This window comes from Emticicia fluvialis (genome assembly GCF_024793945.1).
Lineage (GTDB): Bacteria > Bacteroidota > Bacteroidia > Cytophagales > Spirosomataceae > Emticicia > Emticicia fluvialis.
Window position 1 is genome coordinate 345,854 of sequence record NZ_JANUSD010000002.1, and the last position, 57,671, is coordinate 403,524.

55 protein-coding genes and 1 riboswitch (1 of these 56 cut by a window edge) are annotated in these 57,671 nt (G+C 41.7%); of the genes, 26 read left to right on the forward strand and 29 right to left on the reverse strand.

The annotated features are described in order from the left end of the window. Positions 1–120: 120 nt before the first annotated feature. Positions 121–1,092, forward strand: coding sequence for a GlxA family transcriptional regulator (locus tag NZ848_RS03445; RefSeq protein ID WP_259014362.1), 972 nt, complete (start codon positions 121–123; stop codon positions 1,090–1,092). A 17-nt stretch (positions 1,093–1,109) separates the two neighbouring features. Here the strand turns inward: NZ848_RS03445 and NZ848_RS03450 are convergent, their stop codons facing one another. After that, on the reverse strand, positions 1,110–1,484 hold the full coding sequence (locus NZ848_RS03450) for a DUF1801 domain-containing protein (protein ID WP_259014363.1): 375 nt from the start codon (positions 1,482–1,484) through the stop codon (positions 1,110–1,112). A 66-nt stretch (positions 1,485–1,550) separates the two neighbouring features. Continuing rightward, positions 1,551–1,958, reverse strand: coding sequence for a pentapeptide repeat-containing protein (locus tag NZ848_RS03455; RefSeq protein ID WP_259014364.1), 408 nt, complete (start codon positions 1,956–1,958; stop codon positions 1,551–1,553). A 112-nt stretch (positions 1,959–2,070) separates the two neighbouring features. On the opposite strand from NZ848_RS03455, the gene NZ848_RS03460 reads away from it, so the two are divergent. Continuing rightward, a complete protein-coding gene (locus tag NZ848_RS03460) occupies positions 2,071–3,051 on the forward strand; it encodes a GlxA family transcriptional regulator (RefSeq protein ID WP_259014365.1) in 981 nt (326 codons plus the stop codon). Positions 3,052–3,055: 4 nt separating this feature from the next. Here the strand turns inward: NZ848_RS03460 and NZ848_RS03465 are convergent, their stop codons facing one another. The 7 genes from NZ848_RS03465 to NZ848_RS03495 all read right to left on the reverse strand — a co-directional run bounded on the left by NZ848_RS03465 (position 3,056) and on the right by NZ848_RS03495 (position 9,174). Then, positions 3,056–3,394 (reverse strand): DUF6984 family protein, encoded by a 339-nt coding sequence (locus NZ848_RS03465; protein ID WP_259014366.1) that lies wholly within the window; start codon positions 3,392–3,394, stop codon positions 3,056–3,058. Position 3,395: 1 nt separating this feature from the next. Continuing rightward, a complete protein-coding gene (locus tag NZ848_RS03470; RefSeq protein ID WP_259014367.1) occupies positions 3,396–3,863 on the reverse strand; it encodes a CYTH domain-containing protein in 468 nt (155 codons plus the stop codon). 21 nt (positions 3,864–3,884) lie between these two features. Continuing rightward, a complete protein-coding gene (locus NZ848_RS03475; RefSeq protein ID WP_259014368.1) occupies positions 3,885–5,183 on the reverse strand; it encodes a voltage-gated chloride channel family protein in 1,299 nt (432 codons plus the stop codon). 27 nt (positions 5,184–5,210) lie between these two features. Further along, a riboswitch (Fluoride riboswitch) is annotated at positions 5,211–5,276 on the reverse strand. An 85-nt stretch (positions 5,277–5,361) separates the two neighbouring features. Continuing rightward, positions 5,362–5,796, reverse strand: a complete 435-nt coding sequence (locus NZ848_RS03480) for a carboxymuconolactone decarboxylase family protein (protein WP_259014369.1) — start codon at positions 5,794–5,796, stop codon at positions 5,362–5,364. Between the two features lie 77 nt (positions 5,797–5,873). Beyond that, on the reverse strand, positions 5,874–6,446 hold the full coding sequence (locus tag NZ848_RS03485; protein ID WP_259014370.1) for a Crp/Fnr family transcriptional regulator: 573 nt from the start codon (positions 6,444–6,446) through the stop codon (positions 5,874–5,876). A gap of 49 nt (positions 6,447–6,495) precedes the next feature. Next, entirely contained in the window at positions 6,496–8,658 is a 2,163-nt protein-coding gene (locus NZ848_RS03490; RefSeq protein ID WP_259014371.1) for a xanthine dehydrogenase family protein molybdopterin-binding subunit, read from the reverse strand. 24 nt (positions 8,659–8,682) lie between these two features. After that, positions 8,683–9,174: a (2Fe-2S)-binding protein gene (locus NZ848_RS03495; RefSeq protein WP_253533898.1), complete on the reverse strand. Its 492-nt coding sequence runs from the start codon at positions 9,172–9,174 to the stop codon at positions 8,683–8,685. Positions 9,175–9,501: 327 nt separating this feature from the next. On the opposite strand from NZ848_RS03495, the gene NZ848_RS03500 reads away from it, so the two are divergent. After that, entirely contained in the window at positions 9,502–10,527 is a 1,026-nt protein-coding gene (locus tag NZ848_RS03500) for a threonine aldolase family protein (protein WP_259014372.1), read from the forward strand. Between the two features lie 33 nt (positions 10,528–10,560). On the opposite strand, the gene NZ848_RS03505 is transcribed toward NZ848_RS03500, so the two are convergent. Then, entirely contained in the window at positions 10,561–11,055 is a 495-nt protein-coding gene (locus tag NZ848_RS03505) for a YcxB family protein (protein WP_101725399.1), read from the reverse strand. Between the two features lie 281 nt (positions 11,056–11,336). On the opposite strand from NZ848_RS03505, the gene NZ848_RS03510 reads away from it, so the two are divergent. Both NZ848_RS03510 and gldD read left to right on the forward strand, forming a co-directional pair. Then, positions 11,337–11,837, forward strand: coding sequence for a phosphoribosyltransferase family protein (locus NZ848_RS03510; RefSeq protein WP_101725398.1), 501 nt, complete (start codon positions 11,337–11,339; stop codon positions 11,835–11,837). 12 nt (positions 11,838–11,849) lie between these two features. Continuing rightward, a complete protein-coding gene (gene gldD, locus NZ848_RS03515; protein ID WP_253533900.1) occupies positions 11,850–12,452 on the forward strand; it encodes a gliding motility lipoprotein GldD in 603 nt (200 codons plus the stop codon). A gap of 14 nt (positions 12,453–12,466) precedes the next feature. On the opposite strand, the gene NZ848_RS03520 is transcribed toward gldD, so the two are convergent. From NZ848_RS03520 to NZ848_RS03540, 5 genes are all read right to left on the reverse strand, one after another. Further along, entirely contained in the window at positions 12,467–12,937 is a 471-nt protein-coding gene (locus tag NZ848_RS03520; protein ID WP_259014373.1) for a YceI family protein, read from the reverse strand. 112 nt (positions 12,938–13,049) lie between these two features. After that, positions 13,050–13,691 carry a hypothetical protein gene (locus NZ848_RS03525; protein ID WP_259014374.1) on the reverse strand — a complete coding sequence of 214 codons (642 nt, stop codon included), beginning with the start codon at positions 13,689–13,691 and terminating at the stop codon, positions 13,050–13,052. 127 nt (positions 13,692–13,818) lie between these two features. Further along, positions 13,819–14,334 (reverse strand): QcrA and Rieske domain-containing protein, encoded by a 516-nt coding sequence (locus NZ848_RS03530; protein ID WP_259014375.1) that lies wholly within the window; start codon positions 14,332–14,334, stop codon positions 13,819–13,821. Positions 14,335–14,635: 301 nt separating this feature from the next. Further along, entirely contained in the window at positions 14,636–15,748 is a 1,113-nt protein-coding gene (locus NZ848_RS03535) for a tetratricopeptide repeat protein (RefSeq protein WP_259014376.1), read from the reverse strand. Positions 15,749–15,864: 116 nt separating this feature from the next. Beyond that, complete coding sequence (locus NZ848_RS03540) at positions 15,865–16,479, reverse strand: hypothetical protein (RefSeq protein WP_259014377.1); 615 nt, start codon at positions 16,477–16,479, stop codon at positions 15,865–15,867. A gap of 230 nt (positions 16,480–16,709) precedes the next feature. Between NZ848_RS03540 and NZ848_RS03545 the strand changes: the two genes are divergently transcribed. From NZ848_RS03545 to NZ848_RS03555, 3 genes are read left to right on the forward strand one after another with little or no spacing between them, the layout of a single operon-like run. Beyond that, positions 16,710–17,180, forward strand: coding sequence for a nucleoside triphosphate pyrophosphohydrolase family protein (locus NZ848_RS03545; protein ID WP_259014378.1), 471 nt, complete (start codon positions 16,710–16,712; stop codon positions 17,178–17,180). 44 nt (positions 17,181–17,224) lie between these two features. Beyond that, positions 17,225–18,478, forward strand: coding sequence for a peptidase T (pepT, locus tag NZ848_RS03550; RefSeq protein ID WP_259014380.1), 1,254 nt, complete (start codon positions 17,225–17,227; stop codon positions 18,476–18,478). A 3-nt stretch (positions 18,479–18,481) separates the two neighbouring features. Next, positions 18,482–19,147, forward strand: coding sequence for a YggS family pyridoxal phosphate-dependent enzyme (locus NZ848_RS03555; RefSeq protein WP_259014382.1), 666 nt, complete (start codon positions 18,482–18,484; stop codon positions 19,145–19,147). Here NZ848_RS03555 and ygiD read toward each other — a convergent pair. Next, on the reverse strand, positions 19,135–19,959 hold the full coding sequence (gene ygiD, locus NZ848_RS03560; RefSeq protein WP_259014383.1) for a 4,5-DOPA-extradiol-dioxygenase: 825 nt from the start codon (positions 19,957–19,959) through the stop codon (positions 19,135–19,137). The two genes, NZ848_RS03555 and ygiD, sit on opposite strands and share 13 nt — an antisense overlap. Positions 19,960–20,135: 176 nt before the next feature. Between ygiD and NZ848_RS03565 the strand changes: the two genes are divergently transcribed. After that, on the forward strand, positions 20,136–20,507 hold the full coding sequence (locus NZ848_RS03565; RefSeq protein WP_253533909.1) for a DUF423 domain-containing protein: 372 nt from the start codon (positions 20,136–20,138) through the stop codon (positions 20,505–20,507). A gap of 6 nt (positions 20,508–20,513) precedes the next feature. Here the strand turns inward: NZ848_RS03565 and NZ848_RS03570 are convergent, their stop codons facing one another. Then, complete coding sequence (locus tag NZ848_RS03570; RefSeq protein WP_259014384.1) at positions 20,514–21,725, reverse strand: MFS transporter; 1,212 nt, start codon at positions 21,723–21,725, stop codon at positions 20,514–20,516. Between the two features lie 152 nt (positions 21,726–21,877). On the opposite strand from NZ848_RS03570, the gene NZ848_RS03575 reads away from it, so the two are divergent. Beyond that, positions 21,878–22,831 carry a hypothetical protein gene (locus NZ848_RS03575; RefSeq protein WP_253533911.1) on the forward strand — a complete coding sequence of 318 codons (954 nt, stop codon included), beginning with the start codon at positions 21,878–21,880 and terminating at the stop codon, positions 22,829–22,831. A 187-nt stretch (positions 22,832–23,018) separates the two neighbouring features. Here the strand turns inward: NZ848_RS03575 and NZ848_RS03580 are convergent, their stop codons facing one another. Together NZ848_RS03580 and NZ848_RS03585 are read right to left on the reverse strand one after the other, a co-directional pair. After that, complete coding sequence (locus NZ848_RS03580; RefSeq protein WP_259014385.1) at positions 23,019–24,437, reverse strand: S41 family peptidase; 1,419 nt, start codon at positions 24,435–24,437, stop codon at positions 23,019–23,021. Between the two features lie 102 nt (positions 24,438–24,539). Next, a complete protein-coding gene (locus NZ848_RS03585; RefSeq protein WP_259014386.1) occupies positions 24,540–25,406 on the reverse strand; it encodes a bestrophin family protein in 867 nt (288 codons plus the stop codon). Positions 25,407–25,600: 194 nt separating this feature from the next. On the opposite strand from NZ848_RS03585, the gene NZ848_RS03590 reads away from it, so the two are divergent. The 4 genes from NZ848_RS03590 to NZ848_RS03605 all read left to right on the forward strand — a co-directional run bounded on the left by NZ848_RS03590 (position 25,601) and on the right by NZ848_RS03605 (position 31,659). Beyond that, positions 25,601–26,113 carry a SixA phosphatase family protein gene (locus NZ848_RS03590; protein ID WP_253533914.1) on the forward strand — a complete coding sequence of 171 codons (513 nt, stop codon included), beginning with the start codon at positions 25,601–25,603 and terminating at the stop codon, positions 26,111–26,113. Positions 26,114–26,623: 510 nt separating this feature from the next. Further along, on the forward strand, positions 26,624–28,675 hold the full coding sequence (locus tag NZ848_RS03595; protein ID WP_259014415.1) for a prolyl oligopeptidase family serine peptidase: 2,052 nt from the start codon (positions 26,624–26,626) through the stop codon (positions 28,673–28,675). A 61-nt stretch (positions 28,676–28,736) separates the two neighbouring features. Further along, positions 28,737–30,785 carry a tetratricopeptide repeat protein gene (locus NZ848_RS03600; protein WP_259014387.1) on the forward strand — a complete coding sequence of 683 codons (2,049 nt, stop codon included), beginning with the start codon at positions 28,737–28,739 and terminating at the stop codon, positions 30,783–30,785. Between the two features lie 4 nt (positions 30,786–30,789). Next, the gene (locus tag NZ848_RS03605; RefSeq protein ID WP_259014388.1) at positions 30,790–31,659 is read left to right on the forward strand and encodes a class I SAM-dependent methyltransferase; all 870 of its coding nucleotides are present in this window, start codon (positions 30,790–30,792) and stop codon (positions 31,657–31,659) included. Positions 31,660–31,662: 3 nt separating this feature from the next. Here NZ848_RS03605 and NZ848_RS03610 read toward each other — a convergent pair whose 3' ends face one another. The 3 genes from NZ848_RS03610 to NZ848_RS03620 are packed head-to-tail and all read right to left on the reverse strand — an operon-like array spanning position 31,663 to position 34,929. Continuing rightward, the gene (locus NZ848_RS03610) at positions 31,663–32,364 is read right to left on the reverse strand and encodes a glycosyltransferase family 2 protein (protein WP_253533917.1); all 702 of its coding nucleotides are present in this window, start codon (positions 32,362–32,364) and stop codon (positions 31,663–31,665) included. Between the two features lie 37 nt (positions 32,365–32,401). Then, positions 32,402–34,024, reverse strand: coding sequence for a glycerol-3-phosphate dehydrogenase/oxidase (locus tag NZ848_RS03615; protein ID WP_259014390.1), 1,623 nt, complete (start codon positions 34,022–34,024; stop codon positions 32,402–32,404). A 38-nt stretch (positions 34,025–34,062) separates the two neighbouring features. Beyond that, a complete protein-coding gene (locus NZ848_RS03620; RefSeq protein WP_253533919.1) occupies positions 34,063–34,929 on the reverse strand; it encodes a geranylgeranylglycerol-phosphate geranylgeranyltransferase in 867 nt (288 codons plus the stop codon). Between the two features lie 130 nt (positions 34,930–35,059). Here NZ848_RS03620 and bshA point away from each other — a divergent pair, with 130 nt between their 5' ends. Further along, complete coding sequence (gene bshA / locus NZ848_RS03625; protein ID WP_253533920.1) at positions 35,060–36,211, forward strand: N-acetyl-alpha-D-glucosaminyl L-malate synthase BshA; 1,152 nt, start codon at positions 35,060–35,062, stop codon at positions 36,209–36,211. Positions 36,212–36,279: 68 nt separating this feature from the next. Here the strand turns inward: bshA and htpG are convergent, their stop codons facing one another. Beyond that, positions 36,280–38,088, reverse strand: a complete 1,809-nt coding sequence (gene htpG, locus NZ848_RS03630) for a molecular chaperone HtpG (RefSeq protein ID WP_259014391.1) — start codon at positions 38,086–38,088, stop codon at positions 36,280–36,282. 285 nt (positions 38,089–38,373) lie between these two features. On the opposite strand from htpG, the gene epsC reads away from it, so the two are divergent. Further along, positions 38,374–39,183 (forward strand): serine O-acetyltransferase EpsC, encoded by an 810-nt coding sequence (epsC, locus tag NZ848_RS03635; RefSeq protein ID WP_253533922.1) that lies wholly within the window; start codon positions 38,374–38,376, stop codon positions 39,181–39,183. A gap of 56 nt (positions 39,184–39,239) precedes the next feature. After that, entirely contained in the window at positions 39,240–40,112 is an 873-nt protein-coding gene (gene cysM / locus NZ848_RS03640) for a cysteine synthase CysM (protein ID WP_253533923.1), read from the forward strand. Positions 40,113–40,140: 28 nt separating this feature from the next. On the opposite strand, the gene NZ848_RS03645 is transcribed toward cysM, so the two are convergent. Next, positions 40,141–40,611 (reverse strand): hypothetical protein, encoded by a 471-nt coding sequence (locus NZ848_RS03645; protein WP_259014392.1) that lies wholly within the window; start codon positions 40,609–40,611, stop codon positions 40,141–40,143. A gap of 304 nt (positions 40,612–40,915) precedes the next feature. On the opposite strand from NZ848_RS03645, the gene NZ848_RS03650 reads away from it, so the two are divergent. Beyond that, a complete protein-coding gene (locus NZ848_RS03650) occupies positions 40,916–42,259 on the forward strand; it encodes an FAD-binding protein (protein WP_259014393.1) in 1,344 nt (447 codons plus the stop codon). Between the two features lie 30 nt (positions 42,260–42,289). On the opposite strand, the gene NZ848_RS03655 is transcribed toward NZ848_RS03650, so the two are convergent. From NZ848_RS03655 to NZ848_RS03665, 3 genes are all read right to left on the reverse strand, one after another. Continuing rightward, positions 42,290–45,586 (reverse strand): UvrD-helicase domain-containing protein, encoded by a 3,297-nt coding sequence (locus NZ848_RS03655; RefSeq protein WP_259014394.1) that lies wholly within the window; start codon positions 45,584–45,586, stop codon positions 42,290–42,292. Positions 45,587–45,612: 26 nt separating this feature from the next. Next, positions 45,613–46,392, reverse strand: coding sequence for a transglutaminase family protein (locus tag NZ848_RS03660; protein ID WP_253533927.1), 780 nt, complete (start codon positions 46,390–46,392; stop codon positions 45,613–45,615). Between the two features lie 86 nt (positions 46,393–46,478). Then, positions 46,479–47,309, reverse strand: a complete 831-nt coding sequence (locus NZ848_RS03665; protein ID WP_259014395.1) for an alpha/beta hydrolase — start codon at positions 47,307–47,309, stop codon at positions 46,479–46,481. Positions 47,310–47,485: 176 nt separating this feature from the next. On the opposite strand from NZ848_RS03665, the gene NZ848_RS03670 reads away from it, so the two are divergent. The 5 genes from NZ848_RS03670 (at position 47,486) to NZ848_RS03690 (ending at position 53,937) form a co-directional block, all read left to right on the forward strand. Further along, positions 47,486–48,745, forward strand: a complete 1,260-nt coding sequence (locus NZ848_RS03670) for a serine hydrolase domain-containing protein (RefSeq protein ID WP_259014396.1) — start codon at positions 47,486–47,488, stop codon at positions 48,743–48,745. A gap of 331 nt (positions 48,746–49,076) precedes the next feature. Next, positions 49,077–50,816: a DEAD/DEAH box helicase gene (locus NZ848_RS03675; RefSeq protein ID WP_253533930.1), complete on the forward strand. Its 1,740-nt coding sequence runs from the start codon at positions 49,077–49,079 to the stop codon at positions 50,814–50,816. A 129-nt stretch (positions 50,817–50,945) separates the two neighbouring features. Next, positions 50,946–51,236: a hypothetical protein gene (locus NZ848_RS03680; protein WP_101725368.1), complete on the forward strand. Its 291-nt coding sequence runs from the start codon at positions 50,946–50,948 to the stop codon at positions 51,234–51,236. A gap of 268 nt (positions 51,237–51,504) precedes the next feature. Beyond that, a complete protein-coding gene (locus NZ848_RS03685; protein ID WP_253533931.1) occupies positions 51,505–52,209 on the forward strand; it encodes a hypothetical protein in 705 nt (234 codons plus the stop codon). A 129-nt stretch (positions 52,210–52,338) separates the two neighbouring features. Next, the gene (locus tag NZ848_RS03690) at positions 52,339–53,937 is read left to right on the forward strand and encodes a hypothetical protein (protein ID WP_259014397.1); all 1,599 of its coding nucleotides are present in this window, start codon (positions 52,339–52,341) and stop codon (positions 53,935–53,937) included. A gap of 26 nt (positions 53,938–53,963) precedes the next feature. Here NZ848_RS03690 and NZ848_RS03695 read toward each other — a convergent pair whose 3' ends face one another. Both NZ848_RS03695 and NZ848_RS03700 read right to left on the reverse strand, forming a co-directional pair. Then, complete coding sequence (locus NZ848_RS03695) at positions 53,964–54,827, reverse strand: DMT family transporter (RefSeq protein WP_253533933.1); 864 nt, start codon at positions 54,825–54,827, stop codon at positions 53,964–53,966. Further along, on the reverse strand, positions 54,824–55,621 hold the full coding sequence (locus tag NZ848_RS03700) for a TatD family hydrolase (RefSeq protein WP_259014398.1): 798 nt from the start codon (positions 55,619–55,621) through the stop codon (positions 54,824–54,826). Before NZ848_RS03700 ends, NZ848_RS03695 begins: the two co-directional genes overlap by 4 nt. Before the next feature lie 76 nt (positions 55,622–55,697). Between NZ848_RS03700 and NZ848_RS03705 the strand changes: the two genes are divergently transcribed. The 3 genes in view from NZ848_RS03705 to NZ848_RS03715 are tightly spaced (at most 15 nt apart) and all read left to right on the forward strand, a layout consistent with a single transcriptional unit that may run on beyond the window. Beyond that, on the forward strand, positions 55,698–56,459 hold the full coding sequence (locus NZ848_RS03705) for a glycosyltransferase family 2 protein (RefSeq protein ID WP_259014399.1): 762 nt from the start codon (positions 55,698–55,700) through the stop codon (positions 56,457–56,459). A gap of 7 nt (positions 56,460–56,466) precedes the next feature. Next, on the forward strand, positions 56,467–56,979 hold the full coding sequence (locus NZ848_RS03710; RefSeq protein WP_259014400.1) for a metallophosphoesterase family protein: 513 nt from the start codon (positions 56,467–56,469) through the stop codon (positions 56,977–56,979). Between the two features lie 15 nt (positions 56,980–56,994). Beyond that, positions 56,995–57,671: the start of a hypothetical protein gene (locus NZ848_RS03715; protein ID WP_259014401.1), read on the forward strand. 823 nt of this gene lie beyond the right edge of the window; 677 of the gene's 1,500 nt are visible here — the first part of the coding sequence; the start codon lies at positions 56,995–56,997; its stop codon lies beyond the right edge, outside the window.

The following is a 57,671-nucleotide window of genomic DNA, read 5'->3' on the forward strand; positions in this document are numbered from 1 at the left end:
TATTGTATTAAAAAATTACACAACAAAGCTAAGGAATATTTATTGATTCCCGGGGTGCTAAAAAAGTCATTTGTGGGGGGTGTTTGAGACATTTTTTTCTTATTTTTACAAAAAAAGACTATGATACGCATAGGTATATTAATACCCAACGATTACCGGCTACTGAGTGTTGCGGCTATATTAGACGTTTTTGAAGCTGCTAATAAGGTCTATGAGGTGGCTCAGAAACCCCTGCCATTTGAAATAAACCTGTTTCAGGTAGCCGATGCACACCAGCCTGTTCTAGAGTTGTTTCATGGGTATGCTGTCAGCAAAGCAGACGACAGTAGCTTTATTGACTTAATTCTTGTGCCTGCGTTCAGTACTGACAATATGCAGTTTACCATAGGAAAAAACAGGGCGTATCTGCCCTGGTTAAATGTGCAGTTTCAAAAAGGTGCCAGGATTGCCACTTTTTGCACGGGTGTATTTCTGCTGGCAGCCAGTGGTTTGCTTAACGGAAAGGTGGCTACCACACACGTTGATGCCTGCCCTGCGTTTTCTGCGGCGTTTCCGGAGGTTATACTGCGGGGCGACAAAACCGTAACACAAGATGGCCGCTTGTATACCAGTGGTGGGTCTACCTCTACTTTTCATCTGTTGCTTTATCTGGTTCAACAATACTGTAACAGAGATGTGGCCGTTAAAATTGCCAAGATTTTTGCTATTGATATGGACAGGCAACGGCAATCTTATTTCAGTACCTTTCAGCCTTTGCGCAACCATAACGATACCCTGGTGGCAATGGTACAGCAAAAGATTGAGGCGAATTATCAGGAAGCTGAAACCATTGAAGAACTGATAAAAGATATACCCTCAAGCAGAAGAAACGTTTTGAGGCGTTTTAAACAAATAACAGGCATACCGCCTATTGAATACCTGCAGCAAATACGAATTGAAGCGGCCAAAAAATTGCTTGAACAGACTAATCAACACATGGGAGAGGTGATTTTTAGCTCTGGTTATAATGACCCGAAGGCCTTCAGAAGGATATTCAGAAAGATAGTGGGCATGACACCAACGGCTTACCGTGAGAAATTTCAGGCTAACTAAACAAAAATATAACAATCTTATTCTTCTTCAAGATAGGCAATTAGCTGTTTCAGTATTCTTTCAATTTCCGCCTTTTGGGCCATTATTTCATCCATATTGCGCAGGTAAGTCATGCGACGAGAGACAAAGTTGCCTTCCAGTATCGGCGAATTGATTTTTTCTATATTTGGATGATGGAAAATAAGATGTACGCAATCCTGTGCGCGATGGTTGAAAGTTACCAGATCTTCTTTATAATAGTAGCTGGGTGCTGCCCACTTTATGCGCTCTGATATTCTGGTGTCTGCGCCTTTAATAATATCTCTGACTGCCTCTATTTCTTTTTTCAGCGGATGCCTGAGTTGAGTCATAAACTCAATTACTTTTTCAGCGTCAGATTGCTTCTTTGCCATTTTATAAAGGGTGCTTAAATGTCGGTTAAGGTCATTGAATATAATCAATTTAAAGATACGGCTTTATTAATGGTCTTTTCTGTAAGAATTTAATAAAGATTCAACGGCAATGCCGTTAATGGTCATACCTTTCAAATCACAATCCTTAATTACAACATTTGTGAGGTCACATTTGGTAAGTGTACTTCCACCAAGATAGCAATCTTCAAAAGTAATTGGCCGCTGAGTGGCCCCCTGTGTAAAGTCTGGGTGGTCTTCGGGTGGTAAGCCAATGCCGTGTATGTAAGCGCCGCCTAATTGTGCATCTTTAATTTCAATGTCGCTCATGTTGGCATTGGCAATTTTAATGCCCGTAAGGTTTACATCAATAAAAGTAACATTCGCCAGGCTCACGCATTCAAACGTTGAATCGTCAATACAGGCATCTTTTACCTTAATCAGGCTTTTGGTGTTGGAAACTTCAATTGGGTTCATTGTATAAAATATTGCGTTGATGCTTACAAAATTAGGAGTATTTATTATTTTTGATGTGGGTTGAAAACGACAAAAACAGGGTTAAACCCGCCATTCTTTCTACTTTAATTCTATGAAAAAAATCAGTATTCTGGTTCCTGAAAGTGCCGTTTTGGCAAGTGTAAACGACCCACGCCTTGTTTTTACTACGGCCAATCAGTTTCTTCAGGCAGAAGGTAAACCTCCGGCTTTTCAGGTTCAGCTTGTTGGCCTTACCAGAGAGGTGAAACTGCATGACCACGTTTTTACCGTACATACTGATGCTACCATAGAGGAGGTGGAGCATACAGATGTAGTATTTGTGCCTGCACTGGCCGGAGACATGATGCAGGCGCTGAATGAAAATCAGGGATTACTGCCCTGGATTGTAAAACAGTATGAAAGCGGTGCCGAGGTTATCAGTCTTTGTGTAGGTGCATTTTTGCTGGCATCAACCGGTTTACTGAATGGCAGAAGATGCTCTACTCATTGGGTAGCTGCCAATGATTTCAGAAATATGTTTCCGGATGTAGAATTGGTTGACGATAAAATAATAACAGAAGACCAGGGCTTGTATTCAAGCGGTGGCGCTACCTCATATTGGAATCTGCTTCTGCACTTGATTGAAAAGTTTACAGATCGCCACATGGCTATAAAAATATCTAAGTATTTTGCCATAGATATTGACAGAGACAGCCAGGCTTCCTTTATGATTTTTAACGGGCAGAAAGATCATGAAGACGATGCTGTAAAAAAGGCACAGGAGTTTATAGAGAAGAACTTTGAAGAAAAAATTACGCTTGATTTACTGGCTGATATGTTTGCTATTGGCCGCCGCAGTCTGGAGCGCCGTTTTAAGAAAGCTACCAACAATACAGTAATGGAGTATATTCAAAGGGTGAAAATGGAAGCTGCCAAAAAGCGTTTTGAAACCAGCAGAAAGAACATCAGCGAGGTAATGTATGATGTGGGCTATACTGACAATAAGGCGTTCAGAAGTACATTTAAGAAAGTAACGGGGTTATCGCCCATTGCCTACAAAAACAAATATAACCGTAGCGCAGTTTTTCCTTAAACATTTACTCAGCAGTTCTGACAGTTACTTTATCAGGCGTGGGGTATTCTATCAGTTTAGAGAAATCAACTTTCCAGAAGTCCAGATCTAACAACCTGCGCTGACGGTCGTGGGTAAGTGTTATTACAACCAGTGTGCCGTCGGCGTCGGTATATTCAACCTGAATCAGGTCGCCGGCATAGCCATTTACATCACCACCCAGGCTAATGCTGCCCATTATACCTCCTTCATAGTCATCTACGTACTCATCATAAGGGTAGTCTGCCGGGTTTAGATTCAATTGCAATAACAAAAAATGAATCAGTTCTTTTTCTTCTTTACGGATAAGCCTTTTTTCGCTCATATTACCATTTTTTATAGGGCCATTCTGAGAGCCTTGAATTATAGTATTGTTCAATTCCGGTTACCTCGGCGCCAATCCACTCGGGTATCTCAAAACTTTCATCTTCACTATTAAGTTCAATTTCAGCCACAATCAGGCCTTCATTTTCGCCTAAAAACACGTCTACTTCCCATGTTTTACCAGCGTGTATCACTTCGTGTCTAATTTTAGAAAGTTCGGTTTCGGCAAAATTGTCGAGCAAGTCAGTGGCATCATCTTTCGGAATTTCATATTCAAACTCTGTGCGGGTCATGCCGGTAGTTGCTCCTTTAATGGTCATATACGCAGTTTGTTCTGTTAACCTTACCCGAATGGTTTTTTCAGGCGTTTTTGAGATATACCCCTGCCTGAAGAGTTGTCCGGCGTTTTTCTCAAGACTATACCATTTATCAGTGTGAACCAGATACTTTCTTTCTATTTCTAAAGCCATGTTTTTTTACTAATAATGCGCTTATAATTCACTAATGCGTTTACCTTTATAATTTGCAAATTTACTATGTTTTGGTTCGCCAATCATTTGTTTCCGGTAAATTGTGGTATTTCCTGAAAACAAATAAGCCACAACGCAGGCAATAGCCACATAAATGCCGCATTCTGCGCCAAATAGTTCTATGCCCATCAGCATACACGCCAGCGGAGTATTGGTTGCCCCTGCAAAAACAGCCACAAAGCCCATGCCTGCCAGCAAACCCATTGGCAGCGGAATAAAGTATGATAACGCATTGCCAAGTGTTGCGCCAATAAAGAATAAAGGAGTTACCTCACCGCCTTTAAACCCTGCTGCCAGAGTTACAATGGTAAATATCATTTTCAGTGCAAAATCGTAGGGCGGTAGTTGTGCATGGAAAGCCTCGGCAATGGTGGGTATACCTAAACCAATGTATTTGGTTGTGCCCATTAGCCAAATGGCTAGTGCAACTATGGCACCGCCAGCCAAAGGCCTTAAAGGTGCATAACTAATGAATGTTTTAAAGAGATTGTTTACAAAATGAATCGTTCGGCTGAATGTGGCGGCGCACAAACCTGCAGCAACCCCTGCTGCAATGGCGTAAATAACAGGCATTGCCGCTATAACAGGTACCTGCCCAATGGCGTAAACCGTATGATGCGCACCACAAAGACGCGTTACGAGGTCAGCAATGATAGCCGACAGAAAAGCAGGCAGCAGGGCGTCATATCTTATTTTGCCTATCCGGAAAAACTCCAGACCAAATACCGCACCTGCCAGTGGCGTACCAAAAACAGAACCGAATCCGGCGGCTATGGCCGAAATAATCAGGATACGCCTTTCGCTTTCTTTGAGCCTGAATGGCTTGCTGAACTGGTCAGCAATAGCACCCGCCATTTGCAAGGCTGTGCCTTCCCGGCCGGCAGAGCCTCCGAGGAGATGGGTAACCATTGTACCCAGATAAACAAACGGAGCCATCCTCAAAGGGATGATTCCCTGCGGCTGATGGATGGTGTCTATCAATAGGTTATTGCCTGCTTCTATACTTTTACCGTAGTGCATGTATAGCCAGCCTATACCAAACCCACCAACGGGCAACAGGGCAATGAGCCATAGGTGCGTTTCTCTGAAATGGGTAACCCAATCAAGCGATAGCAGGAATACAGCAGAGGCAATACCAATACATGTACCTGTTAACAAGCTTATGAACAGCCATTTAAGTAAGTAAGGCGTGGCCGGAAATTGTCTGAAAAACAGACGTATGCGGAGCGAAATTCGTAGTGATTGATTTTTATTAGACATACCTGTCCTGATTAAATGGTAAAACATTTATAATCAGGCGCCATCAGCTTTTTAGGGCGGTTCAGTTAGGAAGACACCATTTCCTTTTTGTTTCAGCAAAAGTAATAAATGTTGAAAAGCAAAAAAAGAAAAGTCGCGAGATTGATGAGTCCTTACGACTTTTCGTTGGGCTGCCTTATTAGTCTAAGGGCAATTCGGTAGTAATAGCTATGCGGTTCCAGGCGTTGATGGTTACAATAACCATGATTATCTGCGCCAGCAGGGTTGGTCCGAACAGTCGTTCTGCTTTCAGGTAGGTTTCGTTTGAAACCTGGTTCTGAATCATAGTTACTTCTTCGGTTAGTGCCAGTGCTGTTCTTTCTTCTTCCGTATAAATAGTGGTTTCCCGCCAGGCGCTCAATAAATAAATGCGTTGCTCGGTTTCACCGTCTTTACGTGCTTCTCTGGTATGCATATTTACGCAGTAGGCACAGCCGTTTATTATAGAAGCTTTAATTTTAATCAGGTGCTTAAGGGTTTTGTTTACCTGAGTGCTTTGCAGATAGGTTTCAAGGCTCATCATGGCTTTGTAGGCGGTTGGTTCAACCTGAAGGATATTAATTCTGTTGCTCATTTTGTTTGTGTTTTAATGTACACAAAGGTCATAAGCAGGCACCAGAAAAAACTTAAACAGGTTTAAGAAATGTAACGCTATATCTTTTTTTTGCGTATTTCGCTGAGGTACTCAGGAGTAAAGCCCAGAAAAGAGGCCAGCATATATTGCGGAATGCGATTAACGAAGTGCGGGTAATTTTTCAGAAAATGCCTATACATTTCTTCTCTTGAGAAACTATACAAATATTTAATACGCTGCTGAGATGCTCCGTAGGCTTTTTGCATAAGTATACGGAAGTATCGCTCAATTTGCGGAATATCTTGCGCAAGGGATTCCAGATGGACGTAAGGAAAGACAACTATATCGGTGGTTTCAACTGCCTGAATATAGAATGAGGAGTGAGCCTGGCTGAGCAAACTGGCATAGTCGCTTATCCACCAGTTTTCAATAGCAAAATAGGTGGTCTGTTCCTCTCCTTTTTCACCAATAAAGAATATCCTTAAGCAGCCCTTTTCTACAAAATAATTGGCCTTGCAAACCTGCCCTTCTTTCAGTAGATATTCTTTCTTTTTTAGAGATTGCTTTTGTATGCCGGCAAGTAGTTTTTGTTCTTGATACTCATCTAAATCGATGAATCTTTTGATATGGTTAATGAGTGGTGTTGACATGCAGCATATTAAAAAAGGAGCAGAATTTTACTTCTGCTCCTGATATAAACTAGGCAATGTTGGTAATATCAAATGGTAGTTTGCGTACACGCTTGCCCGTTGCTGCAAAGATAGCATTGCCTAGGGCCGGAGCAATAGGAGGTAAGCCTGGTTCGCCAACACCGCCCGGATTAGCTCCGCTGTCAATGATATGGATTTCCATTTTAGGGGTCTCGTTCATCCGTATAATATTGTACTGGTGGTAATTAGTCTGGTCACATACACCATTCGTGAACGTAATGCCATCTTTAATAGCCGCTGTAAGACCCATTACAATATTACCTTCAGTTTGTGCCTTCACATTGTCGGGGTTTACATAATGGCCGCAGTCAATGACCGACACCACTTTTTCTATTTTTATGCCATTGCCTTGCTTGCTTACAGTAATACAAGCAGCAGATATGCTATCAAATGAGCGGAAAACTGCCATGCCTTTGGCTTGCCCTTCGGGTAGTTTCTCTTTCCAGCTGGCTTTGTCTGCCAGGGTTACAAGCACTTTTCTGAAACGCTCGTCGTTCAGGATTTCCATTCGCGCCTCCAGCGGGTCTTTACCTGCCAGATGCGCCAGTTCATCAATAAAGCACTCCTGGCCCCAACCAAAGTTGGAAGCATAAACAGAGCGCCACCATACAACAGGTATTTCGGTTTTTACGTTTGTCCAGCTTACTTTAGAGGCTGTTTCAAAATTGTATTTGCTGTTTTCAGTGCTTATTTCGCCACTTAACCAGGGGTCGGCTTCATCTTCTTTCAGGCCTTTAAATACCTGGCCTACAATAGATTCTCCAATGGCATGGTGATGAAAACCGGTAATTTTTCCATTTTCTACAAAGCCCTGCATGTGGCTAAGCATACCCGGGCGATATGGCCCCTGTGTAATATCATCTTCACGTGTCCAGATAACTTTTACCGGTTTTTTTAATTCTTTCGAAAGGTGGCAGGCCTCCAGAAGGAAATCATGATAGGCTTTTCTGCCAAAAGCCCCACCCAGCAAAGTAACGTTAATTTTTACCTGCTCCGGCTTTACTTTCATATAACCGCAAACATCACGCAGCGCCCAGTCGGGCCCTTGCACCGGAGCCCAAATTTCAATTGAGCCATCATCTTTTACATGCACTATGGCGTTTTCGGGCTCAATTGGGGCATGTGCCAGAAAAGGCGTTTCGTAATTGGCCTCCAGTTTTTGTTTAGCTGATGCATACTTGGCTGCAAAATCTCCTTTCTCTTCGTAATTGATGCCCTCTTTTTTAGCTGCTGCGTAGGTATCATCAAAATATTTCTGGGTACTCAGAGTTTTGTCGTAGTTACCGTTATCCCATTGCACATTCAATGCCTTTTTGCCTTTCAGCGCGGCCCACCAGTTGGTAGCTATAACAGCCACAGCCTCTGATTTGCGGTGAGGCATGGGGCGTTCGGTTTTTACTACCTGCAAAACTCCGGGTATTTTTTTTGTATCGGCGTCATTTACCGAAACAATTTTACCATGAAGCATCGGCGAATGCACGATGGCGGCATATACCATGCCCGGTATGTCAACATCTAATCCATAAACAGCCTTACCGGTAACGCGTTCAGGCACATCCAGGCGTTTATTATATTTGCCAATTATCTTAAAGTCTTTTGCCTCTTTCAGTTTTGGGTCTTTCGGTATCTCCAGCTTCGAAGCATCATCGGCCAGCTCACCATAGGTAAAGCTTTTATCGCTGCCTTTTAATAATATTCTGCCGTCTTGTGCGTAGCATTCGGTAGTAGAAACATTCCAGCGTCTGGCCGCAGTCTGTGTCAGCATTTCGCGAGCCGCTGCTCCTGCTTTACGAAGGGGTTGCCACAAAGCTCTTACCGAACTGCTTCCGCCTGATGTCTGGTCGCCATACTTGCCTTTACCATCGCTCTGTACAATTTTGACTTTATCGAGGCTAACTTCCAGTTCTTCGGCCAAAAGAGACGGCACCGCCTGTGTTGAACCCTGACCCATATCAGGGCGCGGATTAACCAAAGTAATATTGCCGGCGGTATCTATAATTATGAATGGGTTAATTTCCAGGCTTAAAACTGCCGGTGTTATTTTCTTTACCACTGCGTCTTTGGCAAACGCAGAAACGCCCAATGCCAGCCCAAAAGTGGTTAAACCTGTGGCTTTTATAAAGTCACGTCGGGTAGTTGAAGTATTTTTCATAGTTTTCTGTCGTAATTGTTCCGGTTATTTTCCTCCGCCAACGCTTGCTCCGCTATTAATGCTGTCTGAAGCCTTATGAATGGCCTTACGGATACGGTCATACGTACCACAGCGGCACAAATTACCACTCATGGCCATATCAATCTCTTCGTCGGTTGGTTTAGGCGTTGTTTTTAGCAGCGCTACTGCCGACATAATCTGACCAGACTGGCAATAACCGCATTGAGGTACCTGTTCTTCAATCCAGGCTTGCTGTATGGCATGAAGTTGTACTTCGCCAACACCTTCAATGGTTGTTATTTTAGCATTTTTAGTTACACTGGAGATGGGAGTCTGGCATGAACGAATCGGCTGTCCATTGAGATGAACGGTGCAGGCACCACACATGGCCATACCACAGCCAAATTTGGTTCCTTTTAATCCAACAAAGTCACGGATTACCCAAAGCAAGGGCATGTCTGGCTCGACATCCACTTTAACTTTTTTGTTGTTAACTGTTAAGTTGTAAACTGCCATAGTAAGAGGTATAGTTTTTTCTAAGCTAACGTAAAATTTCTTAAAAAATGAGACTTTTACAAAGAAAATACGTATTCTTTTCGGGTATTGGGTCTACAAAGCAAATTTAATATAGCAGCAAAAAGCTAATTGAACCTGTAATTTAGTAATCCGGGGTGATTTTAATGAATCTTGCCATCGATGAAAGCGGTTCGATACACCAAAAAATACTACCTTGCGTTGCCATTTAAAACAGAGTATTCAGCTATTTTGTGGTTCAGCAAAAAACAGATTACCAATCTGTTCTACACACTTATTAACAAATAAAAAATCAGGTTTATATAAATTATGTTTATTGATTTAAGAAGCGACACCGTTACGAAGCCCACACAGGGTATGAAAGAAGCCATGTTTATGGCAGAAGTAGGAGACGATGTTTTTGGTGATGACCCAACCGTAACAGCGTTGGAGCAGAAAGCCGCCTCCATGTTTGGTATGGAAGCTGCCTTGTTTTGTGCTTCAGGTACCATGACCAACCAGTTGGCTATAAAGGTGCATACACAGCCCGGCAGCGAGGTAATCTGCGACAAAATGTCTCATATCTATTTATATGAGGGTGGGGGGGTAGCGCTTAATTCTTTCTCATCTGTAAAACTGCTGGAAGGCGACAAAGGACGCATCAATGCCCAACAGGTACTTGACGCCATTAATAATCCTGAAGATATTCATCAACCGGTAACCCGCCTGGTTTCTTTAGAAAACACCATGAATAAGGGTGGAGGGTGCTATTATCAATTGTCTGACATTGAGGCAATCAGAGAAGTATGTAATAAAAATCAATTGCCTCTGCATCTGGATGGAGCCAGACTTTTCAACGCATTGGTTGAAACTGCTGAGTCAACCCTTGCCTACGGGCAGTTGTTTGATTCTGTCAGTATTTGCCTGTCGAAAGGTTTGGGTTGCCCTGTGGGGTCTTTATTAATAGGCAAAAAAGAGTTTATAAAAAAAGCGCGTCGGTTTCGTAAAGTGTTAGGCGGCGGCTGGCGACAGGCTGGTTTTCTGGCAGCCGCAGGGATTTATGCGCTCGATAACCATGTGAACCGTCTGAAAGATGACCATGCCCGGGCCAGAAAGATTGGCGATATTCTGCAAGGGTTACCATATGTAGAAGAAATCTATCCTATTGATACGAATATTGTGATTTTCAGATTACCAGAATCTGTTCTTGCAACAGCGTTTGTTAGTAAAGCTAAAGAGAAAAATCTGGGCTGTGTTACCTTCGGGAAACACCTGGTGCGGTTTGTAACTCACCTTGATTTTACTGATGAACACCTGGCAGAATTTGAAAAGGTAATCAGACAGATACAGTTATAATGAAAAACCCTCGCAAGCGCGAGGGTGTCTTGTTTATGCCGGAAGTAAATCTTTTCTTTTCAGAATAGACTCAAACAATTTAAGGTCATGCTCACTGTTGAAAACATTGAATGGGAAACGTAGAAACTGCCCTTTACCTATAATGAGCAGAAACGAGTCTTCAGTTTTTTCAGCAGACTGGATACTTTCCCACTTCATAATGCCGCCTTCTTTTTGGTTGAGTTTTACCAGAATCTGGCGACTGTCTATTTCATACATAAATTTATCAAACATCTGTTTGTTTTGCTCCATCTGCGAGGCCGCATAAAACTGTGCATACCAGAACAAAACATATAAGCCTCCACCAACAACCGCCACAACTGGTATCCACCAGTTTTTATAAGAGCCTGTGAAGTGCAAAACTAATCCTAAAATTACTACTGCCGCAGGAATCAACAGCCATTTCCAACCCTGACGCATATGACGCTTAAAAGCAATACTTACGTAATCTTTTTTATCTAATGCAAATTTCTTTGTCTTAACTATCATTGTTTTTTATTGAAACTTATAAATGAAGTGCAAAAATAGAAAAAGGCATGGATAATAGCAGAACCTTTGCCATTATTTTATCATTTCATATTAATTGCAGCAATACAGCAGCAACAGACAGACACAATAACTGGAATGCCGCATTTGCTGCGTTTGTATTGCCAGCACCAAAAGTTATTTTTTTGCAAGTTTTAAGTATCTTTGTAACAGGTTTGTTTTGCATAAAACTACCCGGCAAACCAGAAAATGAAGCGCCCCAGGGTTTTTAATAGAAGCTAATTATGTCAAGTCAATTATTGAATAGTACTGAAACCCATCAGAAAATCCGTCGTATTGCTTATCAGATTTATGAACAAAATTTTGATGAGTCGGAAGTAATCATTGCCGGTATTGATGGCGAAGGTTTTCATTTTGCGCAATTGCTGGTATCTGAACTAAAACAGATTTCTTCTCTGAAGGTAGATATTGCCAAAGTAAGTGTAGATAAAGAGGCTGTTTCGCAGCCGGATATCAAGATAGAAAGTGATGTAGATACTTTCAGGAATAAAAATGTCGTTCTATGTGATGATGTGTTAAATACAGGCCGGACACTCGCCTACAGCCTTCGTCCGTTTCTGAGTATTCCGCTGAAAAAAATTCAGGTAGCTGTTGTGGTAGACCGGAATCATCCGCGTTATCCAATTGCTGCCGATTACGTGGGGTATTCGCTTTCAACTACACTAAATGAGCATATTCAGGTAGTGCTGAGCGATAACACAAAAACCGGCGTATATTTATATTAATCATTGCAAAGAATGACATTGAGATCAACCCTTCTAAGGTTTACCGTGCTTTTTTTCCTGGCAGGTGTAATTGTGGCCTGCCAGAAAAAAAAGTCTGATTTTCTGCCCAAACCTACGGGTTTCAACCGCCTGGACCTGCCTCCGCATCAGTATCAAACCCTTACAGAAGACCATCCTTATACTTTTGAGTACTCAAAAGCGGCTATTGTGCAGAAGGATACCCACAGCCGTGCCGAGCCTCACTGGATAATTCTGTATTACCCTAAGCTGGATACCCGCATACAGTTTACCTACAAGCCTGTAAAAAACGACCCCCGGCGTTTGCAGAATATGATGGCAGATGCTGCCCGGCTGGCGTTTCATCATGATAAAAAAGCCTATTCAATTGCCGACAAAGTAATGACCACCAAGGCCGGTAAAAAGGTTATTATATTTGAACTGGAGGGTGAAGTGCCCAGCCATTATCAGTTTTTTGTTACTGATACTACCAACCATTATCTGAGAGGTGTGGTGTACCTCAAGACGGCCACCAGAAATGATTCATTACGCCCTGTAATTGATTACATGAAGGCAGATTGCAATCATTTGCTTGAAACCCTGAAGTGGAAAAAGTAATTGATTGTTCTTCTTCAAAGCGGAAAAACAACTTTAAAGCTTAGTTTTACCTCATCTTTGGTTTTGATACCAAACAATGAAGGCCTATCAATGTTGAAATCACTTAAAAGGATATCAAATTTTCCGTTTAGCTCCAGGCGGTTGTCGCTTTCGGTTCGTATTACGGTCATTGTTACAGGCTTTGTAACCCCATGAAATGAAAGATTCCCTTCTGCCGTAATTGTGTTATTACTGGCTCTGATTTTGTTGCTGCTAAACGTTACTTTTGGGAACTTAAGCCCTTCAAGCACCTCAATGGCATGAGAATCGCGGTTAGCATTGCCGCTGTCAAAAGAATCAACTTTCAGTGAAACAGCTACCTGGTTTATGCTTTTGGTGGCATCGTCATACACAATTACAGCGTTTACATATTTGCTGGTTCCTTCCCAGTCATGAGCAGGGTGGCTCATGGCATAGGTAACTGTTGATGCTTTTTTATCTGCCATTAATTTTCTGTTATCTGCTTTGGGCAAAAATGCAGAATTAACTATTAACAAAAGGCAGAGTATGAGATTAGGTTTGGTTTTCATTTCTATAAAAATGTAAAAGTAATGGATTTCAGAATTCAAATTTCAGCACTGCCATTGCAGCAAAATATGCGCCGAAAGTAGTATAAGCCGCCGCACGATGATAAGGCTTCAGTTTGTAATTGTCGCCAATTTTATCGGCCAGTATATTGGTGGTTATCATTCCGGTAAGGTGTATGTATGACAGGTATCGGTGTACTTTCATGTTACTGATTCCTTTACGGTTAAGCATACCGGGTGGTGCCGTAAAGGCCATGAGCGCAGTGGTGCCATAAGCTATGTTTATACCGGTGGCCATGGCTTCATGCGCACTTTTAATTCTGGCATAATTATCGCCGGTTGCGTTATAAAGCCTCGCCCCCAGAATACCCTGTGCCAGCATGCCTGCGGCCGTTATTATACCCATTGCCTGATGTAATTTTAGCATTGTTCTTCTCACTTTTAATTCTTTTGCCCGGTTTTCGGGTGTCAATGCGGGGGCAATGTGCGCTTTTCTGAGCAGTCCATTCTGACCCCAGAAAATTCGCTGAGAAAGTATCATTTTCTCTGGTAACAATTGGTTTTGTTCAGCTTTTGTGTCCAGTCCGGCAAGGAGGCTGTCAGCATCTGTTACTTGTGCTGTTACTTCTGATAACCCAAAAGCTAAAAACAAAGCGAGGAAGAATCTTTTCATATCTTTTTAAAATTGAGTGAAATGTAAAGAGTGGAGGGCAATGAGGCCCTCCTTTTAACAGAACTCTTTCTATATTCGAAACACATAAATCGTCATTTATAAGAAACACATATAGCGCAAATGTAGATTAAGCCGATACCCTAAGTGTATTGCCGCCGTTTTGCAATTCGGTTTTAAATACCTGTAATGATTGTGTTGCCGGAGATAGTTTAACTGTGCCATCCTGATTAAATTCAGAACCATGAGTTGGGCATCTAAAGTCTTTAGAGTCGTTTCTGTAAGATATGGTAGAACCCTGATGCGTACATAATTTAGATAATGCCACATAACCAGAGCCGGTATTGGCGATGATTATATTGGCCACGTAGCCAAATTCACCTGATGTTTTTAACTTGCTGTAATCTGCATTAGTTAAATCAATCGTAAAATCGATACCTGCACCTGAGGTTGTACCCTTAACAGCACCACTGGTAGTACCAGAGCCGGTGCCGGGGGTATTGGTGCCACCGGGTTTTGGGTCATCTCCGCCCGAGCTTGAGCAGGAAGTAAGACCTGTGCCCATGCAATAAAAAGCCATTAGTGCGCCACTGCTCATGCCGAGCTTTTGTAAAAACTGTCCTCTTGTTAATTGCGTTTGTTCCATAGCAAGCATAATTTTTTTTAGTTTGAAATACGCGGTTACTATAGCCTTTACGGACAATCAGAAAATTGGGTTGCGTTGTTTTTTAAAATTTAATGCGGCCACCAACGGTTTCATTTACAACAAAGCATAACTAGTGCTGTTTACTTTTTAAGCACGGCAGCAACCTTTATTGTGCAGAAAAATAAGTGATTGTCAGTCGGTTAAGTTTTTGTAAAGTTTAATTGCCAGATGCATCAGGCAATTATTTTTGAATGAAATCTGAAGATTAAAAGGATGTAAAAAATTAAAAGAATCCGGAAAATTATCTCTCCAGATTCTTCTTTGCCTCGGTAACTACGCCTCTGTTTTCGGCATATTCCAGCGCCTTTTTATACATTTCGTCGGCTCTTTTTTTATTGCCTGCTCTGTCGGCAATTCTGCCAATACCAAGATAAGCCATTGCGTAATAATCCTTGGTGTAGCGTTCGTCAGGTTCATACCTAAGTACCTGATTATATAAATCCAGTGCCAGCTTATCATTCCTTTTTGATTTTTCTGCAATAGTGGCCTCAAAAAGATGGGCGGCAAGCTGGTAAACCGGGCCGTTAATTTTATGTAGCACACCGATTTTAGGAGTAGCCTCATCAAATTTACCAGTCATTATTAGCGCTTCGGTGTAGAGCATAAGGTAAACAGGGTTTTCAGGGTATTTATCGTGTAGCCAGTTAGCATAAGCCAGCCCTTTGTTGTAATTGAGCTCATATTTAAGGCACACATGCATATAATAATAGGCAGCCTCTATTCTTGAAAAAACAGATTTTTGAATAGCCTGTTCCAGTTGATTCAGACCAGTGCGCTTATTGCCGTTTTCAAAGAAAATAACCAGCGGTTTTACCATAGGGTGTGTATCGGGGTACTGAATCCTGTAATAATTATACAGGCCTGTAGTAAAATAAAACTCAGGATTATGCTCTGTGAGTTTAAAGCCGTCTTTCATATAGCCATAGGCTTTACGGGCTTCATTAGCAGCTTTTATTGGTTCTTTTCTGTAAGTATAGGCCAAAGCTGTATATCCATGTGCTGCCAGCAGAAAAAACGTGGCTTCGGCCTTTTTATTGGCATCACCCAGCATGGGTTCTGCTGCTTTCTGGCATTTTTCAAGCAAAGACATGTAAGTGCCTACCGCTTTCGGATTTTTTTCAAGGGGCAGATTCTGCCACTGCACCTGAATGGCGCTCAAAAGCGGAGCTACAGGGTGATTTGGATATTTTGATTTTACCTTCTGAAAATAAGCATCAGCCTCCTTGAAATTATAATTGTAGAGCTTGTCAAGCCCTTTTGTAATCAATTGTTTGGCGTCTGCATCATTAAGTAATTGTGCATAAGCTGAAAAGCTCAGTAGTTGAATAGTAATAAATGCGAATAGTTTTAACATAATTTTATGCGGATACTCGTACATAACAAAAACAAAACAAAAAAGCCTCCCATGCGGAGGCTTTTTTGTTAATCTGTCAGGCTGGCAATAAAATTGCTGCCGGAAACAAGATTAAATCAATGGCTTTGGATGTAGCTATTTACGGCATCAAAACTGTTTAAATCAACGCCTGATTGTTTCATTGACGCCAACGAAGTTTTCTCTATAATAACATAAGAGAATTTAATATCTTGTAGTGGGCTATAGCTTACTGCACCAGATGGAGAAGTCGCATAAAAATAAACATTAAGTTTACCGGTTTCATAGCTGAAATTGTATTGTTCAGTTGCACCATCAGACGATCTGGTCAAAACTCTTGGTAAGGCATAGTTTATATTACCAACACTGGCATAAACGACAACAAATGAATTAGCTGAGATTCTGGTGTCTGAAACTTGGTAAGCACCAACTGTGCCATTACCATCTTTTCCAAGGCCAGGTACATCAATTGTTCTCCAACTAGCGGCAGTTGCGTTAAAATCACCTCCTTTCACGTTGGCATTACCAGTTGCACCAGTTGCACCAGTAGGACCGGTAGGGCCTGTTGGACCAGTAGGACCTGTAGCCCCGGTAGCGCCTGTCGGACCTTGCGGGCCAGCCGGACCTTGTGGACCTTGATCTCCTTTACATGACCATAAAGCAACAGATAAAGCCAGTGTTACGACAGAAAGAAGTCTATAAAATTTGTTCATGATTTAAGTGGGTTTTGATAATTTGACTTCAGATACGTAGCAATATTATTGAAATTTGCTCAACTTTGCAAATCCGTATTTCGTATTATTTATTTTACGGCTGGAAAAATTCCAACATTAAATAAAACGAGAATCTATATTGCTTTTCTTCGAATAGATATGCAAAGCTAATAAACCTTCAGATTAAAAAAATTATTATACACGAAAAAAATAAATTTCAACCTACTTTTATGCAAGCAATTGATTGTCTTAATCAGGTAGCCGATTTCCACCGTACATTTCAGCACCCTATTCTTGAAACTCCTCAGATACCCTCTAAACAACGCTGCGATTTACGGGTTTCATTAATTGCCGAAGAACTGAAAGAACTGGAAGAAGCCATTGAAGAAAAGGATATTGTGGCAGTTGCAGACGCTTTGGCCGATATTCAATACGTTTTAGCAGGGGCTATTCTTGAGTTTGGATTAGGCAATAAATTCCGGGCTTTGTTTGATGAGGTACAACGTTCAAACATGAGCAAAGCCTGCACCACAATTGAAGAGGCAGAGGCAACTATGAAGTTTTATGCTGAAGAAAAAGGTGTGGAATCTTACTACAAAGAAAAGGAGGGTAAGTATCTGGTTTACCGGAAAGGAGATGATAAAACATTGAAGAATATTAACTATTCTCCTGCCGATTTAAAGACAATATTAAACAGCTAATAAGGCTGAAATTTAACTATTTCTTAACGGCAATAACATTTTTTATGACGGCAAATATTGGCAGTTCCTTTCATGTAAAAGATAGATTTTTGAGGTATGTGCAGATTGATACGCAGTCAGACCCTAACTCAGAAACCAATCCATCTACAGAAAAACAGAAAGACTTAAGCCGCCTGCTGGTTGAAGAGCTGAAGGCTATAGGTATTGCAGATGCACATCTGGATGAATGGGGATATGTGTATGCAACCATTCCTGCCAATTCAGCTAAACAAGTACCGGTTATCTGTTTTTGTTCTCATGTAGATACATCGCCTGATTGCAGCGGGTTTGGGGTAAAACCTCTGGTGCATGAAAAGTGGGACGGGCGCGATATTGCGCTTCCTGATGACTCTTCTCAGGTTATCCGGGTATCAGAGCATCCGGATCTTCAACACCAGATAGGGAATGATATCATCACTGCCAGTGGCACTACGCTGTTGGGGGCTGATAATAAAGCCGGGGTTGCCGAAATTATGGCTGCTGCCGAATACCTGGTGCAGCATCCTGAAATAAAACATGGTGCCATTAAGATTTTGTTTACCCCCGACGAGGAAGTGGGCAGAGGCACTGAAAAAGTTGATTTGCAGAAGCTGGGTGCTGATTTTGCCTATACCATGGACGGAGAAACGCTGGGAACCCTGGAAGATGAAACGTTTTCTGCAGATGCCGTGAGTATCACTATCAATGGGGTTAGTACTCACCCAGGCTTTGCCAAAGGCAAGTTGGAAAATGCCTTAAAGATAGCAGCCGATATTCTGGCTGCTTTACCAAAAGATTCGTTATCGCCTGAAACCACCGATGGCTACCAAGGGTTTATCCACCCAACGCAGGTATCGGGTATTCAGGAGGAGGTAAAACTTGATTTTATCATCAGAGATTTTAAAGTTGAGGGGCTACACGAAAAAGAGGCTTTTTTAAAAAATATAGTTAATGAGGTATTAAAAAGTTATCCAAACTCGAGTGTTGAGTTCAGGGTAATTGAACAATACCGAAATATGAAAGAGGTGCTGGTGAATTATCCCACAGTGGTTGGGTATGCACTTGAGGCAATAAGACGGGCAGGAATAAAACCCGAGCTTAGAAGTATAAGAGGCGGAACAGACGGCTCAAGGTTATCTTTTATGGGTTTGCCTTGCCCGAATATTTTTGCCGGCGAACACGCTTTTCATTCAAAACTGGAGTGGGTGTCGGTTCAGGATATGGAAAAGGCCGCAGAAGTAATTATTAATCTGGTTAAAATCTGGGAACAGAATTCTTAAGGTATGTCGGTTGCTGAGAACATAAAGTTAATAGAAAATGAGATAACAGGCAAAGGAGTTACGCTCGTGGCTGTATCAAAAACAAAGCCTGTTGATGCGTTAATGCAGGCTTACAATGCCGGATTTAAGCGTTTCGGCGAAAACTACGTGCAGGAACTTGCAGATAAATACGAGCAAATGCCCAAAGACATTGAATGGCATTTTATAGGGCACCTGCAATCAAACAAAGTAAAATATATAGCGCCTTTTGTAAGCCTGATTCACTCTGTAGATAGTTTCAAACTATTGCAGGAAATAAACAAGCAGGCAGCTAAGCATAACAGGGTAATTAACTGCCTGCTTCAGATTTACATTGCAGAAGAAGATACAAAAAGTGGTATGACAGAAGCGGAGTGCAGTGAAATACTGGATTCTGAAGCTCTGAAAACTCTTCTGAACGTAAACATAACAGGCCTGATGGGCATGAGTACCTTTACCGATGATGAGCAGCAGGTGCGAAAAGAATTCAGGAAACTGAAATCTTTTCAGGCTTCCCTGCTTTCAGCGCATCCGTACCTTCAAACCATTTCAATGGGAATGAGCGGCGACTACCCAATTGCAATTGAAGAGGGTAGCACAATGATTCGTGTAGGCAGCAGGATTTTCGGCAACCGTATTTACCCTGCCTGAAAACACCTCATACTGATACTGCCCATATCAAAGCCTTCATACAGGTATTTTATTGGCTCATCTGTGTTAATCAGTCCTGCTGTATAAAGTACCGGCAGGTAGTGGTCATAGCTTGGATGCGCTATTTGCCCTAAAGCGCCAAAAGACTTAAAATCGGCCAGTTCTGCTAATTGGCGGTTATCGAGCTTATTTTTTACCATGGTGTCAAACTCCAATGCCCAGTCGTAAGGTTTGGCTGTGTCGCCACCCCAGTTAATCTGGCGCAGGTTGTGTACAATATTGCCACTGGCAAGAATCAGCACGCCCCGGTTTCTCAAATTCTGTAATTCTCTGGCAAGTTCAAAATGAAATTGGGGTGGTTTAGAGAAATCGATACTCATCTGGAAAGTTGGAATATCGGCATCCGGGTAAATATGTCGCAGAACAGTCCATGCCCCGTGGTCAAGACCCATCTTATGTTCTTCCAGTATACCTATAGACTTCACCTCACTCATTACTTCTCGGGCTACCTCAGGCGCTCCTTTGGGCTCATATTTAACATTGTATAATTGCTGAGGAAACCCGCCGAAATCATATATGGTATGCGGTGCCGGGTTAACAGATACATAGGTGCGGTTCATGGTAAGCCAATGGGCAGATACAACCAGAATTGCCCTTGGGCGCTCTATGTTTTTGCCAAGTGTATGCAGGCTATCAGTAAAACTGTTGTCAGCCAGTGCGTTCATCGGATTTCCGTGACCAATAAAAATGGCAGGCATTTTTTCTGTCAGCTCAAAGCCCGCTGATATGTTTTTTAATTCCTGTAAATTCATTTTTGCAGTAGCTAATTACTTGTAATGTTGTATATACAAATACATTATATGTATATACAACTAATTATTGGTATATAAAATTCATTTCTGCAAAAGAAGTTTGGCTTTGTGCATTTTTATAGATAATGCCATGCTATTTTTGCAGAATTATACCAAACAAGAAAACAAATAACATTATGAATAAATTCTTTTTACAGGCAGGAGCCTTGCTGGGAGCAGTGGGTGTGGCCCTGGGCGCTTTTGGCGCGCATGCTTTAAAAGACAAATTAACTGCAAGCGGCAGGCTGGATACTTTTGAAACAGCGGTTAAATATCAGTTTTATCATGCACTTGCATTGGTTTTGGTGGGTTTTCTGGCAAAAGAAATTGCCTCTAAAAATCTGGCTTACAGTGGCTATTGTTTTTTAGGGGGTTCGCTTGTTTTCAGTGGCTCACTTTACCTGATATGCTTTACCGGAATAAAGACTTTTGGCGCCATTGCACCTATCGGTGGTACGCTTATGATTGCCGGCTGGCTATTATTATTCTGGGCGGTATTAAAAAGCTGATAATTGTTATTCAACAAAGTCAAGGTCTTTGGCAAAGGTTTCTTTCAGGGTGGCATTGGCTATAAATGCTGCTCCGAAGCAAAAAATACCAATAATGGTGGCACTGGTTATGAGGTCGCCATCCAAGGCTTCAGTCAGATACTGATGGCAGATTGAGATGGGTACCGCACCGCCACGGGCAAAATTAGGTATTGTGGTTGCTACTGTAGCTCTCATATTAGTGCCAAATTGCTCAGCTGCCATAGTTATAAGTACAATCCAATAGCCGGAAGCTGTGCCCATGAGTACGCACATTACAAAAATTGCGGTATTACTGGCACCCCATAGGTTGAGATAAATGAGGCACATACACAGGCATACCGCCTGAAAAATAAAGATGGTTTTTCTTCTGTTGCGTAGCAACTGGCTTACATACCCGCTGATGAGGTCTCCGCAAGTTAGCCCTATATACACGTACATAACGGCTTGGCCTGCGGTAACTTTGCCCTCGACACCCAAAGCCTTGGCTACTTCAGGTGCTAGCTGCATCAGAATGCTAACAATAAAGAAAATCGGAAAGCCAATAAACATACAGGCTATATAGCGTCTGAAACGGTCTTTTTTTGTAAACAGGCTCAGGAAATCTCCTCTTGACACGTTCAACGTCTCAGCATGTTTAAACATTTTTGATTCAAAGGTGCCAATTCTCAATAGCAGCAAAAGCAGGCCCATTCCTCCTCCAATAAAGTAGGCGGTGCGCCAGTAGAAGGCATCGCCTACCAGAGCCGCCACAACGGCGCCAAAGGCTCCTACAGATGCCATAATCATGGTTCCATATCCTCGTTTTTCTTTAGGCATGGTTTCCGCCACAATGGTAATACCTGCGCCTAATTCGCCCGCAAGACCAATACCTGCCAAAAATCTTAATGCGCCATACGTATAAATGTCGGTTACAAATCCGTTAATTATGGTAGCCACCGAATACAGAACAATGGAACCAAAGAGAACAGAGAGACGGCCTTTTTTATCGCCCAGAACGCCAAAAAAGATGCCGCCCAACAATAAGCCAATCATCTGAACGTTAAAAAGCCATAAACCTATACTCGTATTATTATTTCCTGCTACACCTAATTCGGATAGACTGCTATGACGTAGTACAACAAACAAGATCAAGTCATAAGCATCTACGAAATAACCTAACGCTGCCACCAATACTAATAGAAAAGTAGATTTTTTCATGTATTATCAAAGTTTCACGAAAATAGAAATTCGGATAGAATTTCGCGAAAAAAATAACGGCATTTTCGATAATTTTCTGAAATCAATTCAATAAAAGGCTAACTTTGTCGTTAGTAAGCCTAAATTGTTAAATACTAAATATTCAGATTTCTATGGAACAAAATCAAGAAAGAAGAAGTAACACGGCCTTGACTGCCGGACTTGTTTTAGCCTGTGCATTAGCGGCACTTTTTGGCTTCCTGTATTTCAATGCACGTCAGGACATTGACTCAAAAACTGTGAATATATCGCAGAAAACCAAAGAACTCCTCCTTACCAACTCTAAACTTGATTCAATTGCCGTACAGTTAGATGCAAAAATTGCTGAAGTGCAGTCGTTGGGTGGTCAGGTAGAGGATTTACAAGCCTTGAAAGTTCAGTTAGAGCAAGACAAGAAAAATTTAATAAACTCAAAAAACGTAAGTATTAAGCAATACGAATCTAAAATTAAAGACTATGAGGCTGCTCTTACCGAAAAAGATGCCGAAATAGCCAAACTGAGAGAAGAAAACTCAGTACTAACCACGCAAAACCAGACATTAGGCTCTGAAAACACTACACTGAAATCGGAAAACAGTAGCCTTAGAACAGATAAACAGGCATTGTCTGACTCGGTTTACAGCACAACTGTTAAAAACAGAGAATTAACAGAAAAGGTAACACTGGCAGCAGCCTTGAAGGCTATGAATGTAAGTGTAAATGCCATCAATTCAAGAGGAAGAGAACGTGACGGTGGCGCTTATAAAGCCAAAAGAGTAGACAAAGTAAGAATTTCGTTTAAATTGGCCGAAAACCCACTGACCAAAAAAGAAGATAAGGTAATATACCTGAGATTGCTTGACCCTAAAGGCAACGTTATATCTGACATGGCCACTGGCTCGGGCACGTTTACATTTGGTGGCAATGAGACCGTTTATACTTCTAAACAAACGGTTATGTATGATAACACAGGGCAGAATGTAGACTTCGTTTATTCTCGCGGTAGCGCTTACGAAAAAGGCAAATATACTGTAGAATTATACTCAGAAGGATTCAGCATTGGGCGTGGTACTTTTGATGTAAGATAACAATAAAGATATAAACAATTAACAATGAGTGCCTCTGGTAATAACCAGGGGCATTTTTTTGTGTGGTTTTTCACTGTCCTGAGGGTACAGCTGCGGTTAAATTGGCCTGAACAAAATCAACTTGGCCTATAAAAAAACAGGCGGTAGGAGAGAACCCACCGCCTGTTTCAAAAACAATACCTGAGGTTTATTTAGGCATTGTAATAAACATATCTTTTATGTTCTGGTATGGGTTTTCTGAAACGTTTACCTTCAAAGGTTCACCCATGTCGAGGATTGATTTTCTGGCATTAGGCGAGGCATCAGTTTTGGCAACCTGACCCGTAATTAACTCAATGGCTTTGCCAAGCAAAGGGTCAGACTCATCGCCCCAAACCTTAAACGGCGACAGGTCTTTTACTGAGTAGTCTGGTGTAAAACCATTTTTTGTACCATAATTAGATTCGCCTTTTGAGTTAAAGGTTTTCAAAACTATGGGTTGCATGCCCCATTTCCAGCGTTTGGGGTTTCTGTCATCCTGCAGGGTTACAGAGCCAACGTTTTTGCCATAGGTATGGTCTCCTATCAATACCACATCCATGTAAGGCCTCAGACCGTTGATTACCAGTTCGCTCGCAGATGCAGTACCGGTTGAGGTAAGCACAAACAGGCGGTTCAATGTGCCTAAATTGTTGGGTTCGTTTCTGAATTTTGAAGGCGTTGAATACAAAGGATACTTAGCGGTGACATTGGCATTCCACTGGTCATAATGAATTACGTTATCTGTGTTTAGGTTCTTCACAATCAGCGAAGACAACACATCGGCCGATGAAATGTAACCGCCTCCGTTTACCCTTAAATCAAGCACCAACTCATTTACGCCTTTGCTTTTAAACTCAGAAAATACCTGTCTCAGGTTAGCATCAAAAGAGCTGATAAACTGACGGTAAACCAGATAACCGATTTTTTTATTTCCTTTTTCAATTACTTTCCAGTAATGAACAGGGTTGTCTTGTATTTCAACTTTAGTTATCTGGGTGGTAGTAACACCGTTAGAAACAACTGCGCCATTGCTTATTGTTCCCAGTCCGAAAGAGGCCGTTTCAAGGTTTCTTAGCGCATCGTAATTGTTTTTATCCAGCTGGGTTCCGTTTACACTTAAAATAATATCTCCTCTTTTCAGTCCTGCTTTTTCTGCTGGGCTACCTTTCACCACATAATTGATAAAGAAACCTACGGTTGTCTGGGTATTATCAAGATAGTAAATGTAGTAACTCATACCAAAAACCTTGTTGATACCATTCAATGACGCTGTAAGTGCGTCTACGTCTTCCTGAATCCACGAAAACCTGTCAGTATTTGGGTAGTCGTTCAAAATAGTTTCAAAATACTTATCTGGTGTAAGCGTAAGGTTGGTAGCAGTTTTGGCTGGCATTTGGTCTGTCCACAGATAATAATATTTCATACTATCATAGATCCATTCATTAACTGTGTTATTGGTTTGGTCTGTTGAATTACCGTTGCTGCCCGTTGTAGAAGGCGTAGGGTTGTTTTCTACTTTACACGACCATACGCTTGCAGTAAGAAACAGACCCAGAATTAGAAATTTGGCAGGAGAAAACTTCATATAAATTATTATTTAGCGTTCTTTTGATATTGACGTATTTTACTAACGAATCGTTGCGGTTTTTGTTTTGAGCATAAAATTTTAATCTGCAAATGTGTAAGATTACAAAATCTCAGCCAGGTTGCCCTTGATGTTTTTCACGATGGAATCAAGCCCCAGGTCGTTGGCGTCTGTACCAAATGGCTCTTCAATTTCTTCTGCCATAATTTCTATGCCGGCAAATGCATAAAACACCAGGGTAACAATAGGTATTGACCAGAACTTGAACTCAAGCACTGCCGTAAATGGCATAGTGAACACGTAAATAAAGATAATTTTCTTGATAAAAATATTATAAGAAACCGGAATAGGCGTATTTTTAATTCGCTCGCAAGCTCCAAGGTTATCCGTAAAGGACGATAACTCATTGTTCAATGATAGTAATAGTTCGGCATTAAACACACCTTCGCTATGCAACTGGTAAATTTCTGTATAAATGGCCCGGGCTATACGGTTGGGTATGTGTTTAAAGTCTTTATAGTATTCTCTGTTGTATTTTTCTGTAAATTCCAGATGTTCAAGGTTTACCCGGCCCCTCAGGTGGTCTTTCACGGTATGTACATAGTTACCAATTAAAATTCTGAGTGTTTCTCTCGACGGATGTTTTTCCGGCAATAAGGTTGCCAGTTTTAGGGCAAAGTTTCTCGAGTTATTGGTAAAAGATCCCCATATTTTTCTCCCTTCCCACCAGCGGTCATAGGCAGTATTGGTTCTGAAAACCAGTAATAACGATAAAACGAAACCAACCAGAGAATGAATAGTAAGCGGATTTTTGATTGGCGTATAATGTAGAATGTTGTTTTCCAGATACGCAAAAGCGGCTGTATAGGCTGCCAGCCCCATCATTGCAGGCAGGAGTTTCCTGAAGGTATCGGCCTTATGGAAGTAAAAAATAAACTTCCACCAGTTGCGGGGGTTGTAATCTATCATAAAAATGCCTGTAACGTTTTATTTATATAAGGTACAAATATAATTTTTTGTGGATACTGTAAGTGCCTGCAAATAATGATTTTTATTATTTAATATTGCGACAAATGCGCCACATTATTTTTTATGAATTATTCAGAAAAAATTAATTTTTTTTCTGATAATGCTTGTATATTCGTGCCAAAACCATGGAAAATATGAAGAAACTGCTTTATTTGGTTCGACACGCCACTGCTGAAGAAGGAGGTAATACCCCGATGTTCCGGGATTTTGACCGTATCCTTACTTCACATGGTATCATCGAAGCCGCCCGTATGGGTAAGCATCTGGCAGAAAATAACATAAAAATTGAACTTCTGATAAGCAGTGAAGCTGACCGTTGTAAGTCTACAGCCAAGATTTTTGCCGAGCAACTACATGTAGATGCTGATGAAATTAAACTGGATGAGGCCATTTACGGCGGAGGCGCAAGGGCTTATCTGGCTGCTGTCAATAATTTAGACGAGAAAGTTAAATCGGTGGCTATATTCGGGCATAATCCAGATATTACATTTTTTGCCGAATACCTTACCCGTGCCGATATAGGCGGGTCTATGGAAAAGGCCGGCGTAGTAGCCATTGAATTTGAAGACGTAAATTGGAATGAGATTTCGAACAAAAGCGGCAGATTTTTGTTTTATTGGTCGCCGGGCACTATAGCCAAAGCTTAGTTTGATTTTTTAATGAATGAAATGAAAAATAATACTTCGGGTAATCGTAATCGCCTTATCTTCAGAATAATATTTCTAGTATTTCTGGCTGTTGTTTTATGGTTTTTATATGACCTCTCACGCCAGACAACTGCTCCCTGGAATAAGAAAAAACAAATTGAACGGGCTTTTTGATACCGGTTCATTATTGTTTATAAGGTGATTCTTTCTTAATTTGAATGTAAACCTGGTCATTCTCCAACTCTTTCTTACCAATGACCGGGATCATTTTTATGCCCTCTGCCCAGCAATTTTTAAAAAAGATTGTGAGCCCATTGCAACGCAATCATAAAATTTCAGGTCTTGCCAGAAAATGGCTGGCTTTTAAGGCTTTTTGTGTGTCCTGAATATGGCCTGAAGAATGGTAATTGGCAGAATATTCTTTACTTTGTAGTTTAAAAATCATCTCTTACTATGAATAAACCAAACCAGATACTAACCGCTATTTTTTTCATTTTTCCTTGTTTTGTAATGGCACAATTAAACTACCCGTTAACTCATACAGTTGACCAAAAAGATAATTATCACGGCACAATTGTAGAAGACCCTTACCGATGGCTGGAAGACGACCGGTCTGCTGAAACTGCTGAATGGGTAAAACAACAAAATCAATTAGCGTTCTCGTACCTTGAGAAGATACCCTATCGGGAGGGAATCAAGAAAAGATTAGAGAAAATCTATAATTATGCCAAGTATTCGGCACCCAGCCGTAAAGGCGAATGGTACTACTTTTATAAGAACGACGGGCTGCAGAATCAATCGGTTTTATACCGGCAAAAAGGATTAAACGGTGTGCCGGAAGTAGTGCTTGACCCCAACAGTTTATCAAAAGACGGCACAACCCGGCTGGCACAATTTACACTTTCTAAAGACGGCAGGTATGCAGCTTATGCTTTGTCTAAGGGTGGGTCAGACTGGCAGGATATCTTCATCATGGACGTTAGCAGCAAGCAGAATCTTGCCGATAGAGTAGAATGGGTAAAAGTGTCTGGCATTGCCTGGCAGGGTAATGGTTTTTACTACAGCAGGTACCCGAAACCGGACGGCAGCGCACTGGCTGCTAAAAATGAGAATCATCAGGTGTTTTATCATAAAATTGGCACAACCCAGGATGCCGATGAACTGGTATTTGAAGATAAGGCCAATCCGCAGCGTTTTCATACCGTAAGTACTACCGAAGATGAATTGTATGCAGTATTGTATGTAAGCGACAGAGGCAAAGGAAAAGACGGCAATGCGTTGTTTTATAAAGAATCCGGCTCAAAGTCGTTCAAACCGGTGGTGGCAGAGGTAACCGATTTCTCGTATAGCGTAATTGAAAACGTGGGTAAAACATTGCTGATACAAACGAATAAAGACGCCAAAAACGAAAAAATAGAGAGTTTTGATACCGCTAATGGCATCTGGAAATCGGTAGTGGCAGAAAAAGCAGAACCGCTGCAGTCGGCAAGTGTTGCAGGTGGAAAGCTGTTTCTTACCTACATGAAAGACGTAACCACCCGCGCTTATGTATGTGATGTAAAAGGTAAACTTGAAAACGAAATTAAATTGCCAGGGCTTGGAACTGCCTCCGGCTTTGGTGGCAATGCTGACGACAAAGAAGTGTTTTATACTTTTACTTCTTTCAATTATCCGTCAACTATTTTCAGTTATAATCTGGGCACCAGGCAAAGCGCTGTGTTCCGGGCGCCTGAAGTTGATTTTAAAGCCACTGATTTTGAAACCAAACAGGTATTTTATACCAGTAAAGATGGTACCCAAGTGCCAATGTTTATTGTTTATAAGAAGGGAATTAAACTGAACGGACAAAACCCTACGTTGCTGTATGGATACGGAGGCTTTAACATTAGTCTGAACCCCGCTTTTAGTCCGTTGCTAATTCCGTTTCTGGAACAGGGAGGCGTATATGCACAGGCTAACTTACGCGGCGGCAGTGAATATGGCGAAAAATGGCATGAGCAGGGCATGAAACTGAAAAAACAAAATGTATTTGATGATTTTATAGCCGCCGGTGAATACCTGATAGCACAGAAATATTGCGATAATGCCCGCCTGGCTTTAAGGGGTGGCTCAAACGGCGGGCTTCTGGTAGGGGCGGTAATTAACCAGAGACCCGAATTGGCCAAAGTTGCTATTCCGCAGGTAGGGGTGATGGACATGCTCCGTTTTCAGAAATTTACCATCGGCTGGAACTGGATTGCCGATTATGGTTCGTCTGACAACGCTGATGAGTTCAAGGTCTTATATGCTTACTCACCATTGCATAATATCAAGTCGGGTGTAAACTATCCGGCTACGCTCATTACCACTGCCGACCATGACGACCGCGTAGTACCTGCACACTCTTTTAAATATGCAGCCATGTTACAGGCAAAAGCAGGCAAAAGCACCACTAACCCGTTGTTAATCAGAATTGATACCAACTCGGGTCATGGGGCAAGCAATACAGCCAAAAATATTGAGCAAATGGCAGATATTTATGCTTTTATCTGGTGGAACATGCAGTCAGTCATTAAACTGTAAATCCATTGCAGCGGGGTGTTCAATCTTCCCGCTGCATGCCATAACTATTAAATTGTCTTAAATGAAAAGGTACTTTAACTTACCCTGGCATTATTTCGCTTTAGTTGTTTTGGTTACCTGTATTGTTTACAGCAATCATTTTTATAATGCATTTCATTTTGATGACTCCCACACGGTTGTTAATAACCTGTACATCAGAAGCCTCAAAAATATTTCGCTTTTTTTTAAAGATGCCACTACTTTCAGTACACTCCCGGCTAATCAGGCCTATCGTCCTGTTGTTACCACGTCTCTTGCCATAGATTACTGGCTGGGCAACGGCTATAATCTTTTCTATTTTCATTTGTTTACGTTTATTATATTTCTGGTTCAGGGCTGGCTGATGCTCCTGCTTTTTAAGAAGTTATTCGATGTTTCATTTCAAAGCGGTTATAATTATTTCATTGCTCTTGCTGCCGTAGCCTGGTATTTGCTGCACCCTGCTATGGCCGAGACGGTCAACTATGTGATAGCCCGCTCAGATACCCTGTCAACATTTTTTGTGGTGTTGGCTTTTGTGATGTATGCGCGTTCGGGGTTTTGCCGAAGAACTTTCCTTTATCTTATACCTGTTGCAATAGGTGCTTTAGCCAAACCTACGGCTGTTATGTTTGCGCCTATTTTGTTTTTTTATGTCATTTTGTTCGAAAAGAATCTTAGCCTGACAGATTTTTTCAGAGTAAAGCATTTCAGACAAATACTGAATGCCGTTGCCAGAACCCTACCTGCCTTTGTTGTTTGTGCTTTGCTATATGGGTGGATAGACAGATTGACACCTAAAACCTGGGAGGCCGGAGGCACCTCTGCATGGCATTACCTAATTACGCAGCCTTTTGTAATTGCTTATTATTTTAGTTCATTGTTTCTGCCTGTTCACCTGAATGCCGATACCGACTGGAAAGTATTAACCAGTATCTGGGATATCCGTTTTTTTGCAGGGATAGTATTTTTAGCTGTTATGCTGGTGCTGGCAATATGGTGTTCAAAAAATGCCAGAACAAGGCCAATCAGCTTTGGTATTATATGGTTTTTTCTGGCGCTGGTGCCATCTTCGAGTGTAATTCCGCTGGGTGAAGTAATGAACGACCACCGGATGTTTTTTCCTTTTGTGGGTTTGGTTATGAGCGTGGTTTGGGCAATGGCTTTATTTCTGATGCCTTATAAAAACTTTTTTAAAAAGCATGCCGTTGCTGCCATTGCAATTTTTGCAGTGGTGCTGCTATGCTATGGCGCTGGCACTTACCAGAGAAATAAAGTGTGGCATACTGAAGAAAGCCTGTGGTATGATGTGACCATTAAAAGCCCTGAAAATGCGCGTGGGCTGATGAACTACGGTATTTCTAAAATGGGCAAAAATGATTTTGAAACAGCTGAAAAATATTTCAACAAAGCCCTGGTTCTAACACCTGGTTATTATACCCTGCATATAAATATGGGGGTGCTAAAAGAAGCGCAGGGTGATAGCGCCATAGCTGAATCTTACTTTAAAAATGCCTTGCTTTTTAATAACAAAAATGCTGATTCATGGTATTATTATGCCAGGTTCCTGTTTAATCAGGGCCGATACCCGGAGGCCATTCAGGCTTTATTAAACACCACCAAAATTGCTCCCGGGTATATTCCTGCTTCTGAGTTACTTATGCGTATACATGACCGCCAGCAGCACTATGAAAAACTGCATGAACTTGCTGACGAAACTTTAAAGCGCGTGCCAGGTAATGCAGAGGCATTGGTTTTTAAAGCCTCATCAGCCAGACACCAAAGCAGGCTTAGCTATGAAATGGAGCGCATCAGGTTAGACCCAAGCCCCGAAAAATACCTGAGTTTAAGCTTTAATTATTATTTGGCCGGAGAATTACGGCAGAGTATAAAAATAGCAACAGAGGCTATAAAACTGAGGCCAGATTACCCCGAGGCTTATAATAATATAGGTTCGGCCTATAATGTATTAAAAGAATATGACAAGGCCATCCCTTATTTGCAAAAGGCAGTTGATTTAAGTCCCAATTTTGAACTGGCAAAAAATAACCTGAAAATGGCCGAAATTAAAAAGAATGAAATAAACCGGTAAATAGATGAACCAGGCTACATGCATTGTGTGTGGAAATAAGCAGGATTTAAAATTTGAATTGAGACATAACGTATACCATTGCAGTGTATGTGATTTGTATTCGTCTGATGCCGATTTTGATTTATCGTTCAGGTCTAGTCTTGAAGAGGATAACCGTGAGATAGGCTTGAAGCAACTACGATTACATAACTTTCAACTGATTATAAAAGAGCTGAAAGATAATTACTTTAAAAACGAGGCAGCTATTAGCGGACTTGAAATTGGCAGCGGCAATGGCTGGTGGCTGGAAGTTTGCAAAGCCAATGGCATTGATTGTATGGGCATTGAACCGGAAACCAAGTTTACAACCTACTACCAGCAAAACAACCTGAAAGTTGTGCATGGTTTTTATCCTGATGTAGCTAAAGATTCATCGGCAGGCTATGATTTTATCATATTTAACGACGTTTTTGAGCATATTACTGATTTAGAAAGCCTGTTGCTGAGCATTAAGAAAGACCTGAAAAAAGACGGAGTTCTGATTGTCAATATCCCAATGAGTAACGGGTTCTTTTATCGGGTTGCCAAAGCGCTTTATTATCTGAAAGTAGAATCATACCTGGAGCGCCTGTGGCAGTTTAGTTTTCATAGCCCGCATATCAATTATTTTAACCCCGTAAATCTGACCGCTTATTTCGACAAATATGGCTTCAGGCTGCTTCAGGATTTCAGACTGGAAACTTTAGATTTTTCGAGCATTAAAGAACGCATTTTGGCAGATAATCAGATAAGCAAGGCAAAAGCATTTGCAATCAGTAATGCGCTTATGTTATTGAAACCTGTTATTAAAAATACTGAAGCTGATATCAGGGTTTTCTTTTTTCGCCAGTTGTAATGGCTATTTTCTTATATAAGCAAAAAACATAGCCAGCGTAACTTTAATCATGTAGTAAATACTTGAAAGTGACCGAATAGAAGACTGGCCACCTTGTCTGTTTTTCATTACCACTGGTATTTCTTCAATATGTAGCCCGGCTTTGGCAAACATAACCAATGATTCAGGCTCAGGGTATTCGTCTGGATAATTCCCGGCGGCAAATGCTATGGCTTGTTTATCAAACAACCGGAAACCGGAGGTAATATCTACAATGCGCTTACCAGTTAGCAATAGGTTGAGCCTGTAAAAATAGGTGATTCCACTCCTTCTTAGTGCAGACGACTGAAAGCCCTGTTTTAATAAGAATCTGGAGCCTATTACAATATTTGCCCGGGTTTGTTCCTGATGTTTAAGCAGTTTAGGTAACTCTGCTGCGGGGTGCTGCCCATCGCCGTCCATCTGCACTGCCAGTTCGTAGCCATTTCTATTGGCATACTTATAACCCGTTTGTACCGCACCGCCAATGCCCAGATTAACAGGCAGATTTAAAATTTTAACATCAAATTGCCTGGCAACGCTCAGTGTGTTATCGGTTGAGCAGTCATTTACCACAGCTATATTAATTTCATAAGGCAATTGTAAATGTGTCAGCTCTGTTAGCAGTTGCGCAATTGAGGCCTCCTCATTATAGCAGGGAATGATTACTAACAGCTTTTTTTTCATTGAGTGGCTAAAACTTGGTTTGCAATGAGGTTTGCTATCAGGTAGTGATGCCGGCATGCTGCATAAAACCGCTTAATAACTGGCGATAATTATTTACCTCGGCCTGCTTTTGAAGCTCCGTCCATCCCATTGGTTCTGCCATCAGGTCGGCAACAACAGGGGTTAGGTAATAGGTGGTTTTCCAGTCGAGCAGTTCCAGCCTTGTTCTTCTCGCAAAGAAATCGCGCAGGGTGCAAGCCATTTCTGCCTGCACGGCATACAATACCTCTGCCTTAATAAACGGATAATCGGGGTGGATTCTTTCTTTGGGAGCATATTTTAAAACTTCTGCAGCCAGTGTACCGTATTTTTTAACCAGATGCTGGCAGATGTCTTCGGCAAGGCCATGTACCTTCTGTATGCTTTGCCAGTACTCAAATTCATATTTCTCTCCACCCACCAGATAGTGCTGGTCGGTAGAACATGGTATGTCGGTTTCCAGAAGCTGGCAGGCATCATCTATGGTATCCTTGGCCATTAGTCGGTAGGTCGTCCATTTACCACCAAGCAGGCTCAGCAGGTTAGACGTTGCATCGTGTTCTACTTCGTGGTCACGCACCAGTTTTTTTGTGGCTTTAGAGCCTGATGAAGCTATCAGCGGGCGTAATCCGCCAAAACCTGATTTAATGGCTGAACGATCGGGTACTTTAGCCAGATATGGCTCCAGGGTTTCAAGCAGAAAATCAACCTCACGGCTTATCAGAATGGGTTCGTTGTCAATATCACGGTATTCATCATCGGTTGTTCCTACCATTACATCGCCTTCAAACGGAATCACAAACACCACACGGCCATCTTTGGTTTTGGGTATCAGCATGGCATCTTTGCTTTTCAGTACATCAGCCGGCAGCATTATGTGTACTCCTTTGCTTGGGCGCAGTCGTTTTTCAACGGCAGGGTTCGCCAAAAGCCTGATACTGTCTGCAAACGGGCCTGTGCAGTTAATAAACAGCTTAGATTGAATACTGAATGTTGTATCAGTCAATGTGTCCTTAACAACTGCCGACCTTAATTTACCAGTGGCGTCCTTTCCGAAGCTAATTACCTCGGCGTGGTTCACAATGGCAGCACCCTGTAAGTCGGCGCTGTGAGCCAATGCCAGGCAATATCTGGCGTCATCCAGTTGTCCGTCATAATACATAACAGAACTATGCAGCCGTGGGGTAAGGGTGGGCATTCGCTCGAACGTTTCTTTTTTACTTAGCCATTTGGCTTTAGGAAGCGTATCATTCTTTGCAAAAAAACCGTATAGGGTTAAACCAATAGTAAAATACATACCTTCCAGCCAGCTGAAAACGGGGGTAATCAAAGCCAGCGGATGAGCCAGATGCGGTGCATTTTTTATAACTATATGGCGCTCTTCCAATCCGTGGCGCACCTGCCTTAACTGTCCGAAATCCAGATTCTTAAAAGCCTGCTCTAAATACCTTACGCCGCCGTGTATCAGTTTGGTAGACTTGGAGGAGGTCTCAGCGGCAAAATCGTTCTTTTCTATCAATGCTACTTTAAAGCCCCTCAGAGCCGCATCGAGGGCACAACCGGCGCCACTGGCACCACCGCCAATAATACAGATGTCAAACTCTTCGTTTTTAATGCGTTCAATATTTTTTTTTCTGTCCATAAGTGTTCTGTTGTATCAAGTCTGGGCTGCTTCTGTTGTCAGACAAATATCATACTGGCTATGCCGCCCATCATAATAATTTTGCAAATTCTGCTTAGCAGTGTAAAATCTTTCTTGCGGTCGGCCCAGTAGAGTTTATTTATCAACCAGGTGAAAACAATGATTGACCCGCTGAAAATCATAATCAGGTATTGATTATGAAGGCTATATGCCATAAAAAACAGAATAGACACAAAGCCTACAATAAATATATAAAGCAGTATTTTGGTGCGTCTGATACCCCATATAATAGGCAGGGTACGGCATCCGTAGCGGGCGTCTCCCCTGATGTCTTCCATGTCTTTGATTATTTCACGAATTAAAGAAATAGAAAAAGCAAACAGTGCGTAGATGTTAACCAGCATTTCGTTTTGCTTGTAATAAACCGCCAATACTATGAGCGAGAAAGCAGTGAGAAATGCCACCAGAAAATTGCCGATAAAAGCCTGCCGTTTGAATCTCTCTGAATAAAACCAGAGTGCCGAAACCGCAAAAACGTTAATCAGGAAAACTTTTAAGCCTAAAAAAAGACCGATGGCTATGCCTATGAAATTAAGTATCTGATGGCTGAGGATAGCCCGGCGCCGTCTAATGATTTTACCGATTATTACCTCACGAGGTTTGTTTACCAGGTCTATTTTAATATCAAAATAATCGTTAATAATGTATCCGGCTGCTGCAATGCAAACAGTAGCAAAAACCAGCAGAAAGTGCTTCAATTCAAAAATGTAGCTCTGCCAGTCTGCTTTTGGCCCAACTAAAAAAATTCTGGCCATATATTGTGTAAGCACAATAATAAGCAGGTTGTTTAAACGAACCAGTCGGAAAAAAGCGGCTATAGTTTTCAGAAGCTCAGATTTGTTCATTTTCTCAAAAATACTAAAATAGTTTGAAAGAACTTCTATACTTTCGAAAATCACAAATACTTAATACGCGTATTTGGGATTTTTTTTGAAAAAAATTGTTGTACTAAAAAAACGGATTTAAACCGCATCTATGAAAATCGGAATTGTTTGTTATCCTACCTTTGGGGGCAGTGGTGTTGTTGCCACAGAACTAGGCAAAGCGCTTGCAAAAAATGGTCATCAGGTACACTTTATTACTTATACGCAGCCAGCCAGACTGGATTTCTTCAATGAGAATATTTTTTACCACGAAGTAAACATTGCCAGTTACCCGCTCTTCCAGTATCCGCCTTATGAGTCGGCCCTGGCCGGAAAAATGGTTGACGTTGTGAAATACGAAAAACTGGATATTCTGCATGTGCATTATGCAATTCCGCATGCTACCTCGGCTTTTCTGGCCAAGCAGATTTTAAAATGCCAGGGTATAAATGTGCCGGTTATCACCACCCTGCATGGTACTGATATTACCATTGTAGGTAAAGACGCCACACTGGCGCCGGTGGTTACTTTCAGCATTAATGAGTCGGACGGTGTTACGACGGTTTCAGCCGACCTGCAAAAGGAGACATACAGCACTTTCCGTGTCAGAAAAGAAATTGAGGTGATTCCGAATTTTGTAGATTTGGAGCGATTCAAGAAACAGAAAAAAGAGCATTTTAAACGCATTATTTGCCCGAACGACGAAAAACTGTTGGTCCATACCTCTAATTTCAGAAGAGTAAAGCGGATTGACGATATAATAAAAGTTTTTGCCAGGCTAAAAGTGCTTACCCCATGCAAGCTGGTGCTGGTGGGTGATGGCCCCGAACGTGCTGCTATGGAACAATTGAGCCGCGATCTGGGGCTGGGTGAAGACGTTCGTTTTGTGGGTAAGCTTGATGCCATTGAAGAGGTGCTGTCTGTAGCCGATTTATTTCTGATGCCCTCTGAAAAAGAGAGCTTTGGCTTAGCCGCCTTAGAAGCAATGGCTTGCGAAGTGCCTGTTATATCTACCAACACTGGTGGTTTGCCTGAGCTGAATGTGCATGGTGTAACCGGGTTTTTGAGCAATGTAGGTGATATTGAAGACATGGTGCGCAATGCTTTGTTTATTCTGCAAGACGAAAACCTGCCTCGTTTCAAGGCCAATGCACTGGCACATGCGCAGGAATTTGACATCTCGAACATTGTACCCAAGTATGAAAATTACTACCATAAAATATTAAAGGAAACAAAAGAACAGGAAACAAAGGAACTAGTATAATAGATAGCGAAATAAAAAATGCCTCACAGGAAGTTTCCCATGAGGCATTTTTTATATACAAAGTAATTTTAAAGCGCTGAAACAGTTCTTTCAACAAATCTGGTTAAATCACTGCCAGACAACATACCTTGTGCCAGTAGCGCCAGGTCATACAATTGTTTAGCCAATTGTTTTTTGCCTTCTTCATCTTGTGTTTTCAGCAATTTATCGATCAGGTTATGGTTGGTATTTACAACCACATTTACACCCATAGGCATCATGCCAAACATATCGTTCTGGCCGCTCACGCGTGACATATCTTTCCAGCGACGCATAAACTCAGGTTGAATAATAGTTACTGGCATTTCGTCGGTTGGAAGAGACTCTAACTGAACCGTATTAGTGCCAACTATACCCTTAAACAATTCTTCTACCTGTTTTTTCTCGTCTTCATTTAATACGCTTTCTACGTTAAGGCCTTTATCTATCAGTTTTTCAATGCTGTCAGAGTCTACTCGTTTAAAAGTTACTTTTTCAAGTTTCGATTCCAGCGTATTGATAAAGTGTGCGTCAAGCGGTGAGTCTAGTATTAAAACATCATACCCGCGTTTTTTGGCCGAGGCAATAAATGCGTCCTGCTGGTTGGCATCATTTGCATATAAAAATACTGCTTTGCCATCTTTATCGCTTTGGTTAGCCTGTACTTTTTCGCGGTATTCATCTAAAGTAAAATACTGGTTGTCGGCATTTTTCAGAAGTGTAAACTCTTTGGCTCTGTCATAGAATTTATCGTCTGAAATGATACCGTATTTAACAAATATACCCACGCTTTCCCATTTCTCTTCAAAGCCCTGGCGGTCATTTCGGAACAGCTCCTGCAGTTTATCGGCTACTTTTTTGGTAATGTGCGAGTTGATTTTCTTTACGTTGCCATCGGCCTGTAAATAACTGCGCGATACGTTCAGCGGGATGTCCGGTGAGTCAATAACGCCATGAAGCATTTGCAGGAATTCAGGCACTACGTCTTTTACATCATCAGTAATAAATACCTGGCGGCTGTATAACTGCACTTTCTCACGGTTTAACTGAAAGTCTTTCTTGATTTTTGGGAAGTATAACACCCCTGTCAGGTTGAACGGATAGTCTACATTTAAATGAATCCAGAAAAGAGGGTCTTCACTGAAAGGGTACAGCTCTTTATAGAAATTTTTATAGTCTTCTTCAGTTAATTCAGAAGGTGATTTTGTCCAGATCGGATTCGGGTTATTTACAACCTTACCGTCAAACTCAATTTCAACTGGCAGGAACTTGGCATATTTTTCAAGAATCTGGCTGATTCTGTGATTCTCAAGAAACTCTTCCGAATCTTGTGCCACGTGTAAAATAATGTCAGTACCACGCTCGGCTTTATCGGCTTCGGTAATTTCAAATTCAGTGCTGCCGTCGCAAATCCAACGGGCTGCAGGCTCATCTCTGAAAGACCTGGTGATAATCTCTACGTTTTGAGCCACCATGAACGCCGAGTAAAAACCTAAACCAAACTGACCGATAATCTGGTTGGTATCCTGAGTATCTTTGTATTTTTCTAAAAACTCCTTAGCGCCTGAGAACGCAATCTGGTTAATGTATTTCTTGATTTCCTCAGCGCTCATTCCAATACCCTTGTCGGAGATTGTAATGGTTTTGGCTTCTTTGTCTATTGATACCGTTACTTTCAATTCGCCTAATTCACCGTCGAACTCACCCATTGAGGCTAGTTTTTTCAGCTTTTGTGTAGCGTCAACAGCATTAGAAACCAACTCACGCAAGAAAATCTCGTGGTCGGAGTAAAGAAACTTTTTGATGATGGGAAAAATGTTTTCGGTGTTAATCGAAATCGTACCTTTTTCAGCTACCATAATTATCTATAATTTTTAGTTGTTTTTAAACCAATGTTGTGTCAATAACAATTAGTATTCCAACCGTCAATAAACGTGGCGTAGTCTGCCATATTGGCAGAAAACTGCCTTTTTATGTGCAGGCTACCGTAGTCAGAAAGTTATATTTCATCGTATTATCAAAAAAAACCTATTTTTACTTTCAAGCTTTTTTTGCCAATTTCGTTAGTATCAGGAACAGCAGCCATAATTTGGGTGTTATGCAGATACTCATAAATCTATCAATCAGGTTTTTAACCCTTGTATATGAACAAGTTTTTCCTTCAACATATATTTGACAAGCACCGCAATACTGAACCGGTAGCGCCAACCAAAGATATTGCCGCCTGGGCCTTACGGATAATCCGGCTGCTTTTTCCTGAGCAAACCAAAGAGTATTTCAGGTCGGAAGAAGAAATTGAAATACAATTTAAAAATCTTGAACTAGAACTGCGGAACATTCTGCTGTCAACGTATCAATGCAAAGATTGCAACCCTGAATGGAGGGCTCAGCAGTTTTTTGAGAGTATTCCGCAGATATACGAAACCCTCAAAACCGATATTCAGGCTATTCTGGAAGGAGACCCGGCTGCTAAAAGCGAGTTTGAAGTAGTGCGTGCCTATCCGGGCTTTTATGCTATTTCTTTTTATAGGCTGGCGCATCAGTTGTATTTATTGGACATACCTCTGTTGCCGCGAATACTGACAGAATATGCGCACTCGAAGACCGGGATTGATATTCACCCGGGTGCCCGGATTGATGCGCATTTCTTTATAGACCACGGTACTGGTGTGGTTATAGGCGAAACAAGTATTATTGGCAAGCATGTAAAGTTGTATCAGGGTGTTACTTTGGGCGCATTGAGTGTCGATAAATCAATGATTAACACCAAGCGGCACCCTACCGTTGAAGACCACGTGGTTATTTACTCAGGGGCCACTATTCTGGGCGGAAGCACCGTTATAGGCAAACATTCAATTATAGGCGGTAACGTATGGCTTACCAAAACTGTGCCTGCTTACTCAACCGTGTATCATAAACCTGAAATAAGGGTAGTAGAACGCGAAACAGTTTAAGTATAGCTACATTAAAATCAATAAGTACAACATACCTGCACACTAAAGTTTTTAAAATGGCAAGCATTATAGACCTGGTAGGGAATACCCCATTAGTAGAATTAAAAAAACTGAACCCTAACCCAAATGTAAAGATTTACGGCAAGCTTGAGGGTAACAACCCGGCAGGTAGCGTAAAAGACAGGCCTGCTTTAAACATGATTAGAAGTGCAGTAGAAAGAGGCGATATTAAACCGGGTATGAAACTCATTGAAGCTACCAGCGGTAATACCGGAATTGCGTTGGCCATGATAGCCCGGTTGTATGACCTGGAGATTGAATTGGTGATGCCGTCTAATTCTACCCGTGAGCGAACCTTGACCATGGAGGCCTTTGGCGCCAAAGTAATTTTGCTTGAAAACATAGAAAAATGCCGCGACTACGCCGAGAGCCAGGCTGCTACGGGGCAGTATCTGATGCTGAATCAGTTTGCAAACCCAGACAATTATCTGGCGCATTACAAAACCACCGGGCCGGAGATTTGGCGCGACACCGAGCAGACAATCACCCATTTTGTGAGTTCTATGGGTACTACGGGTACTATAATGGGTACTTCAATGTTCTTGAAAGAAGTAAACCCCGATATTCAGATTGTGGGCTGCCAGCCTACAGAAAACTCTTCGATACCGGGTATCAGAAGATGGCCGGAGGCGTATCTGCCCAAGATATTTGACCCTAAACGTGTTGACAGAGTCATGGATATATCAGAAGCCGAAGCAACTGATATGGCCCGAAAACTAGCCAAAACCGAAGGGATTTTTGCAGGCATGAGTAGTGGCGGCGCAGCCTCAGCGGCCATAAAGCTGGCTAATGAACTGGATAACGGCACGATTGTATTTATTTGTTGCGACAGAGGCGACCGCTACCTAAGCAGTGATTTGTTTGGATGATATTTACAGGGGTTTAACAACCCCTTTTTTATTGACAGGCTTTTTTAGTAAGCGTTTGGCCAATTCTGGCTTTGGTTGGGTCTTTCATTACCAGTTTGCCATTTTTCTCCTCCAGTTCTCCGCTTTTTATCAGTAGTTTGTCGCCATCAATAACAAAAATTTTCTCTTCCAACTGGTTTACGCCTTCAATCATGTAGTCGTAGTCAGCAATTATTTCGTTGCCATTTTTCTGGCCTTTCAGGGTGCCTCTGGCTCGGTCTTTTTCCCAGGGTAGCCATTCCATGTTTCCGTTTACGCTATTGCCATCAATAATCAGCCTCACGGTTGTTACGTCTTTTCCAACTATTTCTTCAAAACATAAGGTATCTGCCATAGGCCTGGCAATAGTTACGCTATCAGGGTAAGCAATAGAACTATCGGCCAATTGATTGTCTGAGTTTTCTGACCGGCAACCAAACATGGATATGATAACACTGCAGTAGACGATGGACTTTCTCATAAAACGAGTAATTGTAAGTGAGGACTAAACAAATGTACTGATTATTTGATATTTACATAGAAATATGCAAGGTTCTTTACTGAAATTTAATAAAAAGAATGCCTGCTGTTTATGGTTGCGAGTTACGGTGGCCATGAACCGGTGGCCTGGCTTATTGGTGTGTATAAAAATTGATAATTAAATCATTAGGGCGGGGGTATTATTGTATTAATTATCAGCGGTTTTTGTTTGTATTTGCAGCGCAATTAGGTAACTTTCACCTAAAGACGGTAAAGCTTATTCAGCCGGTACAATACCCTTTTTTATGAACAAAAGAACCTTTCTGAAAACCTCTTCGGCTCTGGTAGCAGGTAGTGTTATTACGCAATTAAGTGCCTGCCAGGACGCCGACGCCAGAACTAACTGGGCAGGTAATTTAGCTTACAGCACCGATAACCTGCACAACCCCGATACTATAAAAGAAGTGCAGAAAGTTGTAAATACCCAAAAGTACCTGAGAGTTTTGGGGTCGAGGCATTCTTTTAATGCGATTGCTGATAGTGACGAAAATCAGGTGTCTTCTGCAGGGCTGAACAAAATACTGGCTTTAGATAAGGCAGATGCAACCGTAACCGTTGAGGGCGGAATTAAATATGGCGACTTGTGTAAATACCTTGATGACAACGGGTTTGCTTTATTTAACCTGGCCTCGTTGCCACATATTTCGGTAGCAGGTGCCTGTGCAACGGCAACACATGGATCTGGTTTGAATAACGGTAACCTGGCTACGTCTGTTACAGGTATAGAATTTATTGACGGACGTGGAAATGTAGTTAATCTTTCAAAAGAAACAGATGAGGCTTTTAATGGCGCCATTGTAAATTTAGGGGCATTGGGGGTAGTAACCAAACTTACATTGCAATTGCAGCCTTCTTTCAGCATGAAACAATTGGTTTACAAAAACCTGCCTATGGCCGTGCTGGAAAATAACTTTGAGGCCATTATGGCGAGCGGATACAGCGTTAGCCTTTTTACCGACTGGCGCAACAAAAACATTAATCAGGTATGGATTAAAAGCCGCTGCGAAGCACATGAGGATGTAAAAATTGAACCCGAATTTTATGGTGCCAGGGCATCTGTAAAAAATATACACCCTCTGGAAGACCTTTCTGCTGAAAATTGTACTGAACAAATGGGGGTAAAGGGCCCCTGGTATGAGCGCATGCCTCATTTCAGAATGGGTTTTACACCCAGCAGCGGAAAAGAACTGCAGGCCGAATACTTTGTACCTCTAGAGCATGGTTATGAGGCCATGATGGCGATTGAAAAACTGCATGAGCAATTAACCCCGCACTTGTTTATTTCTGAGATTCGTACCATGGCTGCTGACAATTTGTGGCTAAGCCCGGGTTATAATCAGGCTTGTGCTATTTTCCATTTTACCTGGAAACAGGAAATAGAGGCCGTTATGGGTCTTTTACCCTTAATAGAGCAACAACTGGCACCTTTTAATGCAAGGCCGCACTGGGGCAAATTGTTTACTTTATCTCCTGAAGTCTTACAATCGCGCATTGCCAGGCTGGCAGACTTTAAAAAACTGATGGCACATTATGACCCGGATGGGAAATTCAGAAATGAGTTTATAAACAAGAACCTGTTTGGGGCCTGATTTACCCAATTTGCCGGCAGGTATCTGCCATTACAATGGTACAGGTAAAACCTCTGCCGACTCGAGATATACTAACAGCAGGCTTGGGTTAAGATAACCCATTTGCTGATATAACCTGCCCAGATAGCTGATATCTTTGCTGTCTTTCTCTATTCTGGCGGGCTCATGGCTGCCGTAGGTTTTATAGCTGATAACAAATACTTTAGTATCAATAAAAACCACACGGTCGGCACGTTTAATATCACCATTGGGTAATAAAATTTCTCTTTCGTTTTCAACTGTTAATCCCTCTTCAAAAAGAGGCGCCAACAGCGGTAAATTCATTATTTTATGAAGTGAACTCTCAATCGTACTATATTCATTCAGGCTGATAACCCCTTCAAACGCTAACTCTCTTAGCGCATTGGGTATATCATTTTTGCTTTTTACTTTGGCAAGTGCAGACCGAACTTTGTTGTGTCTGTCTTTGGTTTTGTCAAGTGTTTCGGTATCAAAAATCTTTTCTGATAACCGTCTTAACCGGAGCCTGTCGCTACGGTCTTCGCTGATTATTTTTTTCAGTACTAATGTGTTATAGTCGGCAGGCTTTTTATCATGCTTTTTTATAAAAGTACCTTTGTTGATTTCATAGAAGTTCAAATCGGCATCAAATACACCTTCTACCTGCAAAAAATCTTTCACAAGTTCTCCGACACCCTGTATTTTCCCCTGAAAGTTTTTCTGAGAGATAACGTATAACTGATGTGCCGCTCGGGTAAAAGCTACATACAGCATATTCAGGTTTTCAAGAAAAGTGGCCTGCATCTCCTGATTATATTGTTCTGTCAGTTCAGTCATTTTCAGTTTTTCGCTGAATTTAACAGGTGCCGACATCAGTTTTACGTTTTGTGTCTCTGACTTATGCCATAGTTCTTCGTATTCAAGGGTTTCTAAGTCGGCCCATATCTCTGCCTGATTTTGCGGGCGCATGGACCATTGCGCATAGGGGATAATTACAACCGGGTATTCCAGCCCTTTGGAACGGTGAATGGTTGTGATGGTAATGGCATTTTCTTCGGCCGGTGATTTAACAGAGAGCGCCGAACTATCTTTTTTGTCCTGCCAGTAAACCAGAAAATCCTGCAAGTGATTGCTTTCTTTCAGGCTGTAGTTTAGCACCACATCTAAAAACCTGAACAGGTAGTTTTTCTGATGCGAACGGTTGAATAAATCAAAAGCATCAATAATCTTTTCAGTAAGCTCATAGATTCCGGCTTTTATCATATTAGTAGGGTCGAGCTTATAACCGTAACGGCTGAAGATTTCATAAAAGGCCGTAGAGTCGCTGGTTTCAGCCAGGTTCTTTATTTCAGAAGTGGCTTCGCTGTCCGGCATCTGATTCAGAATAGTCTGGTAAAACAAATACGCGGCTTCAGATTTTGCCAGACGATTATTGGGCTGATTGATTACCCTCATAAAAGCAATCAGTAAACGCACATAGGGTGAATTTTTAAGCAGAAGCGAGTCACGCGAGATAATCGGGTACCCGGCTTGTGTCAGAAAGTCAGCCACAGCAGATGACTCACGGTTCCGGCGGCATAAGATGGCTATATCACCCACGTTATAACCTTGCTGTTGTACCTGCTCAACCAACCCAAGCACCCGGTTAAGCATAACTGTTCCTTCTTTGTCGTAATCAAGAAATTCAATTTGTATATGCCCGCCGTTTGGCGAGCTTGTGGGTTTCTCTTGTCTGAAATCTTCATACACACTGGGCAAAAACTGAAACTCGGCTGAGTATCTTTCAAGCGAGGCTTCAAAAAATCTGTTATTGAAATCAATTACTTCCTGTGCGCTTCTGAAATTGGTATTAAGCGCCTTAGGCGTAAGGAAATTACCAATAGACATAAATTGTTCAGCCTGATGTTTCTGTATCAGCGAATTCTGCACCAATGCATTTATATTGCCTTTAAACAAATGCACAATCAGTTCCATCTTACCACCGCGCCAGCGATAAATAGCCTGCTTGGCATCGCCCACCACCAGATTAAAATGATTACCTGCCAATGAGTTTTCAATAAGTGGCAGCAGGTTATAGAATTGCATTTCTGACGTATCCTGAAACTCGTCAATCAGCAGGTGCAGGTATTTTTCACCAATGCGCTCATAAATAAAAGGAACAGGCTCTGACAGAATGATGCTAAGAATCTTCCGGTTAAACTCGGCTATAAAAACCTGATTTTTCTCAGTTAAAACCTCGTCAAACTCATCTTTCATTTTTTTCAGAAGCGACAGCTTTCTGAGATTGGGGCGAAGCACGCTGTAAAGCGTGTATTTTTTCAGATGATTATCTTTGAAATCCTGCATTTCGAAGAAGATGCTTCTCAAATCTTCTTTGATGCCGTCTATAGCCGCCTGGGTGGGTTTGGGGGTGCCTTTGGCGCTATACCATTTGTCGTCTCTTACAGCAGCCCAATGATAACTATTGGGTGACCCTTCTTTTTTGGTATAATATTCATTGGCAAAGTCGTCGCGCATATTATAAAAATATCCGCCTATCCCTTTGCCTTTCTGTGTAAAATCGTCAACAGAAAGTCCCTGTGCTTCTATCAGTTGGATAGCCTTGATTGCCAATTCTCTGATGGTGTCCTCAAACCATTTCAGATAATTATGAATATTAGTTGAAATTTCGTTGAAATCGGCGCTTTCAAGTCCGTCCAGCTTTACCAGTAGAGGGTAATACTGGTCGTTAATGAGGTGATTGCCGAATTTAGCCAGCTCGTCTGTTACAAAGTTCCAGCTTTGCCCGTCACCAACTTTATCTTTTATGAAATTTTCCAGAATCGCACTAATCTCCCTGTGTTCTTCATTTCCTGCTTTTTCAATCAGGCGTTCAGCTGCTTCGGTCATTACCCGATCGGTATCCAGTACAATTTCGTAGTTGTAGGGCAGGCCTAATTCTTCTGTAAAGGCATTTACCAGTTGGTTGACGAAACTATCGATGGTTTTGACGGCAAAATCTGAATATTCCTGAATAATATTCCTGAAAACAGTATTGGCTCTTTTTTGTATTACGTCTTCAGGCAAGCCGGTCTCTTCTACAATCATTCTGAACATCGGCCAGTATCTGGCACCCTCAGCCAATCGTTCTTCATTGCCTATTTCTTTCAGTGCATCCAGAATACGGTCTTTCATTTCTGTTGCAGCATCATTCGTAAAAGTAATGGCTAATATCTGCTTAAAATAGAACGGGCGTTCGGTGCCCAGCACCAGTTTAAGGTATTCTTTGGTGAGCGTAAAGGTTTTTCCGGAACCCGCCGATGAACTGTAAATATTAAATTGAGACATTTAATGGGTGTTTAAAAATCAAATTCTCAGGCAGGCTCTACCGATACCTGCATCTGGGTTAGTTCCATGCTGCCAAACTGTGTGGCCATGGCCACGTCGGCGGCATCACGGCCATAGGCTAACACCACTCTTTTGCCTCTTGGTTGGGTTTGTGTGGCATCAAATGTGTACCACCTGCCCCCCAGGTAGGCCTCAAACCAGGCATGCAGGTCCATAGGTTTAAGCTCATACAAATAGCCTACCACCAGGCGTGCCGGGATATTCAGGCTGCGGCAAAGCGCAATGCCCAGATGAGAGAAGTCTCTGCAAACCCCTATGCGGGTTTCGGCAGTATTTTGGGCTGAGGTAGAGGCATTGCTATGGCCATATTCATACCTGATGTTTTCGTTTATCCATTGTCTGATAGCCTCTGCCTGCTGGTATCCGGTTACCTGATTTTGCACAATTGATGCGGCCATTTGCCCCATTTTGTCTGACTCGCAATAGCGGCTTGGTAAAAGGTAAATCAGTGTTTCATCCGGCAATAACTGCACCGGAACATAATTAGCATTAAAATCTACGTCAATAAAATCGGCTACTTCTACAATGGCCGACGTGCGAATGGTAAAATTAGAATCTGGTGTAAATATTCTCTGGCAAAGGTTGCCATAAAGGTCTGTATATTCAATTACAGGTACAGAGGGCTGCAACAGGTATTCTTCCTTAATTATCCATTGACCTGAGCCACTGCGTGGCCTAAGCATCAGAATAAGCGGGGTGTTCTGCTCTGTTTCATAATCAAGCTGGCAACTAATAGAAAGTTTCATTTATTGAATAAATAGATTAACCTGTTTTGTTTGATATACGTTTAATTGTTAAAAAATTATGCCAACTATTAATAGGGTTTATTGACTTATGAACGCGCTTTTATCCAGTTGAAGAGGTCGTTCAGTATGTCATATTTTTCAAATTCATTATGCAGTTCATGGTACAGTTTATCATAGCTTTTAAAGGTAACATCGCCCGAGAGTTTCGAAGCCAGTTCTTTGGTTGCGCTGTAGCTGGTCAGCCTGTCTTCGGTGCCATGTATCAACAGCAGGGGGGCAGGGGTAGCTCTGGCGTTGCCCAACAGCCATTCGCCCCATTCTATTAATCCAAGACCTACCACACCCGAAACCTGATTATGCACCAGTGGGTCGGCTTTATACGCTGCCATAACACCGGGGTCATGCGACAGGTAGTTTAAATCAAGTGAATTGGATTGAGTGAATGAAGGTGCTACCATGCGGGCCAAACGCCCGATTGCCAGCAGAAGTTTGGGCGGGGCAAAACCCGGCCTAACAGCAGGCGAAGTAGCAATAACACCCGCAATAGACGGATGATACCTGAACAGATAGTTGAGTACGAGGGTTCCGCCCATACTATGGCCATAAAGAAATACGGGTTTTTGAGGTACTGTTTGTGCGGACAGCGTCAGTAAACGCTCAATTTGCTGCATGTATGCTTCCATTGATTCCGCATGGCCTCTTTTGCCGGTGGTTTGGCCGTGCCCGTATGTATCAACGGCTATTACACCGTAATTATGCGCCGTAAAGAATTCAGCCACGTTTTCGTAACGGCCGCTGTGTTCTCCCAAACCATGTACAAGAGCTATTATGCCGTCGGCCTGCTGCTCGGGTAACCACTGCTGAAAGAAAACTTTGCGCCTTTTTGGGTCGGTTTCAAAAAAAGACTTGTGAATCATATCGGTTTACATATATAACTCAAATGTAAGGCAATTTCGCTGAATAATTTCAGGCCTGCTGTAATATAATGCCTGTGTAAAATGAACCTTACCCATGCACAATAATCAGCAGGAAATTTTATATTTGTTTTTCTAAGCGTATGAACAAACATTATCTATTTAAACCCTCTATCAACATGAAATATTTCTGCTCTTTAGCATTGCTGGTGCTGTTTAATGAATTGGTTTTTTCGCAGACATTAACCCCGGGCATACCAGAAAGCCAGGGCATGAGTACTGTCAGATTACAGCGTATGGACAAAGTGATTAACGAGTATGTAGATAAGTCTTACATGGCCGGTGTTGTGGTACTGGTAGCGCGTAACGGTAAAACCGTTTATCATAAAGCGTACGGATATGACGACATCAGCACCAAAAAAGCAATGGACAAAAATGCAATTTTCCGTATTGCCTCTCAAACCAAGGCAATTACCAGCGTAGCGGTAATGATGTTGTTTGAAGAAGGTAAGTTCTTGCTCGATGACCCCATCTCTAAATATATACCGTCGTTCAAAAATCCGGTTGTACTTGATAAGTTCAATGAAAAAGACAGTAGCTATACCACAACACCTGCCAGGAGAGAAATTACTATACGCGATTTACTGACGCATACCTCCGGCATCGGGTATCCGATGATAGGCTCAAAAGAAGCTGTGGCTATTTATGCAAAAAATAATATCCCAAGCGGTGTTGATACCCCGTTTAATACCCTGAAAGACGCTATCAACAGGTTGGCAAAGCTTCCTTTGGCACATAACCCGGGCGAAAAATTTACTTACGGCCTTAATACAGATGTGCTGGGGTATCTGGTAGAAGTGGTTTCTGGCGTAAGTTTTGATGAGTTTCTGAGTATGCGGATATTCAAACCGCTGGGCATGAACGACACCTATTTTTATTTGCCTGAGTCAAAATTTAACAGGCTTGCTACATTGAATACCGAAAACAAAGAGAAAAAAGTAATAAAAGCACCTGCCAATGTAGGCGAGTATTCAAAAGCTAAGGGTACATATCATTCCGGAGGCGGAGGGCTGGTATCTACCGTTACTGATTACGCAGTTTTTCTACAGATGGTACTTAATGGGGGTAAGTATAACGGCGTACAGCTATTGAGCCCGGTTACTGTGAGAATGATGACCCAGAACCAGATAGGTGATATTAATCTGGGTTACAAAAAGTTTGGTCTGGGTTTTGCCATAACTACTGAAAAAGAGGCTGCCAGGGTTCCGCCATCGGTGGGTACTTATGATTGGGGCGGGTATTATGGCACTACTTATTGGGTAGACCCTAAGGAAGGGATTATCGGGTTAATCATGACACAGAAGGTACCCAACAGCTATGCCGATTTAGGAGATAAATTCAAAGTGCTGGTTTATCAGGCCATAACAAAACTCAATTAATTAGATTAATAATATTAGATATTGGAATAGTGATTTTCAGGCGGGGTGAAAGTCACTATTCTAGAAAAAATACAATTATTTTGGCTCAATGCTTGCAAAATAGGATGGTTAGTATTAGTTTTGCAAAAGTTTTATAAAAGGCACATCCGATTGGGCCTCTGCGTAAATATAATTTCGACACAAAGAGTTTCTCTTTCTTTCAAATTCCTTTCAGAGCAGGCAACGGATGGTTCTCATCGTTCGCTTTATTATTTTTCGGCATTCGGGGCAATTCACGGTTTTGCGTGAGAACGGCAGTGTAGGTTCCGACTTAAAAAACATTTTATCCTTAATGGAATCAGTAAAATTTTCCGAGCTTCCGCTTTCGGAGTATGTTCTTCGTGCGATTGAAGAATTAGGTTTTGAGTACGCTACCCCTATCCAGTCAGCAGCTATTCCGGTTGTAATGCGTGGTGGCGACGTAATTGGCCAGGCGCAAACAGGTACAGGTAAAACTGCAGCCTTTGGTATACCGGCCATAGAAGCAGTTGACGAAACAGACAGAAGCACACAGGTTTTAATTATGTGCCCAACGCGTGAGTTGGCTCTGCAGGTAAAAGAGCAGATTCAAAAACTGGCCAAGTACAAAAAAGGCTTGAACGTAGCTGCGATTTATGGTGGTGAGTCATACGAGCGCCAATTCCTTGCCTTGAAAAAAGGTTCTCAGATTGTGGTAGGTACGCCCGGCCGTATTATGGACCACATTGAACGCAAAACACTTGTGTTGAGCGATATTAAGCTGGCTATTCTTGATGAAGCCGATGAAATGCTTAATATGGGTTTCCGTGAAGATATTGAAAAAATCTTGTCTTTTTCTCCGACTGAAAGACAAACCCTGTTGTTTTCGGCTACTATGTCGCCCGAAATCCTTTCAATAACTAAGCGTTTTCAGAAAGACCCTGAAATTATTAAAACATTGAAGAAAGAGGTTTCAAACGCCAACATTGAGCAGTTTTTCTTTGCTGTACGTAAAGAAGCTAAAATGGAGGTAATGACCCGCCTGATAGATGTACATGATTTGAAACTGATGCTTGTGTTTGCCAACACGAAATCTAAAGTGGATGAAATCGTGAGCGATTTGCAGGTACGTGGCTACGCCGCTGAAGGTTTGCACGGAGACATGCGCCAGCAGGTGCGTTCTCAGGTTATGAGCAAATTTCGCGCGGGTGTAACAACGATACTGGTAGCTACTGACGTAGCTGCTCGTGGTATTGACGTTTCTGGTGTAGATGCAGTCTTTAACTTTGATGTACCCCAAGACCTTGAGTATTACGTGCACCGCATTGGCCGTACTGGTCGTGCCGGTAAAACCGGAAAAGCATTTATGCTTATTTCAGGCCGTGATAAATACCGTCTGCGTGACATCGAAAACTATACTAAAGTAAAAATTGAACAAGGAAAAATACCGACATTCAATGAATTGGTAAAGACGCGTCATCGTAAATTCATTGAGCAGGTAAGAGAAACGCTTCTTGCCGGAGTAGACAATTTCTATGAAGATATAGTAGGCGAATTGAGCGAAGAAGGCTATTCTGATGCACAAATTATGGCTGCCTTGATTAACATGCAGGTTGGAGCCGTAAAAAGCGAATTCTCTGATGCACAACTTTCTGACAGCTACCGAGAACCAAGGACTCAGGACGCGAGATTTGAAAGAAAAGACGCAAGAGGCAGCTTTGGCAGCAGAGATGCCGGACGCCGCGAATTTGGCGGAAGAGACCAGCAACGTGGAACCGAACGCCGTTTTGAACCCCGTGACAGACGTCAGGACCCGGGTAGCCGTGGTTCGGGCAGAACAGACATGGTTCGCTTGTTTATCAGCGTAGGCCGTAAAGATAACGTAGCCCCTAACCATATTGTAGGTGCCATTACGTCAGAAGCCCGCATTGCAGGCCGTGCCATTGGTCAAATTGATATTTATGACAAATTCAGTTTTGTTGAGGTTCCTCAGCAAGACGTAAAAAAAGTATTAGACGGTATGCAAGGCAAAACCATCAATGCCCGCGAGGTAAGTATGGAAATTGCGAAGTAATAATTCGTCAGTAATACAATATAAAGCACAAAATCATCGGTTTTGTGCTTTTTTTTATTAATAAGCTCGCATTTGTACAAAAAGTATTTTATATTTGGTTAGTCTCTTACCCTTTAAATACTAACCCGTATGAAAACTTGCAGTTTAATTGCCAACATTTGTATGCTGGTGATTCTCATTCCTGCAGCATTTGGCGCCATCATGTCGCCCTATGTATTCAATGCAGGAACAAGCCAATCGGCATGGTTGATTTTCGGAACGCTCGTTGCTTTACCCATTTTAATTGTTTCCACCCAGGTGGTTTCCTGGATAGCATTTGTTAAAAGAAACTACGACTTTGCTTTTAAAGTAAGCCTGGTGCCAATGGTGGATATTCTGATTATGGTTTTTTTGTTTACGGTTAGTTATGAATTGAAGTAGAATTGTAAAAAAATTGAAAGCCCGGAAAATGTTTCGTTTCCGGGCTTTTTTTGTTGCATTAGAAATATTTTGCCTTGTCTTTTGCCCCATAAAAGCCAGGAAACAATTTTTTAATATTAAATCATATAAACTAAACAGGTACTTCTTGCATTTTTCTGATTTATGGGTTCAATGAAAAAACAGACTGTTTTTCGCTTGTAGTTTTTAAGTATATTTATACTGATTGGCTTACAGAGATTTAATTGCATTGAACTATAAGTGAGTAATCATGAAGACTTTTCTTCTAAATACCTTCCTGTTTTTTTGTGGCTTGCTTCCTTGTTGTTGTCAGGGAGCACAAAAAGATACTTCAATTGTTCAGACTTTCAGGCAAGCGGTTGTAGGTTTAAATGTTTCAACCCTTGGCGCAGGTACGAACCTATCAGTAATGATTCCCTCAAAAGTTGTTTTACTGGCCGAGCTCGGATTCAGTTATTTCAGGTTTACAAGAGAGCTGGATCTGAAATTGCCGGAAGGGTCTTCAGTATTTTTTCAGCCGGATATACATCGAAACGTTTTAACCGGTATGCTTAGCTGGTATCCGTTTAAGAAAGAAAAATTCTTTTTTAGAGCAGGCCTGGGCTATTGTGTAAGGCAAAAGTATTTTGTCAGGGTTACTTCGCCAACCGGGCTTCTTTTGGGTGGTGTCGAAATCGCCTCAGAAGATTTCGGGCAGGTAGATTTAGATATTAAATGGAGTAATTTAATGCCTTATGCAGGTATTGGTTTTGGCAAACCAGTACCAAAGAAGAAATTAGGCGTAAATTTTAATATAGGTTGTTTTTATATGGGCAGCCCTAAAATAAAAGCCGGTTTTCAGGGTTTTCTTGAGTCTACCACCCTGGATAGCCAGATTGCCCTTATCGAGAAAAATGTTAGAAATTATAGTTATTTTCCGATGCTTTCAGTTAGTCTCAGATACAGACTTAACTGATTCAATGCGTATGAAGGCATTCTCAATAGCAAATAATGGATAATAGGCCCTCATGCTTAGTGGTTAAAAGTTCTACCAAAGTAAAAAATCATTTATAGCCGTTTTATGGAGCTTAAAATGTCATATAGATTGCTGATTGCAATATTTCTTGAATGTTTTGTTCTGGGTGCCTGCGACAATCCGCTTGATGGCTTTCAGTTGCTATTCAAAGAGCCGATTGAGAAGTCTAAACTTGAAATAAGGTTTTCAAGCGCTAACGGAAAACTCCCTGAAGACATCAGGCTTACAATAGCCGGTAAAGATGCCGACAAGATAGTTACCAACCTGAATACAAAAAACTTCAGAATAAATAAGGAAGGCCTTATTTTTCTGGCCGTCAGTCCTGATGTTACTCCGTCAGCGCAATCGCCGGTTTCATTTACTGTGGTAGCAGAGGCAGAGGGCTATACAAAAATCATTAAAGAGTTTACTTTTACTGATGCCGGTAATCAGTTCTTTAGCCCTCGTTTTTTTAGTATGGCAAATCCGCCTGCCGGGGTATCTGCTAATCAGTTTAAGTTAGTGGCCGGTAAAAACGGAGCAACCACCCAATTGGCAATATTAAAGTCTGAGAACGTAACTAAACAGGAAAATGTAGTTGTAACCGTAAAAGAGGGTACAGCTTTTCTGAACAAGCAGAAGCAAGCCATAGCCGGAGATATCGATTTGGTGGTTTATCATTTTGATAACCGTTCCGGTTCTTCCTATCTGCCAGAAGATGGTCTGGCCCGAAACCCGGTAGACAAAAACAATACTAGCTTAACAGATGCGTTCAGTTTTTCGACAATGACAGGTTTTGCGGTTATAGAGGCAAGTTCAGGCACACAAGAGGTAGCCAGCTCGTTTTCAAAACCCATTGCCGTTACATTTGAACTGAACCCCGCTACCATAAATCCTGACACAAAAGCCGCAATAAAAGCAGGAGATATTATACCATTAATAAGCTATAACCCTGACACAGGTGTCTGGAAAGTAGAGGGAAGTTCAGTAATTAACAGAAATACAGGCACGGGTAAGTTAGAATGTACTGCAGAAATAGGTTATGCTGCCTATTGGATAAACGGTTGGCCGCGCTGGCTTTGTAAACAGGGGCCTACGGTTACCATCAAAAGTAATTTTAAAGACGTAGACCTGTATTATTATTGCGAGTTGGTAAATGCCAAAACAGGTATTGCCTTTGCAGGATATTATATCAGCTTAAACAATACCGCCGCGTTTCAATTCAATTATTTGCCAAAAGAAACCGAAGAAGCCAGGCTTAGATTATTTAATCACAATCATATTTACGGAGGAGACGTCAAGAAACCAATTGCCGAATCGGGCAGTTTAAATATTTGCGAAAACAAAAGCTTTGTTCTGGATGTGAGTTCTTTACCCGTTCCGCAGGCTATAGAGCTTGTGTTTGACATCACCTGCCCAAAGGGCATGAAACTAGATGAAAACGCTATTCCGTCTCAAATGAAAACCCAGTTTAGCGAACCCGGCAAAAATCAATGGGTTAATATGCCTACAATTACAAAAGATGTAAGAGTTGCCAAAACTTATATGCTGAGAATTGGCCAGCGTTATGATTTGCGTGCCAGTACTGATGGCGGTGTAAACTGGCCATACAAACAGAATAATTACCTTATTGACAAAAGAAGGTGGTCATTTGAGATATTAGGCGAAGAGCTAGGCTATTGTAAATAGCACAAGTTAAGTGCTTGGCAATAACCTTATTTAGTTTTTTCTCTCTGCCCAATGTATAAACCGGCTATTACAAGGGCTGTACCCAAAAAGGTATGATAGGTGATGGGCTCGTTCAGAAGAAAGTAAGAATAAATAAAGCCGAAAATAGGGCAGAGAAACAAAAACATAGATGCTTTTACGGCGTCTGCTTTAAGTAGATAAAGCCATAGTTGCACTGCCAATACAGAAACCGGCAAGGTGAGCCAAAGAACCGACAAAGTAAAGTTGAGGTCGAAATGGTTTGGCTCTTTATGCATTAAAAAAGTAAGTGGCAGCATGACAATACCCCCTATAAATACCTGCCAGCCATTAATGGCCGTCCGAGAAAGTTTCCAGTCTATGTTTGAATAATAAATAGTGCCAACAGAGTAAGAGAGCATACTCAGAAACAGATAAAACAAGCCTAAAGGAGAAGCGTAGCTTTTCTGAAACAGGGGATAAGCAGCCACAGCAACACCTGCCAGCCCCATAAGTACGGCCGTCCATTCGGCCCATTTTACCTGCCGGCCAATCCAGAACGCCGAAAGAATACTGATAAACAACGGATTGGTTGCCGTGGACAAACTGCCCAAACCCGCAGCTACTTCTTTAATGCCTAGCACAAAAAAACTCAGATAAAGTGTTACATTCAGCAAGCCGAAGATGGTTAACTCACGCCATTCTTTACCCTTGGGTAGCCTGTCTTTTTGCACCACAAAAGAGTAAGCCAGCATTAAAATGCCAGCGGCAAGAAACCGAACCTGAAAAAGCACCAGTGGCTCAGCCGAACGGAGACCAAGCTTGGCAGCGGCAGAGGCAGAAGCCCACAAAGCGGCAAAAAGTAATCCTGTAAAAACAAGTTTCAGGTTCAAGGCTCTGGTGTAATTCTTTCTATTAAATTCATTGCATTGGCAGTAGTCTGATGAACCACTTCGTTATACGATAATTGCTTCAGTTCGGCAATCCGTTGGGCCACCAACGCCAGGTAGGCCACTTCGTTTCTTTTGCCTCTGTGCGGCACAGGGGCCAGATAGGGCGAGTCTGTTTCCAGTACCAGATGCTCCAGTCCTATGTGTGGCAACACTTTGTCTATCCCCCCGTTTTTAAAGGTGGCAACTCCGCCTATGCCTAACAAAAAGTTTAGGCTAACTACTCTGCGGGCTTCTTCCAGATTCCCAGAGAAACAATGAAAAATTCCTCTCAAATCGCTCCACCCAAATTGCTCAATCAGTTCAATACAACGCACAATGGCGTTCAGCTCTCCGTTTTTCGAATTACGCGAATGGATACAAATAGGTAAACTATATTTCTGAGCCAGGCGCAGCTGGGCAATAAATGCTTCTTCTTGTTGGGGTACATACGACAAGTCCCAGTAGAAATCAATGCCTATTTCGCCTATCATGGCAAACTTTCTTCTGGCCAGCCATTGTTCGGTAATGTTCAGTTCTTGCTCGTAGTCTTCTTTTATATAGCAGGGGTGAACGCCCATCATGGGTACACATAACCCGGGATACTGTTGCTCCAAGGCCAGCATGCCGTCTATTGTCTCATGGTTGCAGTTAGGCATCCAGATTTGTTTAATGCCTGTTGCCAGGGCTCTTTCCAGCATTTGGGTACGGTCTGGCTCAAACTGCTCATCGTAAATATGTGCGTGGGTTTCAATCATTAATCCTGAATTTTTTGCAAAATTACAATGTTAAAACTGCAAACAATATTACTTTTGAAATTAAAAGCTTATCCGCATGAATCTTTCGGTAGTTATACTTACCTACAATAGTACCCGCACAATCAGACAGGTTCTGGAGGCCGTAGCCGGATGGGCAAACGAAATAGTAATTGTAGACAGCGGCAGTACAGACGGAACGCTTGAAATTGCAAAAGAATTTGGATGTAGCGTTTTTTACAAAGCATTTAACGGTTTTGGTAATCAGAAACGCTTTGCTGTTGAGCAGGCCATTAATGACTGGGTATTTGTGGTAGATTCGGATGAAGTGGTGACGCAGGAACTAAAAAACGAGATTGACGCCAGCCTTGAATCCAATACCGGGTATCAGGGTTTTAAGGTGCCTCGCATACTTATCTTCCTGGGCAAGGAGTTAAAATATGGCCGCGAGTCTAAATTACCTACCCTCCGGATATTTAATAAGCGCTACGGGAATTATAATACAAATGATGTGCATGAAGATGTGGTGCTGGATGGCAAAACATTGACATTGAAAAACAGTATGTTACACTACAGTTTCTCTGATGTAGCCGAGTTTTTTCAGAAAATGAACGACTATTCGTCCAGAAGTGCTTTTGAACTCTACAAAAAAGGTAAGCGGGCCTCAACATTAAAAGTAGTTACTAAATTTCCGGTAAGTTTTTTTGTTGAGTATTTTATCAGACTTAATTTCCTTAATGGTTATGCAGGGTTGGTTTGGTCGCTTACACAGGCTGTTTATGCAAGTCTGAAATACATTAAGCTGAAAGAACTGCAAAGCCGGCCCTCATTTTCAAATTAACGTTTCCATGACTACTGTCGGACTTATTTCGGATACCCACGGGTATCTGGACAAACAGGTTTTTGAACATTTTAAAAACTGTGACGAAATATGGCATGCCGGCGATGTGGGTTCTGTAACAATTATTGAACAATTGCATTCGTTTAAACCAACCCGCTTTGTATTTGGCAATATTGACTCAAAAGAAATACAATGGCAATTGCCCGAACACCAGTTTTTTGAGTTAGAGGGTTACCGTATCTGGATGACCCACATAGGCGGAGCACCACCTAATTATAACCCCGCCATAAAGAAAAAACTGAAAGAGCAGATACCCGATATTTTTGTTTGTGGGCACTCGCATATACTCAGGGTTATACGTGACGAAAAAAAGAACAACATGCTGTATATGAATCCGGGAGCAGCCGGAAATGAGGGATTTCATAAAGTAAAAACTTTATTGAAATTTTCTCTCGATAACAGAAAAATGTCTAACTTAGAGGTTGTAGAATTGGGCAGACGAGGGCTGGTAATCCGTTGACTTTTAAGATGCTTTATGAAAAACACTGATAGACTTTACCTGTTGGCTCTATTATTTTTATGGCTGTTTTCAATAGATGCAAGCGCTCAGCTGATGCAGGGGAAAAGAATTGAGCTGGACCTGGCCAGTAGCGCTGAAGAAGAACACCAGTTGTATTCGTTAGGCGAACAGGGCGTTTTGCTGTTTCATTCAAAAGAAGACTTATACAAGCGCAAAAAGACCATCGATTTTGTGAGATTTGACAGTAGCCTGGTTGAATTATGGAAAACTCCGTTTGCCTTTGAAGATGAATTTAACTTAATAAGAACTTTTCAGAACGAGCGTTTTTTGTTTAGTCTCTTTAAAAAACATGAAAAGACGGATATAGGTGTTTTAAGGCTTGACCTTGAAACCGGCGACAAAACCTATATTGAGGGCAACCTGCTTACTAATATGGATATAGACCATTTTGTGGTATTGCAGAGTAAAGGATTTATAGGTGGCAAATTTAACGACCGCCCGGTGGTGGTAATGTTTAATTTCTTCGATAAAACCTCAAGAGTTTTACCAGAAATCCACGCCAATCATTTGTCAATCAGCGAGATGGACGTGAATTATGAGGATGGCTTGCTATTGGTGATGCTGAAAAACGATAGAAATTGCCAGTACATTGTAAAAACTTACTCTTATGAGGGTAAACATTTACGGACTTT

What these genes read in the sequence shown, in the direction of transcription:
- NZ848_RS03445 (WP_259014362.1), top strand. Translation starts at nt 121, where the DNA reads ATGATACGCATAGGTATATTAATACCCAACGATTACCGGCTACTGAGT.
- NZ848_RS03450 (WP_259014363.1), bottom strand. Translation starts at nt 1,484, where the DNA reads ATGGCAAAGAAGCAATCTGACGCTGAAAAAGTAATTGAGTTTATGACT.
- NZ848_RS03455 (WP_259014364.1), bottom strand. Translation starts at nt 1,958, where the DNA reads ATGAACCCAATTGAAGTTTCCAACACCAAAAGCCTGATTAAGGTAAAA.
- NZ848_RS03460 (WP_259014365.1), top strand. Translation starts at nt 2,071, where the DNA reads ATGAAAAAAATCAGTATTCTGGTTCCTGAAAGTGCCGTTTTGGCAAGT.
- NZ848_RS03465 (WP_259014366.1), bottom strand. Translation starts at nt 3,394, where the DNA reads ATGAGCGAAAAAAGGCTTATCCGTAAAGAAGAAAAAGAACTGATTCAT.
- NZ848_RS03470 (WP_259014367.1), bottom strand. Translation starts at nt 3,863, where the DNA reads ATGGCTTTAGAAATAGAAAGAAAGTATCTGGTTCACACTGATAAATGG.
- NZ848_RS03475 (WP_259014368.1), bottom strand. Translation starts at nt 5,183, where the DNA reads ATGTCTAATAAAAATCAATCACTACGAATTTCGCTCCGCATACGTCTG.
- NZ848_RS03480 (WP_259014369.1), bottom strand. Translation starts at nt 5,796, where the DNA reads ATGAGCAACAGAATTAATATCCTTCAGGTTGAACCAACCGCCTACAAA.
- NZ848_RS03485 (WP_259014370.1), bottom strand. Translation starts at nt 6,446, where the DNA reads ATGTCAACACCACTCATTAACCATATCAAAAGATTCATCGATTTAGAT.
- NZ848_RS03490 (WP_259014371.1), bottom strand. Translation starts at nt 8,658, where the DNA reads ATGAAAAATACTTCAACTACCCGACGTGACTTTATAAAAGCCACAGGT.
- NZ848_RS03495 (WP_253533898.1), bottom strand. Translation starts at nt 9,174, where the DNA reads ATGGCAGTTTACAACTTAACAGTTAACAACAAAAAAGTTAAAGTGGAT.
- NZ848_RS03500 (WP_259014372.1), top strand. Translation starts at nt 9,502, where the DNA reads ATGTTTATTGATTTAAGAAGCGACACCGTTACGAAGCCCACACAGGGT.
- NZ848_RS03505 (WP_101725399.1), bottom strand. Translation starts at nt 11,055, where the DNA reads ATGATAGTTAAGACAAAGAAATTTGCATTAGATAAAAAAGATTACGTA.
- NZ848_RS03510 (WP_101725398.1), top strand. Translation starts at nt 11,337, where the DNA reads ATGTCAAGTCAATTATTGAATAGTACTGAAACCCATCAGAAAATCCGT.
- gldD (WP_253533900.1), top strand. Translation starts at nt 11,850, where the DNA reads ATGACATTGAGATCAACCCTTCTAAGGTTTACCGTGCTTTTTTTCCTG.
- NZ848_RS03520 (WP_259014373.1), bottom strand. Translation starts at nt 12,937, where the DNA reads ATGGCAGATAAAAAAGCATCAACAGTTACCTATGCCATGAGCCACCCT.
- NZ848_RS03525 (WP_259014374.1), bottom strand. Translation starts at nt 13,691, where the DNA reads ATGAAAAGATTCTTCCTCGCTTTGTTTTTAGCTTTTGGGTTATCAGAA.
- NZ848_RS03530 (WP_259014375.1), bottom strand. Translation starts at nt 14,334, where the DNA reads ATGGAACAAACGCAATTAACAAGAGGACAGTTTTTACAAAAGCTCGGC.
- NZ848_RS03535 (WP_259014376.1), bottom strand. Translation starts at nt 15,748, where the DNA reads ATGTTAAAACTATTCGCATTTATTACTATTCAACTACTGAGCTTTTCA.
- NZ848_RS03540 (WP_259014377.1), bottom strand. Translation starts at nt 16,479, where the DNA reads ATGAACAAATTTTATAGACTTCTTTCTGTCGTAACACTGGCTTTATCT.
- NZ848_RS03545 (WP_259014378.1), top strand. Translation starts at nt 16,710, where the DNA reads ATGCAAGCAATTGATTGTCTTAATCAGGTAGCCGATTTCCACCGTACA.
- pepT (WP_259014380.1), top strand. Translation starts at nt 17,225, where the DNA reads ATGACGGCAAATATTGGCAGTTCCTTTCATGTAAAAGATAGATTTTTG.
- NZ848_RS03555 (WP_259014382.1), top strand. Translation starts at nt 18,482, where the DNA reads ATGTCGGTTGCTGAGAACATAAAGTTAATAGAAAATGAGATAACAGGC.
- ygiD (WP_259014383.1), bottom strand. Translation starts at nt 19,959, where the DNA reads ATGAATTTACAGGAATTAAAAAACATATCAGCGGGCTTTGAGCTGACA.
- NZ848_RS03565 (WP_253533909.1), top strand. Translation starts at nt 20,136, where the DNA reads ATGAATAAATTCTTTTTACAGGCAGGAGCCTTGCTGGGAGCAGTGGGT.
- NZ848_RS03570 (WP_259014384.1), bottom strand. Translation starts at nt 21,725, where the DNA reads ATGAAAAAATCTACTTTTCTATTAGTATTGGTGGCAGCGTTAGGTTAT.
- NZ848_RS03575 (WP_253533911.1), top strand. Translation starts at nt 21,878, where the DNA reads ATGGAACAAAATCAAGAAAGAAGAAGTAACACGGCCTTGACTGCCGGA.
- NZ848_RS03580 (WP_259014385.1), bottom strand. Translation starts at nt 24,437, where the DNA reads ATGAAGTTTTCTCCTGCCAAATTTCTAATTCTGGGTCTGTTTCTTACT.
- NZ848_RS03585 (WP_259014386.1), bottom strand. Translation starts at nt 25,406, where the DNA reads ATGATAGATTACAACCCCCGCAACTGGTGGAAGTTTATTTTTTACTTC.
- NZ848_RS03590 (WP_253533914.1), top strand. Translation starts at nt 25,601, where the DNA reads ATGAAGAAACTGCTTTATTTGGTTCGACACGCCACTGCTGAAGAAGGA.
- NZ848_RS03595 (WP_259014415.1), top strand. Translation starts at nt 26,624, where the DNA reads ATGGCACAATTAAACTACCCGTTAACTCATACAGTTGACCAAAAAGAT.
- NZ848_RS03600 (WP_259014387.1), top strand. Translation starts at nt 28,737, where the DNA reads ATGAAAAGGTACTTTAACTTACCCTGGCATTATTTCGCTTTAGTTGTT.
- NZ848_RS03605 (WP_259014388.1), top strand. Translation starts at nt 30,790, where the DNA reads ATGAACCAGGCTACATGCATTGTGTGTGGAAATAAGCAGGATTTAAAA.
- NZ848_RS03610 (WP_253533917.1), bottom strand. Translation starts at nt 32,364, where the DNA reads ATGAAAAAAAAGCTGTTAGTAATCATTCCCTGCTATAATGAGGAGGCC.
- NZ848_RS03615 (WP_259014390.1), bottom strand. Translation starts at nt 34,024, where the DNA reads ATGGACAGAAAAAAAAATATTGAACGCATTAAAAACGAAGAGTTTGAC.
- NZ848_RS03620 (WP_253533919.1), bottom strand. Translation starts at nt 34,929, where the DNA reads ATGAACAAATCTGAGCTTCTGAAAACTATAGCCGCTTTTTTCCGACTG.
- bshA (WP_253533920.1), top strand. Translation starts at nt 35,060, where the DNA reads ATGAAAATCGGAATTGTTTGTTATCCTACCTTTGGGGGCAGTGGTGTT.
- htpG (WP_259014391.1), bottom strand. Translation starts at nt 38,088, where the DNA reads ATGGTAGCTGAAAAAGGTACGATTTCGATTAACACCGAAAACATTTTT.
- epsC (WP_253533922.1), top strand. Translation starts at nt 38,374, where the DNA reads ATGAACAAGTTTTTCCTTCAACATATATTTGACAAGCACCGCAATACT.
- cysM (WP_253533923.1), top strand. Translation starts at nt 39,240, where the DNA reads ATGGCAAGCATTATAGACCTGGTAGGGAATACCCCATTAGTAGAATTA.
- NZ848_RS03645 (WP_259014392.1), bottom strand. Translation starts at nt 40,611, where the DNA reads ATGAGAAAGTCCATCGTCTACTGCAGTGTTATCATATCCATGTTTGGT.
- NZ848_RS03650 (WP_259014393.1), top strand. Translation starts at nt 40,916, where the DNA reads ATGAACAAAAGAACCTTTCTGAAAACCTCTTCGGCTCTGGTAGCAGGT.
- NZ848_RS03655 (WP_259014394.1), bottom strand. Translation starts at nt 45,586, where the DNA reads ATGTCTCAATTTAATATTTACAGTTCATCGGCGGGTTCCGGAAAAACC.
- NZ848_RS03660 (WP_253533927.1), bottom strand. Translation starts at nt 46,392, where the DNA reads ATGAAACTTTCTATTAGTTGCCAGCTTGATTATGAAACAGAGCAGAAC.
- NZ848_RS03665 (WP_259014395.1), bottom strand. Translation starts at nt 47,309, where the DNA reads ATGATTCACAAGTCTTTTTTTGAAACCGACCCAAAAAGGCGCAAAGTT.
- NZ848_RS03670 (WP_259014396.1), top strand. Translation starts at nt 47,486, where the DNA reads ATGAAATATTTCTGCTCTTTAGCATTGCTGGTGCTGTTTAATGAATTG.
- NZ848_RS03675 (WP_253533930.1), top strand. Translation starts at nt 49,077, where the DNA reads ATGGAATCAGTAAAATTTTCCGAGCTTCCGCTTTCGGAGTATGTTCTT.
- NZ848_RS03680 (WP_101725368.1), top strand. Translation starts at nt 50,946, where the DNA reads ATGAAAACTTGCAGTTTAATTGCCAACATTTGTATGCTGGTGATTCTC.
- NZ848_RS03685 (WP_253533931.1), top strand. Translation starts at nt 51,505, where the DNA reads ATGAAGACTTTTCTTCTAAATACCTTCCTGTTTTTTTGTGGCTTGCTT.
- NZ848_RS03700 (WP_259014398.1), bottom strand. Translation starts at nt 55,621, where the DNA reads ATGATTGAAACCCACGCACATATTTACGATGAGCAGTTTGAGCCAGAC.
- NZ848_RS03705 (WP_259014399.1), top strand. Translation starts at nt 55,698, where the DNA reads ATGAATCTTTCGGTAGTTATACTTACCTACAATAGTACCCGCACAATC.
- NZ848_RS03710 (WP_259014400.1), top strand. Translation starts at nt 56,467, where the DNA reads ATGACTACTGTCGGACTTATTTCGGATACCCACGGGTATCTGGACAAA.